This window comes from Bradyrhizobium sp. 604_D8_N2_3, from assembly GCF_051810765.1.
Classification (GTDB): Bacteria; Pseudomonadota; Alphaproteobacteria; order Rhizobiales; family Xanthobacteraceae; genus Bradyrhizobium; species Bradyrhizobium barranii.
The window spans coordinates 907414-964460 of the sequence record NZ_JBPWPM010000001.1 but is presented as its reverse complement, the minus strand read 5'-3'; the positions used below and the strand labels follow the sequence as shown (position 1 = coordinate 964460).

The 57047-nt window shown below is 64.5% G+C and carries 49 protein-coding genes and 1 pseudogene (2 of these 50 only partly in view); 24 read left to right on the top strand and 26 right to left on the bottom strand.

The window, feature by feature from the left end; all coding sequences use genetic code 11:
• Together AB7245_RS04530 and AB7245_RS04525 are read right to left on the bottom strand one after the other, a co-directional pair.
• Positions 1–567, bottom strand: the 5' portion of a protein-coding gene (locus AB7245_RS04530) for a CHASE2 domain-containing protein (RefSeq protein ID WP_135216242.1). Its footprint begins 1665 nt before the window's first position; only the first 567 of its 2232 coding nucleotides appear in the window; its start codon is at positions 565–567; the stop codon falls past the left edge of the window.
• Between the two features lie 145 nt (positions 568–712).
• Positions 713–7525, bottom strand: coding sequence for a VCBS domain-containing protein (locus AB7245_RS04525; protein ID WP_354077887.1), 6813 nt, complete (start codon positions 7523–7525; stop codon positions 713–715).
• Between the two features lie 620 nt (positions 7526–8145).
• Here AB7245_RS04525 and AB7245_RS04520 point away from each other — a divergent pair.
• Positions 8146–8877, top strand: a complete 732-nt coding sequence (locus AB7245_RS04520) for a transglutaminase-like cysteine peptidase (protein WP_085398858.1) — start codon at positions 8146–8148, stop codon at positions 8875–8877.
• Positions 8878–8889: 12 nt separating this feature from the next.
• Here the strand turns inward: AB7245_RS04520 and AB7245_RS04515 are convergent, their stop codons facing one another.
• Complete coding sequence (locus AB7245_RS04515; protein WP_085398857.1) at positions 8890–9813, bottom strand: helix-turn-helix domain-containing protein; 924 nt, start codon at positions 9811–9813, stop codon at positions 8890–8892.
• A 504-nt stretch (positions 9814–10317) separates the two neighbouring features.
• Between AB7245_RS04515 and AB7245_RS04510 the strand changes: the two genes are divergently transcribed.
• Positions 10318–11442: a lysozyme inhibitor LprI family protein gene (locus AB7245_RS04510; protein WP_085398856.1), complete on the top strand. Its 1125-nt coding sequence runs from the start codon at positions 10318–10320 to the stop codon at positions 11440–11442.
• Between the two features lie 200 nt (positions 11443–11642).
• Here AB7245_RS04510 and AB7245_RS04505 read toward each other — a convergent pair whose 3' ends face one another.
• From AB7245_RS04505 to AB7245_RS04480, 6 genes are all read right to left on the bottom strand, one after another.
• Positions 11643–12842: an ABC transporter substrate-binding protein gene (locus tag AB7245_RS04505; RefSeq protein ID WP_085398855.1), complete on the bottom strand. Its 1200-nt coding sequence runs from the start codon at positions 12840–12842 to the stop codon at positions 11643–11645.
• 81 nt (positions 12843–12923) lie between these two features.
• Positions 12924–14762 (bottom strand): AMP-dependent synthetase/ligase, encoded by a 1839-nt coding sequence (locus AB7245_RS04500; protein ID WP_085398865.1) that lies wholly within the window; start codon positions 14760–14762, stop codon positions 12924–12926.
• A gap of 118 nt (positions 14763–14880) precedes the next feature.
• Positions 14881–15669, bottom strand: a complete 789-nt coding sequence (locus tag AB7245_RS04495; RefSeq protein WP_085398854.1) for an ABC transporter ATP-binding protein — start codon at positions 15667–15669, stop codon at positions 14881–14883.
• Positions 15670–15672: 3 nt separating this feature from the next.
• Positions 15673–16431: an ABC transporter ATP-binding protein gene (locus AB7245_RS04490; protein WP_085398853.1), complete on the bottom strand. Its 759-nt coding sequence runs from the start codon at positions 16429–16431 to the stop codon at positions 15673–15675.
• Entirely contained in the window at positions 16428–17579 is a 1152-nt protein-coding gene (locus tag AB7245_RS04485; protein ID WP_085398852.1) for a branched-chain amino acid ABC transporter permease, read from the bottom strand. The genes AB7245_RS04490 and AB7245_RS04485 overlap by 4 nt, the downstream gene beginning before the upstream one ends.
• Before the next feature lie 5 nt (positions 17580–17584).
• Positions 17585–18460, bottom strand: coding sequence for a branched-chain amino acid ABC transporter permease (locus AB7245_RS04480; RefSeq protein ID WP_085398851.1), 876 nt, complete (start codon positions 18458–18460; stop codon positions 17585–17587).
• A 263-nt stretch (positions 18461–18723) separates the two neighbouring features.
• Between AB7245_RS04480 and AB7245_RS04475 the strand changes: the two genes are divergently transcribed.
• From AB7245_RS04475 to AB7245_RS04455, 5 genes are all read left to right on the top strand, one after another.
• Positions 18724–19473 carry an ABC transporter ATP-binding protein gene (locus tag AB7245_RS04475; RefSeq protein WP_439035697.1) on the top strand — a complete coding sequence of 250 codons (750 nt, stop codon included), beginning with the start codon at positions 18724–18726 and terminating at the stop codon, positions 19471–19473.
• Entirely contained in the window at positions 19470–20996 is a 1527-nt protein-coding gene (locus tag AB7245_RS04470; protein WP_085398850.1) for a permease, read from the top strand. Before AB7245_RS04475 ends, AB7245_RS04470 begins: the two co-directional genes overlap by 4 nt.
• Positions 20997–21101: 105 nt before the next feature.
• The gene (locus AB7245_RS04465; RefSeq protein ID WP_071916860.1) at positions 21102–21917 is read left to right on the top strand and encodes an MBL fold metallo-hydrolase; all 816 of its coding nucleotides are present in this window, start codon (positions 21102–21104) and stop codon (positions 21915–21917) included.
• 65 nt (positions 21918–21982) lie between these two features.
• Positions 21983–22504 (top strand): hypothetical protein, encoded by a 522-nt coding sequence (locus AB7245_RS04460; protein ID WP_085398863.1) that lies wholly within the window; start codon positions 21983–21985, stop codon positions 22502–22504.
• Between the two features lie 112 nt (positions 22505–22616).
• Positions 22617–23669 (top strand): amidohydrolase family protein, encoded by a 1053-nt coding sequence (locus tag AB7245_RS04455; protein ID WP_439033904.1) that lies wholly within the window; start codon positions 22617–22619, stop codon positions 23667–23669.
• Positions 23670–23749: 80 nt separating this feature from the next.
• Here the strand turns inward: AB7245_RS04455 and AB7245_RS04450 are convergent, their stop codons facing one another.
• Positions 23750–24205, bottom strand: a complete 456-nt coding sequence (locus AB7245_RS04450) for a cupin domain-containing protein (protein WP_028157215.1) — start codon at positions 24203–24205, stop codon at positions 23750–23752.
• A gap of 238 nt (positions 24206–24443) precedes the next feature.
• Here AB7245_RS04450 and AB7245_RS04445 point away from each other — a divergent pair, with 238 nt between their 5' ends.
• Complete coding sequence (locus tag AB7245_RS04445; protein ID WP_135215603.1) at positions 24444–24998, top strand: hypothetical protein; 555 nt, start codon at positions 24444–24446, stop codon at positions 24996–24998.
• 13 nt (positions 24999–25011) lie between these two features.
• On the opposite strand, the gene AB7245_RS04440 is transcribed toward AB7245_RS04445, so the two are convergent.
• Positions 25012–26268 (bottom strand): aminopeptidase, encoded by a 1257-nt coding sequence (locus AB7245_RS04440; RefSeq protein WP_085398846.1) that lies wholly within the window; start codon positions 26266–26268, stop codon positions 25012–25014.
• A gap of 112 nt (positions 26269–26380) precedes the next feature.
• A complete protein-coding gene (pcaB, locus tag AB7245_RS04435; protein ID WP_085398845.1) occupies positions 26381–27742 on the bottom strand; it encodes a 3-carboxy-cis,cis-muconate cycloisomerase in 1362 nt (453 codons plus the stop codon).
• Between the two features lie 492 nt (positions 27743–28234).
• Here pcaB and AB7245_RS04430 point away from each other — a divergent pair, with 492 nt between their 5' ends.
• Positions 28235–29794 (top strand): winged helix-turn-helix domain-containing protein, encoded by a 1560-nt coding sequence (locus tag AB7245_RS04430; RefSeq protein WP_085398843.1) that lies wholly within the window; start codon positions 28235–28237, stop codon positions 29792–29794.
• A 202-nt stretch (positions 29795–29996) separates the two neighbouring features.
• Here AB7245_RS04430 and AB7245_RS04425 read toward each other — a convergent pair whose 3' ends face one another.
• Positions 29997–30419, bottom strand: coding sequence for a GFA family protein (locus tag AB7245_RS04425; RefSeq protein WP_085398345.1), 423 nt, complete (start codon positions 30417–30419; stop codon positions 29997–29999).
• A 207-nt stretch (positions 30420–30626) separates the two neighbouring features.
• Positions 30627–31415 (bottom strand): methanethiol S-methyltransferase, encoded by a 789-nt coding sequence (gene mddA, locus AB7245_RS04420; RefSeq protein WP_085398346.1) that lies wholly within the window; start codon positions 31413–31415, stop codon positions 30627–30629.
• Positions 31416–31548: 133 nt separating this feature from the next.
• On the opposite strand from mddA, the gene AB7245_RS04415 reads away from it, so the two are divergent.
• Complete coding sequence (locus AB7245_RS04415; RefSeq protein ID WP_439033903.1) at positions 31549–33099, top strand: winged helix-turn-helix domain-containing protein; 1551 nt, start codon at positions 31549–31551, stop codon at positions 33097–33099.
• Positions 33100–33154: 55 nt separating this feature from the next.
• Here AB7245_RS04415 and AB7245_RS04410 read toward each other — a convergent pair whose 3' ends face one another.
• The 5 genes and pseudogenes from AB7245_RS04410 to AB7245_RS04390 all read right to left on the bottom strand — a co-directional run bounded on the left by AB7245_RS04410 (position 33155) and on the right by AB7245_RS04390 (position 37746).
• A complete protein-coding gene (locus AB7245_RS04410; RefSeq protein ID WP_085398347.1) occupies positions 33155–34399 on the bottom strand; it encodes an acyl-CoA dehydrogenase family protein in 1245 nt (414 codons plus the stop codon).
• Between the two features lie 95 nt (positions 34400–34494).
• Positions 34495–35427, bottom strand: a complete 933-nt coding sequence (locus tag AB7245_RS04405) for a helix-turn-helix domain-containing protein (RefSeq protein ID WP_085398348.1) — start codon at positions 35425–35427, stop codon at positions 34495–34497.
• 193 nt (positions 35428–35620) lie between these two features.
• Positions 35621–36159, bottom strand: a pseudogene (locus tag AB7245_RS04400) (DUF2147 domain-containing protein).
• Between the two features lie 32 nt (positions 36160–36191).
• Positions 36192–36854: a DUF3313 domain-containing protein gene (locus AB7245_RS04395; protein WP_354077903.1), complete on the bottom strand. Its 663-nt coding sequence runs from the start codon at positions 36852–36854 to the stop codon at positions 36192–36194.
• A gap of 253 nt (positions 36855–37107) precedes the next feature.
• On the bottom strand, positions 37108–37746 hold the full coding sequence (locus tag AB7245_RS04390; RefSeq protein WP_085398350.1) for a TetR/AcrR family transcriptional regulator: 639 nt from the start codon (positions 37744–37746) through the stop codon (positions 37108–37110).
• Between the two features lie 215 nt (positions 37747–37961).
• On the opposite strand from AB7245_RS04390, the gene AB7245_RS04385 reads away from it, so the two are divergent.
• The 4 genes from AB7245_RS04385 to AB7245_RS04370 all read left to right on the top strand — a co-directional run bounded on the left by AB7245_RS04385 (position 37962) and on the right by AB7245_RS04370 (position 43179).
• The gene (locus tag AB7245_RS04385) at positions 37962–39512 is read left to right on the top strand and encodes an ABC transporter substrate-binding protein (RefSeq protein ID WP_085398351.1); all 1551 of its coding nucleotides are present in this window, start codon (positions 37962–37964) and stop codon (positions 39510–39512) included.
• A 237-nt stretch (positions 39513–39749) separates the two neighbouring features.
• Positions 39750–40721, top strand: a complete 972-nt coding sequence (locus tag AB7245_RS04380; RefSeq protein WP_085402596.1) for an ABC transporter permease — start codon at positions 39750–39752, stop codon at positions 40719–40721.
• On the top strand, positions 40718–41557 hold the full coding sequence (locus AB7245_RS04375; protein WP_439033902.1) for an ABC transporter permease: 840 nt from the start codon (positions 40718–40720) through the stop codon (positions 41555–41557). Before AB7245_RS04380 ends, AB7245_RS04375 begins: the two co-directional genes overlap by 4 nt.
• A gap of 2 nt (positions 41558–41559) precedes the next feature.
• A complete protein-coding gene (locus AB7245_RS04370; protein ID WP_167768156.1) occupies positions 41560–43179 on the top strand; it encodes an ABC transporter ATP-binding protein in 1620 nt (539 codons plus the stop codon).
• A gap of 18 nt (positions 43180–43197) precedes the next feature.
• Here the strand turns inward: AB7245_RS04370 and AB7245_RS04365 are convergent, their stop codons facing one another.
• Positions 43198–43470, bottom strand: coding sequence for a hypothetical protein (locus AB7245_RS04365; protein ID WP_085402681.1), 273 nt, complete (start codon positions 43468–43470; stop codon positions 43198–43200).
• A gap of 383 nt (positions 43471–43853) precedes the next feature.
• On the opposite strand from AB7245_RS04365, the gene AB7245_RS04360 reads away from it, so the two are divergent.
• The 3 genes from AB7245_RS04360 (at position 43854) to AB7245_RS04350 (ending at position 45273) form a co-directional block, all read left to right on the top strand.
• Positions 43854–44027: a hypothetical protein gene (locus tag AB7245_RS04360; RefSeq protein ID WP_167768152.1), complete on the top strand. Its 174-nt coding sequence runs from the start codon at positions 43854–43856 to the stop codon at positions 44025–44027.
• Positions 44024–44233: a hypothetical protein gene (locus tag AB7245_RS04355; RefSeq protein WP_028148688.1), complete on the top strand. Its 210-nt coding sequence runs from the start codon at positions 44024–44026 to the stop codon at positions 44231–44233. The genes AB7245_RS04360 and AB7245_RS04355 overlap by 4 nt, the downstream gene beginning before the upstream one ends.
• Positions 44234–44337: 104 nt before the next feature.
• Positions 44338–45273, top strand: coding sequence for an AEC family transporter (locus AB7245_RS04350; protein WP_085402599.1), 936 nt, complete (start codon positions 44338–44340; stop codon positions 45271–45273).
• Positions 45274–45303: 30 nt separating this feature from the next.
• Here the strand turns inward: AB7245_RS04350 and AB7245_RS04345 are convergent, their stop codons facing one another.
• Positions 45304–45591, bottom strand: coding sequence for a hypothetical protein (locus AB7245_RS04345; protein WP_071917770.1), 288 nt, complete (start codon positions 45589–45591; stop codon positions 45304–45306).
• Positions 45592–45717: 126 nt separating this feature from the next.
• Complete coding sequence (locus AB7245_RS04340) at positions 45718–46059, bottom strand: hypothetical protein (protein WP_063980791.1); 342 nt, start codon at positions 46057–46059, stop codon at positions 45718–45720.
• Between the two features lie 120 nt (positions 46060–46179).
• Here AB7245_RS04340 and AB7245_RS04335 point away from each other — a divergent pair, with 120 nt between their 5' ends.
• From AB7245_RS04335 to AB7245_RS04320, 4 genes are all read left to right on the top strand, one after another.
• Positions 46180–46500, top strand: a complete 321-nt coding sequence (locus tag AB7245_RS04335; protein WP_085402600.1) for a hypothetical protein — start codon at positions 46180–46182, stop codon at positions 46498–46500.
• 224 nt (positions 46501–46724) lie between these two features.
• Positions 46725–47450 (top strand): outer membrane protein, encoded by a 726-nt coding sequence (locus tag AB7245_RS04330; RefSeq protein WP_085402682.1) that lies wholly within the window; start codon positions 46725–46727, stop codon positions 47448–47450.
• 167 nt (positions 47451–47617) lie between these two features.
• The gene (locus tag AB7245_RS04325; RefSeq protein ID WP_085402601.1) at positions 47618–49774 is read left to right on the top strand and encodes a methyl-accepting chemotaxis protein; all 2157 of its coding nucleotides are present in this window, start codon (positions 47618–47620) and stop codon (positions 49772–49774) included.
• A 135-nt stretch (positions 49775–49909) separates the two neighbouring features.
• Positions 49910–50971 carry an MBL fold metallo-hydrolase gene (locus AB7245_RS04320; protein ID WP_085402602.1) on the top strand — a complete coding sequence of 354 codons (1062 nt, stop codon included), beginning with the start codon at positions 49910–49912 and terminating at the stop codon, positions 50969–50971.
• A gap of 59 nt (positions 50972–51030) precedes the next feature.
• Here AB7245_RS04320 and aroQ read toward each other — a convergent pair whose 3' ends face one another.
• From aroQ to AB7245_RS04300, 4 genes are read right to left on the bottom strand one after another with little or no spacing between them, the layout of a single operon-like run.
• Positions 51031–51462: a type II 3-dehydroquinate dehydratase gene (gene aroQ / locus AB7245_RS04315; RefSeq protein WP_085402603.1), complete on the bottom strand. Its 432-nt coding sequence runs from the start codon at positions 51460–51462 to the stop codon at positions 51031–51033.
• Between the two features lie 19 nt (positions 51463–51481).
• Positions 51482–52762, bottom strand: a complete 1281-nt coding sequence (locus AB7245_RS04310; protein ID WP_085402604.1) for a TRAP transporter large permease — start codon at positions 52760–52762, stop codon at positions 51482–51484.
• Positions 52759–53307, bottom strand: a complete 549-nt coding sequence (locus tag AB7245_RS04305; protein WP_085402605.1) for a TRAP transporter small permease — start codon at positions 53305–53307, stop codon at positions 52759–52761. Before AB7245_RS04305 ends, AB7245_RS04310 begins: the two co-directional genes overlap by 4 nt.
• A 25-nt stretch (positions 53308–53332) precedes the next feature.
• A complete protein-coding gene (locus AB7245_RS04300) occupies positions 53333–54361 on the bottom strand; it encodes a TRAP transporter substrate-binding protein (RefSeq protein WP_085402606.1) in 1029 nt (342 codons plus the stop codon).
• Positions 54362–54519: 158 nt separating this feature from the next.
• Here AB7245_RS04300 and AB7245_RS04295 point away from each other — a divergent pair, with 158 nt between their 5' ends.
• The 3 genes from AB7245_RS04295 to AB7245_RS04285 all read left to right on the top strand — a co-directional run.
• Positions 54520–55254: a GntR family transcriptional regulator gene (locus tag AB7245_RS04295; protein WP_085402607.1), complete on the top strand. Its 735-nt coding sequence runs from the start codon at positions 54520–54522 to the stop codon at positions 55252–55254.
• 198 nt (positions 55255–55452) lie between these two features.
• Positions 55453–56682 carry a 5-aminolevulinate synthase gene (gene hemA, locus AB7245_RS04290; protein ID WP_071916882.1) on the top strand — a complete coding sequence of 410 codons (1230 nt, stop codon included), beginning with the start codon at positions 55453–55455 and terminating at the stop codon, positions 56680–56682.
• Positions 56683–56966: 284 nt separating this feature from the next.
• Positions 56967–57047, top strand: partial view of a PAS domain-containing hybrid sensor histidine kinase/response regulator gene (locus AB7245_RS04285; RefSeq protein WP_085402608.1) — the start only. Its footprint extends 3429 nt past the window's final position; 81 of the gene's 3510 nt are visible here — the first part of the coding sequence; the start codon lies at positions 56967–56969; the stop codon falls past the right edge of the window.

Below are 57047 nucleotides of genomic sequence, written 5' to 3'. Positions count from 1 at the left end.
GAACAGGAAACGTTCGGCATCCGCTTCGCCGACCGTCGCGACGCCGGTGAAGGGCAGCGACTTGTCGATCTCGGACGAGATCGCCGGCTGCCCGGTTTCGCCCAGCACCACGTGCGAGCGCTTGATCGCGTCGGCGAGGACCTGGTCATTGGTCGGCAGTTCGCGCAGCCTGGCGCGGGTGGCGTCGTCGAGATCGCGCATCTGGCTCGCGACCAGATCCGGGTTGAGCCGGTCGGCTTCGGAGAACACCATGTCGAAGCCGATCGTCACCGCGCCGTTACCGGTGAGGTTCTGGATCAGGTCCGCGATCCGCGTGCGCGGCCATGGCCACTGGCCGAGCTTGGCGAGGCTCTTGTCGTCGATGTCGACGATGGTGACCGGCCGCGCCGCCTTGTGGCGCGGATCGATCAGCTGGAACATGTCGAAGGTGCGCAGCCGCAATTCCTGGATCGGCGGCGGATCCCAGACACGAGCGCCGGCGAACAAGACCAGCAGCGCAAGGCACATCAGCCGCGCGAAGCCGAGCTTCCGCGCAAACCACCGCCGCAGGATCTTCAGACGTTTCATTTTAGTCGGACTTCCTGACCTGTATCGCGCCCGGCGCCGATCATGCAGCTGCGGCGCGTAATTGGCTATTCCCCGGCGGTTCAGGATTATGGATTTTTTGCCGCGGTCAAGCTGCGAGCCGGCCGCCAGGAGGCCCCGGCGGCGATCAGGTGATGTGGAAGATGAAATCGCTGGCCTTCAGATTTGCCGCGATCACGTTCTTCAGCAGGATCGTCTCGTGGTTGTCCAGCGTGATCTGGGCGCCGCCCGATTGCGGAGCGATATTGACGTCGTCCAGCGAGCTGATGCTGCCGAACTGCCGCAGGTCGATCTTGTCGAGGCCAATCTCGAAATCGTCGACGCTGTGCTGGACCGTGGACTGCGACGACGTCGGCGCGAACACGAACTGGTCCTTGGCGCCGCCGCCGATGAGCGTGTCGCTCGACTCGGTGGCGAAGATCACGTCCTTGCCGTCGGTGCCCTCCAGGCGGACGCCCTGGCTGTTGGCGCCCTCGACGAAGATGAAGTTCACGGTGTCGGAATGGCCGGTCGAGTCGGCAACGGTCACCGTGATCTTGTCCGTTGCGGGCGGCTGCGGATACTGCTCGGTGCTGGCGCCTGTCGGGTCGTAGGTGATGCCGGCACTTTCTGCGAGGCCGGTGTTGATCTGCTCGAGCGAGCCCGTCGTCGGATATGCACTGACGCTGCTGGTATCCGGATGCGAGGTCGACACCGTGACGGTGAAAATGTCCGTCGCCGCGCCAGAATCGGTATCGGTGACCACCAGATCGGTGATGATATCGTTGCTGTTCTCGCGGATGTGCTCGACGTGGAAGCTCTCGGTGTTGATGACTGGGCCGATGGCAGGCGTCACGCTCGTGCCGATGGTGGTGATGTCGTGCGAGATCGGCGTGGTGCCGCCGGTGCCCGTCGCCGTGAGATCGATCGTCGCCGTCGAGCCAGCGGTGGTGATGGCGCCTGTATAGGTGTCGTCGAGAGCGTGGACGCCCAGCGCGCCAGGCTCGCCGCTGAATCCGTCGGCAGGCACGAACCGGATCAGCGTAGCGGAGCTCAGCACGAGCGCATTCGCATCACCGACCGAGTCGACATCGACCCAGCAGCCGCCAACCTTGTACTGCCAGACGCCCTGGTCGGCGGTCGCGGCGTCCGACGTCACCGCGATGGCCTTGAAGGTCGCGCCAGTGTCGGCGTCATGGAACTTGTTCGTGAAGAGATCGCGGATCTTGCTGCCAGCCGGATCGCTGTCGTTGCCGGCGACGGCGGCCAGCGTCGCGCTGTCGAGCGTCGGCGCGTCGTTCTTGCCGGTGATCGTGATGGTGACGTCGGTCGTGGTGGTCTCGCCCCGGCCATCATCGAGCGTGATGGTGGACACGACCTTCGCCGTCTGGTCCTGGCCGAGGAAATCGAGCGCGTTGTCGGCGATCGAATAGTGCCAGGTGACGGTACCGTTGTTCTTGCCGGTCAGCTGATACGTCAGCGCGTTCTTCAACGCGGCGGTCTCGTCGGGCGTGAGCGACGCGGTGAGGTCGGTGGCGCCGTCGAGCCAGGTCACGTCCTGGTCGACCTTCGTCACCGTCGGCCGGTCGGTCAGGTCGATGTCCTTGAAGTCGATCGAGCCGGTCGCGGCCGGCGACGGGTCGATCGTCGAGGACGAACCGGTGGTATCAGGCTGCTCGGAGAAGCTTGCGGTCAGCTGCGCCACGTCCGTGGTGGTGAATGCCGGCGCATCGTCGTCCGCATGGATCGTGATCAGCGTGTGGCCACCCTCATCACTGCCCGCGAAGTGCGCGTCGCGATAGTCTCCGACCAGGGTCAGGCTGATGCTCTTGCCATCGTCGCCGGTGACCGTCAGCACGCCGCCGCTCGCGGGGTGGTCGGCATCCGGGACATAAACCGCGCTGGTGCCAGGCCCCCACTTGATCATCGTCAGGTCGATCTTGTCGTTCGCGGACAGCTCCGCGATCGAGCCGCCGAAATCCTTCGTATCGATCTCCAGCTCGGCGCCGTCACCGGCAAGCGTGATCGTTTGCGATACCGCACCCTTGACCTCGAGCGTCGCGCCGGCATCGACGACGACCGCGCCCGTGGCCGAGCCCGACAGCGAGCCAAACAGCGTCAGCGTCCCGGTGTGAACCTCGATCGAGCCAGTGCCGGTGTTGGTGATGTCGCCCGTGATCGACGCAGTGCCCCAGCTGTCGATGTCGCCATAATTTTCGATGGTCAGATCGGCCCCGGAAATGGAGGCCGCGTGCAGATCGATGTCGCCGTGGTTGACGATCGAGGACGCATCACCGAACACGCCGCTGCCGGCGACCGTCCAGGTGCCGCCTGCGTTGTTATTGAACGTGGCGGTGGCGACCGAGATGTTGCCGTTGATGTGGCCGGCGTTGTTGATCGTGATCTCGCCACCAGTCTCGACGATCGCGTAGGTCGATGAGGTCACGCTGCCGGCATCGGTTGGCCCGATGGTGCCGGAGTTGATGATAGTCGCAGTGCCGGTACCGTTCTCCTGGATGGAGATCGCAGCGACGCCATCGGCGCCGACCACGGAGCCGGTATTGGTGATGTGCGTCGAGCCGGTCGCCCCCGCATCGTCCTGGTCGACATTGATGCCGGACGAGGTCGTGCCGGTGATGTGCCCGTTGTTGGTGACGGTGACTGCGCCGTTGCCATGGGAGACGATGTCGAGACCGACCGCGCCGGAAACGCCGCCGCCGATCGTCGCCGTGATATTGCCCGCGCCGTTCGCACCGTCATGCAGCACGATGCCGTTGCCAGTCTGGCCGGTGATGTCGCCTGATGTCGTCAGCGAGATGTCGCCGATGCCGTTCTGAGTGACGACAATGCCGTTGGTCGCGCCGGTCAGCGTACCGCTCGGGGTCAGTACGATATTGCCGCGATGGCCGATCGTCCCGCCCGAAGCGGTGAAGTCGAGCGCGTCGCCCTTGCCCGAATTGATGTCGGCATCGCCGGTGACCGTGAAAGTACCGCCGGTCGTCGCCTGACCGGCGATAGTGCCGGTAAAGGCATGGCTCGTCTTGTCGAGCTCGAGCGTATTGGTGCCACCGGCGAAGGTGACGGTCTGCGCGTCCGCGCCACCAAGCTCCAGCGTCGTGTCATCGTCGATGATCAGCGTGCCCGTGCCGGTGATGCCGCCGGACAGGTTGAGCGTACCGCTCTGGACTTCGATGGTGCCGGTGTTGGTGACGCCGCCCGTGATCGTATTGAGGCCGGCGACGCTGTACAGGTTGCCGGCATTGGTCAGGCTGCCGCCGTTGATCGAGACGTCGGTCAGATAGAGCTTTGACGCGCCGTCGACCGAGATGATGCCGCCGGCGTTGGCGATGGTGGAGGCCGTGAGCTTCAGCGTGCCGCCGGTCACTGCCTCGATCAGACCGTGATTGGTGATGGCGTGAAGGATGCCGGGATCGATCGTCAGGGCGCCGCTGGTGACCGAGATCGTGCCGGTGTTGCCGACGTCGGCGTTGTCGATGGCGCTCGCGCCGGTCGATTCCAGCGTGCCGGCGATGGTGAGCGTGCCACCGGCCAGGCTCGCACCGTTCAACGTCAGCGTCTTGCTCGCATCGACATTGACAGTGCCGTGATTGACGATCGCGGTGCCCACAACGGTCGCGTTGTCCAGCGTCAGCGTGACGCCGCTCTCGACCGTCACCGCACTGACGCTGAGCGTGGCGGCGCTGTCGATCTTGCTGGCACCGGTGACGTCGATCGTGCCGGCACCCTTGATGGCGCCGCCGCTGATCGTGGCATTGTCCAGCGTCAGGACCGCATTGCCGTCGACGATGACGTCGCCGCTCGAATTGTCGACGGTCGAGCCCTGCTCGATCGCGAGCGCGCCGTTGGCGAGCACTTCGATGATGCCGGCATTGGTGACGGTCTCACCGCTGAGCGCATTGCGCGCACCGCTCACCTTGAAGACGGTATTGTTTTTCAGAATGCCGCCGCTCAGGACGGCATCGCCGGTCAGATCGATCTCACCGTTGTTGGTAATCGTGCCTGCGCCGCGAATGCCGACGTTGAGGACGGGGCCTCCCTCGTCATCACCGCCGCCGGTGTCGATCACCGCACCAGCTCCGCCGATGGTCGCATTGTTGACGATCAGCTTGCCGCTGGCATCGACCGTGATCTGACCGTCATTGATAACGCTGGAGCCCTGATGGATCGTCAGCCAGCCATTGGCCAGCACCTCGATCACACCGGCCGCGGTGTTGGACACGGTCTCGTGGGCGAACTCGACCGTGCCCTTGACGTTGACGGTGCCGGAATTGTTCAGCGTGCCGTTCTCGATCAGGCTGGTGCCGTCGAGCTCCAGCGTGCCCAAAATGCTGACGGTGCCACCATCGACCGTCGCGGTATCGACGATCAGCGTCGAGCCGGCATCGGCCCTCAGCAAGCCGCCGGCGTTGTGAATCGTGGCGAGCGTCTTCAGCGTGCCGCCGGACAGCTCGATCGTGCCGGAATTGGTGATCTTGGTGCCGCTGGCGAAATCGCCGCCGCCCGCGAGCGTCAGATAGCCGGCATTGGTGAGCACGCTCGTGCCCAGAATCTCGGCCTTGCCGCCGACCGACATCGTTCCGGTCGCGGCGGTCGTGAGGATCGAATCGGCACCCATGTTGAGCGCGCCTGATATCGTCAGCGAGCTCTGGACGATCACCTTCGGCGGCGGGCCACCGAAATCGTTCATCGTCAGCGACTTGGCGTAGGCCGCGGTGTCGATCGTCACCGGATAGGACGGCGTCAGGCCGTGCAGCTGATCGGTGATGACGATGACGTCGTCATTGATGGTCGGGACCGTACCGGTTGCCCAGTTCGCCGCGTCCTTCCAGAAGCCGCCGGAGGGAGCGCCGGCCTTGTCGGTCGCGATCCACACCACCGCGGGCGCGTCGGTGCCGGTGATCGTGACGGTGATGGTCTGCTGTGAGGTCGCGCCGTGCGAATCCGTCAGCGTCACGGTGTAGACCAGCGTCAGCACCTCACCCTTCGGGATGAAGTCGGCGAGATAGACCGGCAGATCGGCCAGCGACCAGTTGATGGTGCCGGTGCCGTCTCCGGTGCTGTCGGCGCCCGCCGCGATCGCGACCGACATCGCGCTCTGGAACGCCGCGAGCGGGCCCGGCGGAACGGTGCCATCAGGCAGGGTCGCGCTGGTCAGCGCCACCGACACCGTATGCTTGTCGGTGAGATCCACGTCGTCGAAGTTCAGCGTGCCCGTCGTCGGCACATCGCTGGTGAGCGGGCCACCCGGCACGCTGGTGCCGCCTTCAAAGATGATGACCGGAACGCTGGTGGTGATCACCGGCTTGTCGTTGGTGCCGGTGATCGTGATCGTGATGGGGATGAAGGCGGTCTCGGGGCTGACCGAGAAATTGTTGTCGACGCGGACCATGTAGGTCAGCGTCAGCGTTTCGCCGGCCGCGAGGAAGTCGAAGACGTGGTCGGGGATCGTGTAGGTCCAGACCGCCGAGCCGTTGTTGTTGTTGCCACCGTCGGCGGCGACGCTGATCTGGATCTGCGTCGCCGCGATGTCCTGCTTCTGAAGTGCAGAGAGCGTGCCGGTGACGTCCTGGCCGGCACTCTTGTAGACGTAGTTCGGCGCATCGGCGAGATTCACGCTCACCGTCGGCCTGTCGCCCAGGTTCTGGTCGACGAAGGTGATCCGGCCGGAGATCGTGTCGGAATGCGTCGTGTCGCCGGTCGTGTCCGCGCGCTCGGTCAGCGCAAACGCCGTCTTCACATTGCCGTTGAGATCAAGGCTTTGAGACAGAGGCTTGCCGGGGTAACGGTTGAAAGGCGTCGTGTGATCGCTGGGCCCCTGCGGTCCCTGCTGACCGAGGTTGGTGAAGAGCGCGGTCGCGATGTAGCCGGCCGGCGTCTTGATCACCAGGCCGTCGCTGGTCTGCGTGATCGTGTCGGTGAAGTTCGTGGTCAGCTTGGTGTTGGTGTTGTTGTCGGTGAACTTCAGCGTGAACACGTCCGTGATCAGCTTCTGCACGTCCGGCGACAGCAGCCCGTTGGTGATCGAGACATTGCCGCCGCTGATCTGGATCATCTGGCCGGCCTGGTTGACCGTCGCGATCGGCAGCAGCGTGACCTTGTCGAACAGGATGTAGGAGCCCGTCGTGCCGTTCGGCTCGACCAGCACCTGGAAGCTCGCCTGCGGCTGCGGATCGCCGCCGCCGGCAGGAACGACGAAGTTGATCTGGGTCAGAACCGCCGTGCCGCGGATGCCCATGGTGGCGACCGGCGTGTCGATCTTCATGTCGCCGTGCTTGGCGGTCTCGCCCGCGACGAAGGTGATGGTGCCCGCAACCAGGCTCAGCAGCGAGGAATTGCTCGACCCGTTGGGGTCGTAGACCATCTCGTTCAGCACCATCCGCGCATTGGAGGACAGGCCGAACACGGTGCCGTCGATGAAGGTGATGCCGAGCGTCGAATCCGCGCCGGTCGAGACCACATCGCCCTTCTCGACATTGTCGCCGTTGTTCAGCGTGACCGAGACGCCGTTGCGAACCGCGGTCGCGCTGCCGGAGAGTTTTGTGACGTGGCCGATGACCTGCGCGGCGGCGATGCCGGGCGCGGCCTGCGCAACCTGCACATGGCCCGTGAGCGCGTTGACGACGTCGCCGGTGAGATGGGCGCCATCGGGCGAGGCGATCGCTGCGCGCTTGTCGCCCTTGAAATAATCGTGAACGACGAACTCATGCCCCTCGTGGGACAGCACGAGGTCGAGACCTGCGCGCTTGAACTCGCCATTGAAGATCAGGTTAGCATCGGGAACAACGAACGTGCCGTCGGGCACGTGACCGTGCGCCTTCGCGACAAAAGGCTTGGCGATAAAAGTCTTGGCCGCAAAGGAATCGACATGAACGTCCGCGGCCGAGCGGGAACCCTCGCCATCAAGGGGAATCGTGGCGTCAAATTTGCCAGCGTAATTCAACCGGGGGGCACCGCAAAAAGAGTTAAAATCTAAGTAAGTAACGACCGCCTAAGCTTGAATAGCATTACCAAGTCCTTAGCGAAACCATCTATTGCTTGTGTGATTCCCATCACTTGGCTGGAGGAGTCTCCAATAGCGGCGCCTTCACAGAGAAGTCGAAGTAATTCTTTAAATATTCCGAGGTCGGTTTTCGGCTTATTTTCACGCATTCCCAGTCATCCAAAGTAACCAGTCGCCCATATCGAACGACGGATACTTGTGTCATCTTTTGTTCGTAGTTCCCCGCAGCATCCTGCGGCAAATACGGGGCAGAATCTGTGACCCAACTAACAGAACCCGTGAAATAGCGGGCTGTTAGCCATAAGCGGTAGAATCAGCCCTCCCGCAGCTTCAGCCCGCAATTGGTTCCATTTCGCGGCGACGGAGCCCTCCTAGCCGGCGAATCGTAAAATTTTACGCAATTTGCACAGGCCCGTTTCAGCCTGTCCCACGGTTTTGGGAGCCCTGCCGGGCGCATTAAGCAGAACAAAACGGCCCGTCTCGCACTATCTCCGCGAAAGCAACAAAGCCCGGCACGACCAGGTCGAGGGGGACCTGGCGAAGCTGGAAGGGGATGTCAGATGGAGACCGCTGCTCGCTCGCGCGCTTGGCGCGCTGTCATTGTGCTGTGCGGATTGATCCTGCTTGGATCGGCCGCCGAGCTCCGCGCCGGCACGCTGCTGTCGCCTGGGGCCGGCGTCCTCGTGCGCAAATCCGCCGAGCCGTTCGGCGTGTTCGCCTTCGCTATCTCCTCCGGCAGCCTCCAGCAGAAATGGTTCGCGCTGAAGCAGAAGCTCGACGACGACATGGTGCAGCTCGCGCTGTGCGACGGCGACCGGGACAATTGCGCGTCGCCCGCGGCGCTCAAACTGATCGCCATCGTCGACCAGGCCCGCAGCCGCGACGGCCGCGCGAAGCTGGGCGAGACCAATCGCGCCATCAATCTTGCCATCCGGGCCGCCAATGACGGCGCCGACGACGTCTGGAGCTCGCCGCTCGCGACCTTTGCGCGGGGCGCTGGCGATTGCGAAGACTATGCCATCGCCAAGCTGGCCGCGCTGCGGCTCGCCGGCGTTGCCAATGAGGACCTCCGCATCGTCGTGGTGCGTGACGTCAGGGCCGGCGAAGAGCATGCGGTCGCCGCAGCAAGGCTCGACGGCCACTGGCTGATGCTCGACAACCGCCGCATGGCGATGGTCGAGGACGACGCGGCCCAGACCTACCAGCCGCTGTTCGTGCTCTACCAGTCCGCCGTGATGAAATATGTCGACGAACCCGTGCGGTTGTCGATGGCCGCGCCCGAGGCGCACTGACGAAGAAGATGTTCACCGCGTGCGTCGCCGCCAACCGCTCGGGGTCTCGCCGGTCAGCTTCCTGAATGCCGCAGCGAAGGCGGTCTGCGAGGAATAACCAAGCGCGGCTGCGATCGACACGATCGAGTCGTCGGTGTCGCGCAGCATGTTCATGGCCTGCTCGAGCTGGTGCTGGCGTAGCCAGGCATACGGCGACAGCCCGGTGCTTCCCTTGAAGGCGCGGCAGAAATGGAAGCGCGAAAGGCCGGCATCGGATGCCAGCGCCGCGAGCGAGACGTCCGCATTGCTGTCCGAACGCAAGCGTTCGATGGCGCGACACAGCACCTTGGGCGACAACCCGCCGGTGACCGGCTGGACCGTTACAGGCGAACCTGCGTGGGCAACCAGCAGGCGCGTCGCCAGAAGATCAGTCATCTGATGCCTGAACAGGGCATCCAAGGCCGCGCTGCCTTCCAGCACATCCGCAGCACTCAGGAGCAATCGGGATGTAACGGGGTCGGGATGGACCGTTCGCTCCACGAGATCACCAGGAGCGGCCACGTCGGCTTCGTGGGCAACGCGCTGGAGCGTTGCGTGCGGCAGGTAGAGCTGAACGACATTCAGAGGCTGGTAAATGTCCCATCGTGAGCTCGAACCGGCCGGAATGACTGTCACGGTCCCGGGACGCGTCATTCCATTCACAAATGCTTTCCCGTTACGGCGCTCGAACCGCACCGACCCGGCGGGGAACGTCATGATGACGTGATCGTCCATGGGCTTGACGACGTCGTGGAGGGGATCATGCTTCCAAAGTGTGATCGCGCCGCAGGATGATGACGCCATGTGAACGGGCTTCGTCTTGAGTACGCGCGTCATTTCCGCATCGGGACACTCGCCGATCGGCAACTGGGAAGTGTCTGGATTCTGCGAAATATCTCGCAAGCGAGGTTTGCTCATGGACCTGTTCTCGCCGTTGAGAGGGTCTGGTTTGAGCGTTCGAGGCGTTCTCAGGAATACGGATCTGGGGTCTCTTCCCAAAGTGACCCTGCTGCAAGTTTAGACGAAACGCGCGTTCAGATCGACCTGCATTCTCGGATAGTGCGGGACCATGGTGCCGCAGGGCAAGGTTTCGCAGGTTCCGCGGCAGCTCGGCCAATGACCAGCTGGTTTGTGTTCTTCCGCTTTTGGCCCGAAGGCGAAGTGCCGCGATGTCCGCTCCCGCGCCGCCGTTGGGGGAGAAGCAGACATCAGGTGGCCGACTCGCAGCAACCGACTTTATGAGTACGCACCCTAACCACTAGCACCGGCCCCGGATTACGCGGAGCCTGTCATCGGGCGGCGCTTTGCGCCGACCCGTTGGCTCCATCCGGGCTACGGGTCTCGCGTAAACCGTCACGCCACAAAGCCGTTTCGCCGCGCGATCCGGGGCGCTAGCATGGCGCCTTTGCGGGGGCGTCTGGAATGCGGTTCATCTTGCTGTCTGTGCTTGCGCTGCTGGTATTGCCGGCGGCACCAGGCTCCGCGCAATCGGGCCCGTCTGACCGCTCCATCGCCGACAGGCTGCCGCTATTTGCCCGAAACAACTGCCAGCAGATCCGCGATCCCGGCAATCAATTGTTCTGCGGTGACGCCGAGCTGGCCGCCGCCGCCGAGAAGCTCGGCACGGCGATCGAGGCGCGGCTCGCCCGCCTGCCCGATCGCCTCCCCGCGATCGAGGAGAATGCGATCTGGATCCGACAGCGCAACCTCGGCTGCGGCATCGTTGGCCAGACCGCGATCCGCGCCGACGATTTCGACCGCGTGAAGGCGTGCCTTCTCAAGGTCACCGAAGAGCGCGCCGCAATAGTGCGTGATCCGGATTTCGATTGTCTCGCGGCCAACACGGCCGCGGGCGCGCTGATCTGCGCGGACCCGTCGCTGGCGCTCGCCGAAACCGAGCTCAACAGCCAGGTACTGGGCCTGATCGGCAGGCTGGACCCGACCGCGGCCCGCTTTGCCTTCGCCGAATACGGCCGATGGACGAGAGAGCGCGATCGCAAGTGCAATCTCGTCGGCAAGGAGAACGTGCCGCTTGCCGAGCTTTCGTCCGCGGAAGATTGTCTCGCCGAGCATCTGAAGCGCAAGACCGAGGAGATCGCCGCCGCCAAGGGCGATCCGAAGAAAGTGTTCGGCCGGCAGGTCGCGGCGCGCTCGCCCGACACCGACGCCGTCGATTTCTGCGCCGCACGGATTCACGCCGCCAATTCGTGCGGCAATTTCCTCCGCATCAACCGCGTCTACGCGCTCGACAGCCAGGTGACCGACCAGGAGGCGCAGGTCACGGGCGAGATCGAGATGGTCGTGCTGGCGCCCTTCACCATGTGCAGCAAGGTCGCTTCCACCTGCACCGGCACCTGCTGGGACCCCAGGACGGGCCGTCCGCAGCCCGGCCTCGGCAGCAAGGAGCGATCCGGCGAAGCCTTCAACGTCACGCGCCGCCTGAGAATCCAGCGGACCTTCGCCTTCGTCAAAGCCGCCGACGGCTGGCGCTGCCGGGAAGACGAGCTCGCGCCGGTGAATTCGGGCACGGCGGGTGGGGGATCGTAGGTTCTCCCCGTGGCGTGCTTTCTTCCTTCTCCCCTTGTGGGAGAAGGTGGCGCGCACATCGTGCGCGCCGGATGAGGGGTTCTCTCCACTCGCACGACCATTCATGAGGATAGAGACCCCTCACCCGGCTTCGCTCACGCGAAGCCACCCTCTCCCGCAAGGGGAGAGGGTGCACCGTCAGCGCCGCAAGAGCGAAGCCATCAAAACATCAGATTGTCCTTCACCAGCACCCAGCGGCCGTTCTTCACCTGCTGCACCTGGGTGACGGTGGTGGCGAGATGGTTGGTCTTCGAGAACACCGTCGGCGGCGAATTAAAGATATCCTGGAACTTGTCGCCGGACTCCAGCGCGTCGAGCATCTTCTGGCCAGTGAGATCCTTGCCGGCCTTGTTGGCATAATGCGCGAACGTCATCACCGCATTGTAGCCGATGATCGCCTGGGTGTTGGCGTCGGCGTTGAACATCTTCTTGTAATTGACGAGCCAGTCCTTCACCTTTCCCTTCGCGGTGTCTTCGTAGGGAATTTCGAAGTTCGAGGCGGAATACAAGCCTTCCACCACTTCCTTGCCGAGCGCCGGCACTTCGAGCACGTTAACGGGCGTGGCGCCGAGGAAGGTGACGTCCCATCCGAGCTTCTTCGCTTCACCCATCGTGCCGATCGGCTCACGGAGGACCGCGCCGAGCACGACGAGGTCGCAACCGTCGGACTTCATCTTGGCGACCTGCGCGCTGAAATCGGAGGCGCCGCGCTTGTAGCTCGTGATCGAGGCCGGCTGCAGCTTCATGGCGGTGAGCTGCTGGTTGAAGCCGTCGAGCACGTTTTTGCCGTACTCGTCGTCCTGATGCAGGATGCACGGCTTCTTGAAATTCTTTGCCTCTATCATGTATTTGAGCGCTGCGCGTGTGCTCTCGACATAGGGCAGGAGGTTGTTGAACTTCAGCCGCTCCTGCGGCTTGGCCGGATCGAACTTGAAGGTGAACTCGGCCGCCGTCAGCGGGAAGAGCTGAAGCACGCCGGCGTCGAGCAGGATATCCTGCGCAGCGAGCACGGTCGGCGATCCCATTGGTCCCACCATCGCGAAAATCTTGTCGCGCTCGATCAGCTTTTGCGAAGCCAGCACCGCTTTCTTCGGATCGTAGCCCGAGTCCTCGACAACCAGCTTGATCTTGCGGCCCTGGACACCGCCGGCCGCGTTGATCTCCTCGACCGCCATCTTCATGCCGTTGGAGACCGGGACGCCCCAGCCCTTGATCGGCCCCGACAGGTCCTGATGGGTGCCGATGACGATCTCGGATGCCGAGATGCCATCGTTGGTGACCTTGGTTTGCGCCGCGGCCGGCAGACAGGTGAGCACCACGGCGCTCACAGCAAGGCCGAGCGTGCTGAACGATTTCGACATTGACGTCTCCTCTCCTTTGGGCCCGTATGGTGCGAAGGGCGGGGGCCACAGCTCCTTCGCTTTCTCGAACTGGCAGGCTCGTCACGCCACCGCGCGCTGGCGATACATCGCCTCGATCTCGGCAGCGTAACGCTTGTTCACGAAGCCGCGCTTCAGCTTCATGGTCGGCGTCAGCTCCTCGTCCTCCGGGGTCAGCTGGCGCTCGATCAGGTAAAATCTCTTGATGGTCTCGACGCGGGCGAAATTGCCGTTGACGCCTTCGATCTCGCGCCAGATCAGGTCCTGGATCTCCGCCGCGCGGCACAGGCTCGCATAATTGGTGAAGGGGATGTCGTGGTCCTGGGCGAATTTCTCGACATTCTCCTGGTCGATCATCACGAGGCAGGTGAGATAAGGCCGCTTGTCGCCGATCACCACGGCATCCGAGATGTAGGGCGAGAATTTGAGCTGGTTCTCGATCTCGGACGGCGTGACGTTCTTTCCGCCGGAGGTGATGATGATGTCCTTCATCCGGTCGGTGACGCGGACAAAGCCTTCGTTATCGATGGTGCCGACGTCGCCGGTGTGCAGCCAGCCGCGATGGTCGATGGTCTCGGCGGTCTTCTCGGGCTGATTCAGATAGCCCATGAACAGGAAGTCGCCCTTGATCAGGATCTCGCCATCGGGCGACAGCGCGACCTCGCCCCAGGACACGGCAGTGCCGACCGAGCCGAACTTGATGCGTTCCGCCGGCATCATAGTCGCGACGCCGCAGTTCTCGGTCTGGCCATAGACCTCGTGCATGTCGATGCCGAGCGCGAGATACCAGCGGATCAGCTCTGGTGCGATCGGCGCAGCGCCGGTGAACGCGATGCGGCAGCGGTCGAGCCCCATCATGCGGCGGATGTTGCGGAACGCGAGCCGGTAGGCGATGCCGTTGGCGATGCGCAGCGAGAGCGGGGGCGCCCTGCCCTCGATCCGGCAATCGACCATGCGATAGCCGACCTTGATGGCGCGGCGATAGACCCATTGCTGGAGCGGCGTCGCGTCCTTCAGCGCGATCGTGACGGAGGAATAGAACTTCTCCCAGATGCGAGGCACCGCAAAGAAGACGGTCGGCTGCACCTCGCGCAGATTGTCCGGCACCGTCTCCGGGCTCTCGGCGAAATTCATCACCGAGCCGAGTGCGACCGAGATGTAGTAGCCGGCGACCCGCTCGGCGACGTGGCAGAGCGGAAGGAAGATCAGCCGGTCTTCGTCCTCCCGCGCCGAGATGAAATCGTTGGCATGCCGCATCTGGTGCGTCACGCTGCGGTTCGCGTGCATCGCGCCCTTGGGCGGACCGGTGGTGCCCGAGGTGTAGACGAGGATGACAAGGTCGTCCGCGCTGCGGCTGTCGATCATCTCCTGCCACAGCGCCTCGCGGCCGACCATGTGGTTGCGGCCGAGCGCACGGAACTCGTCGAGCGACATCACCATGTCGTCGAAGAAGCCGCTGAGGCCCTCCATGTCGAACACGATGACCTTTTGCAGGGACGGACAGCGCGCGCGGCAGGCGAGCACCTTGTCGAGTTGCTCCTCGTCCTCGGCGAAGATCACCTTGGTCCGGGAATCGTTGACCAGGTATTCGACCTGGGAGGATGCATCGGTCGGATAGATTCCAGAGGAAACACCGCCGGCGCACAAAATCCCCATGTCGGCATGAACCCATTCCGGCACGGCATTGGCGATGACGGAGGCGACGTCGCCGGGCAGAAAGCCGGAGGCGCGAAGCGCGTAGGCGATCTCCTTCGAGATCTCCAGCCACTCGCGCCAGCTGGTCGGCTGCCAGATGCCGAATTTCTTCTCGCGAATAGCCGGCCTGTCGCCCCGCGTCTCGGCGGCGCGCAAGAAGCTCTTCGCGATCGTATCAGCGACCGTCAGCACCGCCGGTCGGGCCATGCGCGTCTCCTCCTTGTCGCTCTCCCCTCCGCTGCCTGCCTTGCCGGCGGTCTGTCGTTGCGGATGGGCCAATCCATTTAACGCCTTCCCCTAGCGCCAAGTCTTCGGCGCCAAATCTTCAGCGCCAGGTCTTCTTCTTTTTCCAGCGGCGCTCGCCTCGCGCGCCCGCCTCCTTGGCGCCGAGGTAGAATTCCTGGATGTCCTGGGAATGCATCAAGCGGTCGCAGGTGTCATTCATCACGACGCGGCCGATCTCGAGCACGTAGCCGTAATGCGCCGTCTCCAGCGCCACCTTGGCGTTCTGCTCGACCAGCAGGATCGACATGCCCTGCTCCTCGTTGACGCGGCGGATGATGGTGAAAATCTCCTTCATCAGCAGCGGCGACAGGCCGAGCGAGGGCTCGTCGAGCAGCAGCAAGGTCGGCCGGTTCATCAGCGCACGCCCGATCGCGAGCATCTGCTGCTCGCCGCCGGAAAGCTGGCCGGCCGGCTGGTTGATGCGCTCCTTCAGACGCGGGAAATAGCCGTAGACGCGCTCCAGATCCTCCGCGACGCCATCACGATCCCGGCGCGGATACGCCCCCATCATCAGGTTCTCACGCACCGAGAGGAACGGGAACACCTCGCGCCCCTCCGGCACATGGCTGAGACCCAGCCGCACGATCCGGTCCGCCTCCATACGCTGGATCGACTTGCCCATGAATTCGATCGTGCCCTTCTGCGGATCCAGAATGCCCGAGATCGTCTTCAGCACCGTCGTCTTGCCGGCGCCGTTGGCGCCGAGCAGGGTGACGATGCGGCCGCGCGGCACCTCCAGCGAGATGCCGCGGATCGCCATGATCGGCCCGTAATAGCTCTCGATGTTGGAGAGCTTCAGGATGATGTCGGGCGTGACGGCGGCATCCATGCGTCAGGCTCCCAGATACGCGGCGACGACATCGGGATGCTGCTGCACCTCGGCAGGCGAGCCCATCGCCAGCACGCGGCCATAGTTCAGCGCGATGACGCGATCGGAGACGCGGTTGACCAGCGACATGTCGTGTTCGACCATCAGCACGGTGACGCCGAGCTCGTTCTTCATGTCGCGGATCCAGAAAGACATGTCGCCGGTCTCCTCGACATTCAGTCCGGAGGACGGCTCGTCGAGCAGGATCAGTTTCGGCTCCGAGCAAAGTGCGCGCGCCAGCTCGATCACCTTGCGCACGCCGTAGGGCAGGCCGGAGATCAGCTTGTCGCGATAGGGTTCGAGATCGAGGAACTCGATCACCTGCTCGACCCTGCGGCGATGCACCTTCTCGTTCGCCCGCACGCTCGGCAGGAACAGCAGCTCCTGCCAGAGCTGGGTGGTCGAGTGACGGTGGCGGCCGACCAGGAGGTTGGCGAGCACGGTCGCGTTCTCGAACAGCTCGATGTTCTGGAAGGTTCGCGCGATGCCGAGCCTGGCGATGTCGTAGGGCGGCTGCTCCGTGATGTCCTGGTCTTCGAAGAAGATGCGGCCCGTGGTCGGCCGGTAGATCCGCGAGATCAGGTTGAAGATCGAGCTCTTGCCGGCACCGTTCGGCCCGATGATCGAGAGGATCTCGCCCTTCTCGACCGCGAAGGATACCGCATCGACCGCCTTCAGCCCTCCGAAATGCAGCGACAGGTTCTCCGCGCGAAAATAGCTCATCGGTTGCGCTCCGACTTCACGTAGATCTTCTGCCGCTTGAAGGTCGCGCGCTTGTAGAGCGGGAACAGCTGGAAGAAGAGCTTGATCTTGAGCCAGCGGCCGTAGAGCCCGAGCGGCTCGAACAGCACGAACAGCACGATGATGATGCCGTAGATCGCGCCCTTCAGCCCGTTGAGCGAGGCGAAGGCCGCGACTTTCGACTGGATATTGCCCGCAGTCGCCGCGCCCGCCCCGAACGTCGCGGCAATGCCGGCGATGATGCCGGGCAAGTCGTCCTTCAGATAGGTCAGGAACGGGTCGATCATCACGATGAAGATCGCGCCCAGCACCGCGCCGTGCAGGCTGAAGGTGCCGCCGATCAGGATCACGATGATGAACTCGATCGAGAGCTGGAGCGTGAACATCTCCGGCGAGATGAAGGAGAGCTTGTGCGCGAACAGCACGCCGGCAAAGCCGGTGATCGCCGCCGAGATCGCAAAGGACTTCACCTTGTACAGCGCGACGTTGACGCCCATGCTGCGCGCCGCGGTCTCGCTGTCGCGGATCGCGACGAACGCGCGCCCTGTCGGCGAGCGCAGCAGATTGAGCGTGCCGACGATGGTCAACACCAGCACGGCCAGGCAGAGGAAATAGAAGGTCGGGCTGTCGCGCGGGACGGTGACGCCGAGCAGCGACAATGTCTTGACCCGCATGCCCTCGTTGCCGTTGGTGACGCTCTCCCAGCGCGCCAGGATCTCCTCGACGATCAGGGCAAAGGAGATGGTGGCGATGACGAGGTAGATGCCGGTCAGGCGCAGGGCGGGAAAGCCGACCATCGCGCCGATCAACCCGGTCAGGGCACCGGCGGCGAGGAAATAGACCGGGAACGGCACGTTGTATTTCTGCAAGTATGCCGCCGTGTAAGCGCCGATCGCGAGGAACGCGGCGTGGCCCAGCGAGGCTTGCCCGGTAAAACCGGTCAGGATCAGAAGGCCGACACCGACCGTCGCGTAGATGCAGACGAAGACGAGCTGGCTCATCAGATAGCTGGAGAGCACATAGGGCGCGATCAGCAGCAGCGCGAGCAGGATGCCGTAGGAGACGACGTAGCCCGAATGCGGGAACAGCTTGATGTCGTCCTCATAGTCGGTCTTGAACAGGAAGCGCATGGCGTTCAGACCTTCTTGCGGACGTGAAGGCCGAACAGGCCTTCAGGCTTGAGCAAGAGCACGGCGAGCAGCACGAGATAGGGCGCGACGTCCTTCCAGCCCTCCGCCAGATAGAAGCCGGCCATGCTCTCGATCACGCCGATCAGCACGCCGCCGACGACCGCGCCGGGGATCGAGCCGAAGCCGCCGAGGACTGCGGCGGGAAACGCCTTGAGGCCGAGCACGAGGCCGACATTGGAATGGATGAACGTGATCGGCGCCAGCAGCACGCCGGCGCAGGTCGCGACCGCCGCGCTGATCGCCCAGACCACCGACACTACGCGCTTGACCGGGATGCCCATGTAATAGGCCGCCAGCATATTCTCGGAACTGGCGCGCATCGCGGTGCCGAGCGTGGTCCTGTTGAAGAACAGCCAGAGCAGCGCGCACAGGATCATCGTCGCGGCGATCACCGAGAGCTTGTCATAGGCCAGCACCAGCGAGCCGACGCGCAGCACGCCATGGCTGAACGGCGTCTCGATCTTCAGATCGTCGGTGCCCCAGATCATCCCGGCGACCGAGCGCAAGAAATAGCCGAGGCCGATGGTGGCCATGATGATGGAGAATTGCGGATAGCCGAGGATCGGCCGCACCACCACGCGCTCTGCCAGCATGCCGAACAACGCCATGGCAGCCACCGCACCGGCAAAGCCGATCCAGTAGTTCAGTCCCATCATGCCGATGAAGGTGAAGGCGAAGAAGCCGCCCAGCATCATCAAATCGCCCTGGGCGAAATTGACGACCTCGGTGGCCTTGTAGACGAGCACGAAGCCGAGCGCGATCAGGCCGTAGACGCAGCCGAGCGCAACACCGCTGACCAGCTGCTGAACGAAATCCAGCATCGCCGCGCTTCCTCCCGATACAACCGGCGGCTCTTCGCGACCGCCTTGCTGCATCTTGTGTCCAGTCGCTACGCGGTCGTTTCGCCGCGTTAGCGCCATTTGTCCCGACGCCAATTCAGCCTGAACCGTCCAGCGCTGTCAACAAACGGTGACTTGCCATTAGTAGCAACCGGATGGCGGAATTTGTGGGCCGTAGATTCACGGTGCCGAAACATCTTGGGATCATGGTCGCGAGCGATGCAAAACCGGATGGTATGGCCGTCATGAAGCCGGACAGATCGGCGCTGGAAGTCCTGGGGTTAACGAAGCGTTTTGACCGTCTGGCGGTCGACAGCCTCGATCTCACTATTCACGCCGGCGAATTCTATGCGCTGGTCGGCCCCAACGGCGCCGGCAAGACCACCACTTTGCGCATGGTTGCGGGCCTGTTGCGGCCCGATGCCGGCGCGGTCACGATCTTCGGCATCGATGCGCTCGCAAATCCCGTCGCCGCCAAGCAGGTGATGGCGTGGGTGTCCGATGAGCCCATGATCTACGACAAGCTGACGCCGCTTGAGTACCTCGAATTCGTCGCCGGGCTCTGGGGCATCGCGCCGTCGGTCTCGGAACCGGTCGCGCAGGACCTCCTGACCTCGCTCGGGCTCGAGCCGCACCGGCACGAACGCTGCGAAGGCTTTTCCAAGGGCATGCGCCAGAAGGTCGCTCTCGCCGGCGCGCTGGTGCACGATCCCCGCCTCATCATCCTCGACGAACCGCTGACCGGCCTCGATGCCGTTTCCGCCCGCCACGTGAAGGGGCTGCTGAGCGAGCGCGTCCGCGCCGGCTGCACGGTCATCATGACCACGCATATTCTCGAGGTGGCCGAACGCATGGCCGACCGCATCGGCGTGATCGCCTCGGGCCGTCTGGTCGCCGAGGGCACGCTGACCCAGCTGCGCCAGCAGAACGGCCATGCCGACACCAGCCTGGAAGATCTCTTCATCGCGCTGGTCACGCTTCCGGAAGCCGCATGAGCTCGGCAACCGCACTGTCCTGGTTTGCCCGCCACGAGCTCCGGCTCGCCTGGCGCGAATGGTTCGCCATGATGACCGGCGGGCGGCGCAAGCGGGCGCGCGCCGCAATGATCGGCCTGCTGTTCTTCGCGGCCCTCCTACACGTACCGGCCTGGGCTGTGATCGGCCGCTTCGCCGACCTGCAGCTGCCGCTCGACAAATCCTCGCTGATCGTGATCTCGGCGACGATCTTTCTCGCCTGGACGCTGATGCTGTCGCAGGCGATCGAATCGGTGACGCGGGTGTTTTACGCCCGCGCCGATCTCGACCTGATCATGTCCTCGCCCGCGATGCTGGCCAATCTGTTCTCGGTGCGCATCGCCGCGATCGCACTGGCCGTCACCGTGATGGCGCTGCTGTTCTCGACGCCGTTCATCGACGTGCTGGTGATCGGCGGCGGCGCGCGCTGGCTCGCGGCGTTCGGCGTCGTCGTCGCCATGGGCCTCTCGGCCGCGGCGATCGCGATCGCCATCACCATCCTGCTGTTCCGCCTGATCGGCCCGGCGCGCACGCGCTTCGTCGCCCAGGTCCTCGCCGCGATGATCGGCGCCGGTTTCGTGATCGCGCTCCAGGTCGCCGCGATCATGTCCTATGGCACGCTGTCGCGCTTCACCATCCTGACCTCGGGCAGCTTCGCCGCCTACGCGCCCGACGTCGACAGCATCTGGTGGTGGCCGGCGCGGGCGGCCATGGGCGACAGCGAGGCGCTGCTGCTGCTCCTGGCGCTCGGGCTCGTGCTGCTCGGCAGCGTGATGGCGGTCTTCTCGCACCGCTTTGCCGATACCGCAATCGATGCCGCCGCTTACGGCGCCTCCGGCAGCAAGGCCGCGAAACAGCGCCCGTTCCGCGGCGGATCGCGGCAACAGGCGCTGCGGCGCAAGGAATTTTCGCTGCTCTGGCGCGATCCCTGGCTGATCTCGCAGACGCTGATGCAGCTGCTCTATTTGGTGCCGCCGGCGCTGCTGCTCTGGCGCAATTTTGCCGACAGCTCCGCGGCGCTGACGCTGATCACACCTGTCATCGTGATGGCGGCGGGACAGCTCGCGGGCGGGCTCGCCTGGCTGACGATCTCGGGCGAGGACGCGCCCGACCTGGTCGCGACCGCGCCGCTGACGCCGTCCAGCGTCATCCGCGCCAAGATCGAGGTGGTGCTGATCGCCATCGCCGCCATCTTCTGCCCGCTGATCGCGGCACTCGCTTTCGCCTCGCCGTTCCAGGCCGCGGTCAGTGCCGGTGCTGTCATCATCAGCGCGGCCTCCGCCACCGCAATCCAGCTCTGGTTCCGCGTGCAGGCCCGGCGCAGCCAATTCCGCCGCCGCCAGACCTCGTCGCGGCTCGCGACCTTCGCCGAAGCCTTCTCCTCGATCGGCTGGGCCGCCAGCGCAGCGCTGCTGCTCGCCCTCCCCATCGCCGGCCTCATCAGCGGCCTGATCACCGCGGGCCTCATCGCCATCACCTGGAAGTTCAGCCCAAGGCGCAACTAAAAGCCGGGAGTAAGGCTGCGACACTGACGCGCTGTTGATCGCTGCCTATTGGCCACGCGCTGCATTGCACGCTAGACTTCTTCCGAAGTCATCGGGGACGGATTCATGCGGCGACTGGTTTCAGCGGCTCTGGCGCTGTTCGGCGCATTCCTCTCTCCTGCTCTCGCCCAGCAGCCACCTCAGCGGAGCGAATGCCTGGCGATGGCAAACGCCATGCCCCGCGCAATGCCGGCCGCCTTCCGGCAGGCCGCAGGCTCGGCTGAAGTCCAGATCACCTATGCCGGCCATTCCACCTATTTCATCGACACGCCCGGCGGCTTGCGCATCGCGACCGACTACAGCGGCGCCTACCAGGTCGGACGTCTGCCCGATGTCGTCACCATGAACCGGGCGCACAGCACCCACTACTCTTTATTTCCCGACAAGCGCATTCCCCATGTGCTGCATGGCTGGGGCGAGGACGGCAAGCCGGCCGTCGTGTCGGAGCGCATCGGCGACACCTTCATCCGCAACGTCACGACCGACATCCGCCGCTATTTCGGTGACGATTCCGGCACCGATATGATCCGCGACGGCAATTCGATCTTCATCTTCGAGGTCGCCGGCCTCTGCATCGGCCATCTCGGCCATCTCCACCACAAGCTCGACGAAACCCATTTCGCCCAGATCGGGCGGCTCGACATCGTGATGGTGCCGATCGACGGCACCTACACCATGTCGCTCGACGGCGTCTCCGAGATCACCAAGCGGCTGCGCGCCTCTGTGGTGCTGCCGATGCACCGCTTCGCCACCCCGCTCGACGAGTTCATGCACCTCATCGGCCGCCAGTTCGAGATCGACCGGCGCAGCGAGCGCTCCTTCCGGATGTCGCGGGACGCGCTGCCGACGACGCCGACAGTGATCATCCTCGACGGCGTCTGACGCGCAATTTTCTCCAAGTCGATTGGCGTTCGTTCGTGCTGATCTCCTCACGACAGGAGATCGACATGACCGACTTTGCCAGACTTTTGCACGCGGACGGACCGAACCCCGAGCACGCGGCAGCGCTCCAGCTTTACGGCCGCTTCGTCGGCGACTGGGATGCCGGGATCACCGCTCATGGCCCCGACGGAACCAAGCACACCGCGCCCGGCGAAATCCATTTCGGCTGGGTGCTGGAAGGCCGCGCCGTTCAGGATGTCTGGATCATCCCTCGCCCAGCGGCTGCGCCGGCGTTTGCGATCGCCGGCAATTGGTACGGCACGACGCTGCGGGTCTACGACCCCTCCATTTCCGCGTGGCGGATTTCCTGGTTCGATCCCGGTCGTAGCGTGTTCCGCCAGCAGGTCGGCCACCCGCGCGGCGCGGACATCGTGCAGGAAGGCACGACCGATGCGGGCGACCTGACACGCTGGAGTTTCACGGAGATTACCGATGATTCCTTCCATTGGCTCGGCGAAGTGAAGCCGGCAGCCGCCGTCGATTGGCGGCTTGTGGTCGATGTGAGGGCGAAGCGGCGCAAGGGCTAACGACGGCGTCGCTGTGCTCGCGATGACGGGTGCGGTTGCGCAGCACGCGCAGCTGGATGCGGAGACGAGGTGCTAGGCTCCCCCCACAAAAAACATAAGGGAGCGAATGCCGATGGCTGCAAGCGGTGTGCCCGCCAACACGAGCGGGCTATTCGTCGAGCCGCGCGAGGACTGGCTCGCGCAATATCAGGAGGAGATCATCGATCCCTTGCGGCCGATCGTCGATCCTCATCACCATCTCTGGAATCGCGGGCATCGCTATCTGATCGAGGAGATGGCGGCCGATATCGCCTCCGGGCACAACATCATCGCCACCGTCTATGTCGACTGCCGTTCGATGTATCGCGCGCACGGGCCCGAGGCATTCCGGCCGGTCGGCGAAGTCGAGTTCGCCAACGGCGTCGCCGCCATGAGCGCAAGCGGCGGCTACGGCACGGCCGCGATCTGCGCCGGCATCGTCAGCCACGTGAACCTGCTGCTGGGCGATGCCGCCAAGCCGGTGCTGGAAGCCGAGATCGCGGCGGGCAACGGCCGCTTCCGCGGCATCAGGCATTCCTCGGCCTGGGACGAAGACCCTGTCGTCGCCGGCATGTATGCCAACCGGCCGAAGGGGTTGTTGCGGGATCCGACTTTCCGCAAAGGCTTTGCCTGCCTCGCACCGCTGAACCTGAGCTTCGATGCCTGGCTGTTTCACCTGCAGATCGGCGAGCTGACCGAGCTCGCGCGCGCCTTTCCCGACACCAAAATCGTGCTCGACCATTGCGGCGGCCCGGCCGGCGTCGGTCGCTTTGCCGGGCGGCGCGAAGAGGTGTTTCCGCAATGGCGCGCCTCGATCCAGGAGATCGCGAAGTGCGGGAACGTCTCGGTGAAACTCGGTGGGCTCGCGATGTGCCTGCTCGGCTATGACTTCCATCTGCGCGCGAAGCCGCCGTCATCCGAGGAGCTTGCCGCGGCCTGGCGGCCCTATGTCGAGACCTGCATCGAGGCGTTCGGCCCCAGGCGCGCGATGTTCGAGAGCAATTTCCCGCCGGACAAGGGCCAGTGCAGCTACCAGGTGATCTTCAACGCGTTCAAGCGTATCGCGGCGCCCTTGAGCGAGGCCGAGAAGACGGCGCTGTTCTCGCAGACGGCGACCGATGTCTACCGGCTCGAACTGCCGTCATGACGAGAAGAGGGGCCGGGATGTCGGTCCCGGCCCCTCTTCCGTCGTGGCCGCTGGGAAGCGTCCTTGGATATGCTTGAACTCTAGCCAGCCCCCAACAGCGAGGCGGGGCGGCGCTCGCCGGCGGAGACGAACATCCGCTTGAGCTTGTTGACGACGCGGATCAGGAATCCGATCATCACGGGATTGGTCTTGCGGCAGAAGGCGATCTTCTTGACGTGGCCTTCGACATGCCATTTGGCATGCGCGCCGTCGCGGAAGAAGATGACGTCGCCGGGCCCATAGCGCTTCGGCGGCATGCCGTCGCTTTCGAGCACGATCGATCCTTCCATGATCATGATCGTCTCGTCGATGTCGTAGTACCAGTTGAAGCGGCCTTCGGTGCACTGCCAGATGATGGTCGAGGCGGTGCCGTCTGCGCTGGTGGACAGGATGTGCGAGCGCGACACCGGATTGCCTTCGATAATCCAGGACGGCTCGATCGGCCGCAGCTCGAGATCCACGTTGCAACTGCTGATTTCAATCAATGACGGCGACATCTGCTTCCCCAGGGAATAAAATATGTATGGCCGGGTCTGGGCCCGGATTGTTTCCAAAGATGTTGGAACGCTAGTAGCCGGTTTTTAATTCTTTCTTACGCAGGCGCCGACAATCAGCCGCAAGTTGCAGTGCGAAGAGGTTAACGTCGGGATTTGCCTGCAAATTCGCGCACATGAACCCATTTTTTCCGGGGTGCGACAAAGTGCGCGAAAGTGACCAGCGAAGGAGCCCACACCGATGCCCCTCACCCCGGAGGTTCTGACAGCCCAAGGCGAGGTCGTCGCGTGGCTCGGCAGCCTCGATGTTTCCTTCGCAACCGAAGATGAGCCCTGGTTCACCATCGACGGCGTCGAAAACCCCCGGCAGATCGGCAGCGACGGCTGCGGCGGCACCTTCGTGCTGCTGCCGTCGCGGAATGTGCTCTACGTCTCATCGGAGGGCCGCGCAGGAATTATCGCCGGCACGTTCGAGGCCTTCATCCAGCTCGTTGTCGCCCGCCCCTACTGGCTGGACATCCTCAAATTCTCCGCCGGCGGCGATCTCGCGGAGATGCGGCGCGCGGCGGATGCGCTGGAGGCGACACTGGACGAGGAGGATGACGTCAACGCGGCCCGCGAGGAAATTCGCGGCGGCCTCGACCTGCCCGAGGCGGACGATCCCATCGGTGCGCTTTACGAGGCGGTCGCCACGTCCGACGCCATCGTGCGGGCCACCGACGGCAGCCCGTTCACGACGCTGTTCAACCGCTTCAGCATCGACAACAACCGGATGCTGCGCAACGCGGCGGCGTAAGAGAACGAACGGACTACTTCGCCCACTCGCCCTTGCGGAACACCGGCACCTTGCTTCCGTCGGCGAGAATGCCGTCGATGTCGGTCTCGGCAGAACCGATCATCCAGTCGATATGGATCAGGCTCTGGTTGCCGCCTTGCGCGGCGATCTGCTGCGGCGTCAGCTGCGCGCCGTTGACGAAGCATTTCGAATAGCACTGGCCGAGCGCGATGTGCGAGGCCGCGTTCTCGTCGAACAGCGTGTTGTAGAACAACAGCCCGCTCTGCGAGATCGGCGAGGAATGCGGCACCAGCGCCACCTCGCCGAGACGCCGCGCGCCTTCGTCGGTGTCGAGCACCTTGTTCAGCACCTCCGCGCCGCGCGATGCCTTTGCGTCGACGATCTTGCCGTCCTCGAAGCGCACCGCGATGTTGTCGATCAGCGTGCCCTGGTAGGACAGCGGCTTCGAGCTCACGACATGGCCAAAGACGCGCCGGCAATGCGGCGTGGTGAAAACCTCTTCGGTCGGGATATTGGCGTTGCAACTGATGCCGTTCTTGGACAGCGAGGCGCCGCCCTCCCACTCGTGTCCGTCGGCAAGCCCGATGGAGAGGTCGATGCCGGGACCTGAATATTGCAGCGCGCGAAAACGCTGGCCGTTGAGCCAGTTGGTACGCTCGCGCAACACCGCGTTGTGGCTCGCCCAATTGCCCATCGCATCCTCGCGGTCGACGCGGGAGGCCGCGAAGATCGCGTCTGCCAGCTTGCCGATCGCAACGTCCTCGGGATCATCTGGGAAGACCTGTTTGGCCCATGACGGGCTCGGATAGGCGATGATGTTCCAGTTGGTGTCGAAATTGACGATTTTTTCCAGCGCCGGCTGATAGGCTATCGAATTGGCCTTGCTGGCGCGCGCCACCTTGGAAGGATCTTCGCCGGACAGCAGCATCGGATTGTCGCCGACGATGGCGAGCCGCGCGGTGTTGTCGGAGAACGCCTTGGCCATGCCCTCATAGAGCCAGTTGGCGGCACGATCGAAGCTGTTGTCCTGGCCGTGGCGGTAGCGCGCCAGCGTCATCTCCTCATCCGACAGGATCGGCGTCACGATACCGGCGCCGGCCTTGTAGGCGTGCACGGCGATCCGCCGCACCAGCGGCAGCGCGATCGCGGGCGCCGTCAAGAGCAGATCCTGTCCCGGCCGCAAGCCCAGGCCCACCTTCACCGCCACCTCGGCCAGCCGGTCGAGTTTCACGGGATCGATGGGAACGGCGGAATTGCGGTGATCAATCATGCGGGGTCCTCTGCCGAAGCTCTCTCGTTCAATCTAAGTCTAGCATCGCAAGGCGCAAGTGCGCGAGCGCCTTGCGACACGGAGAGATACGGAGTTTCGCGCATTTTGGTTTTCAACGCGTTGCCGATTTCAGCACCCGGTCGACCATGGCAGGCGCAAGGCCGAGGTAATTTTTCGGTGAAGTCAGCGCTTCGATCGTGGCACGGTCGATCCTGACGGAGACGCGGGCGTCGGACGAGAGCGCGTCCGCCAATGTCAGACCCTTCTCATTGGCGAGCCGGCAGGCATCATAGACCACGTCATGCGCCTCCTGCCGCCCGATCTGCGGCGCCAGCCCCATCATGACCGCTTCGGCCACGATCAGGCCGCGGCTGATGGAGAGATTGTCGTTCATCTTCCTTTCATCGACGATGAGGCCTGCTAGCGCAAACTTCGCCTGGTGCAGCGCGCCGGCGGTCAGCACGAAGCTTTCCGGGATCGCCATCCATTCGGCATGCCAGGGCCCGGTGGCGCGCTCGAAATCCTGCACCATCGCATCCAGCATCAGACCGGCATGCTGGCGCACCGCCTTGGACGCCGCGAGCATCAGCTCCGAGGAGATCGGGTTGCGCTTCTGCGGCATGGTCGAGGAGGCGCCGCGGCCCTTGACGAAGGGCTCGTAGACCTCGGCGAACTCGGTCGAGGCCATGATCATGATGTCGAGTGCGATCTTGCCGAGCGAGCCTGTGACCAGCGCGAGGAAATTCACGGCCTCGGCAAAGCCGTCGCGCGCGACGTGCCAGGTCGAGGCGGGAACGCCGAGCCCGAGCTCGGCGCAGAGCGCCTCCTGCACCTCGAACCCCTTGCCGCCGAGCGAGGCCAGCGTTCCGGCGGCGCCGGCGAACTGTCCGACCAGCACGCGCGGCTTCAATTGCACGAGCCGCTCGGCGTGGCGGTCGAACATCGCGAGCCAGATCGCGGTCTTGTAGCCGAACGTCACCGGCAGCGCCTGCTGGAGATGGGTACGCCCGGCCATCGGCGTGTCGCGGTAGCGCTTCGAGAGGTCCGCGAGGATGTTTCGCAGCTCGGCGATGTCGCGCTCGACGATCCCGAGCGCGGCGCGCAATTGCAGCACCACCGCGGTATCCATGATGTCCTGCGTGGTCGCGCCCCAATGCACATAGCGGCCGGCCTCGCCGCACTGCTTCACCATCTGATGAACCAGCGGCAGAATCGGATAGCCGACGATGTCGGTCTCCTGTCGCAGCAGATCGAAATCGAATGCGGCGACGTCGGTCAGCGCCGCGATCTGGTCGGCGGCTTCCTGCGGGATCACGCCGCACTTCGCCTCCGCCTTCGCCAGCGCCACCTCGACCTCGGCATAGCGCGCCACCAGCGCGACATCGGAAAACACCTCGCGCATCTCGGGCGTGCCGAAGGCGTCGCGGAACAGCATGGAATCGAGCACGGTCGTCGAGGCGGGAAAAGCGGGCATGGGCGTTTCTTTATGGTTTGCGTTTGTGTGAGAGCAGCTTACGCGGGCCGCGCTGTTCGGCAATGGACATTCATGGCTCGCCACCCATTCGATGCCGTACGACGACATTACGACGGCGCATCGCTCCATCACCCCCGCCATCCTGAGATGCGAAGCGTGCGACGCGCGGCGGCGCACGAAGCGCCTCGAAATGATGAGCGGCCGCGATGCAGCCGGGCCGTCGCCCTTCGACGGCCGTGACAAGGCGGCCACTTCAGGGGAACGGGGATAAATTGTGCGCGCGGCAAGATCGGGCTATGTGCGCAGCCCGCGACAGTCCACCAGACCCGCCACATTCTCATTCAAGTTGCATTCCTATCCGAAAACGGCATAGCAGCCATCACGCGATCGTGGTGAACCCGGCAGGCCGCTCAGCGGACTCACAGTCTTAGAGTCGAAATCCATTCTGATTTCATCATTGCCTGATGTCATTGCGAGGGTTGAGTTTTCGACGTGCAGTTTATGTTCCGGGACCACCTTCTCGACACCGACCGGCGCGAGCTGAGCCGCGAGCAGGTTCCCGTGGCCGTGGAGCCGCAGGTCTTCGACCTCGTCGTCCACCTCATGGAGAACCGCGACCGGGTGGTCAGCAAGGATGAGCTGATCGACAAGATCTGGCACGGGCGCAGCGTCTCCGAATCCACCCTGACCAGCCGGATCAACGCGGCGCGCAAGGCGATCGGCGACAGCGGAGCCAACCAGGCGCTGATCCGCACCATCGCGCGCAAGGGCTTTCGTTTCGTCGGCGCTGTCCAGACGCAGCGCGGCGCGGCCTTGCCGGAGCTGGGCCGTGTCGCCCAGGCGCCGCAGGCGGCGCTCGCGCTGCCCGACCGTCCCGCGATCGCCGTTCTGCCCTTCACCAATATGAGCGGCGACCGCGAGCAGGACTATTTCTCCGACGGCATCAGCGAGGACATCATCACGGCGCTGTCGAAGCTGCGCTGGTTCTTCGTCGTCGCCCGTAACTCTTCCTTCGTCTACAAGGGCCGCGCCGTGCACATGCACGAAGTCGCGCGCGAGCTCGGCGTACGCTATGTGCTCGAAGGCAGCGTGCGGCGCAGCGGCGATCGCCTGCGCATCTCGGCGCAGCTCAACGACGTCTCGACCGGCAGCCATCTCTGGGCCGAGCGTTACGACCGCGAGCTTGCCGACATCTTCGCCGTGCAGGACGAGATCACCGAGGCGATCGTCGCCGCGATCGAGCCGCAGCTCTATACCGCCGAAAGCTTTCGTGCCCAGCAGAAGCCACCGGGCAGCCTCGACGCCTGGGACCTCGTGATGCGTGCGCTGTCGCATTACTGGCGCATCACGCGCGAGGACAACGCCGCCGCGCAAGGACTGCTGGAACAGGCGACCGCGATCGATCCCGCCTATGGCAAGGCGCTGGGCCTGCTCGCGACCAGCCATATCTTCGGCGCGCATATGGGTTGGGCCGACATGGCCATGACCGTGCCGGTCGCCGAACGCGCGGCGCTCGCGGCGGTGGAAGCCGATCGCGAGGACGCCTGGGCCCATCACGGTCTGGCTTACACTTATTTGTTCCGCCGCCGCTTCGACGACGCGCTGGCTGAGTTCGAGCTGACGCTGCAACTCAATCCGAATTTTGCGATGGCGCACGCTTTCTACGGCGTGACGCTGTGCTACGCCGGGAGATGGCGAGACGGCGATGCCGCCGCACGCCGCGCGCTGCGGCTGAGCCCGCGCGATCCGCTCGCGGCGATCTATTGCGGCGTAGCCGCCTATGCCCAGTTCATCGGCCGCAACTATGAGGGAGCCGTGCAGATGGCGCGGGAATCGATGCGACAGCGCGCCGATTTCGTCGGCGCCCATCGCGTGCTGACGGCAGCCGCCGGCATGTTGGGCGATCCTCAGCTCGCGGCGTACGCGTTGCGGGGCCTGCAACGCACCCAGCCCGGCATCTCGCTGGCCTGGCTCACGCGCGAGCTTCCGATGCGGCGGGCAGAGGATCGCGAGCACTATCTGCAGGGGTTTCGGCGCGCGGGAATGAGGTGATGCTGTTTACCCTCCCCTGGAGGGGTCCGGGACGAGCGTAGCTCGCCCGTGGGTCGGCTCGCATCTGAGCGCAGCGAAGATGAGAGACGGGGTGGGGTGACGGTCTCTCCACAACGAACACTGCCTGCGTGGAGAGATCACCCCACCCCGCTCGCGCTTCGCGCGATCGACCCTCCCCCTCCAAGGGAGGGTAAGAGCACCTCTACTCCTGCATCATCTCGCCGCTGCCGCCGAACTCGGCCGGAAAGTCCTTCAGCTTCGGCAGGCCGTCGCGCATCGGCAGCACCGTCTCCGAATAGTTGACGTGGACGCCGGGCGTGAAGGCGAGCGTGGGGATGGTGGCGGTGAAGACGTCGATCAAGTCGAGCGGCGGGTGGTTGGTCATGAGATGACCGCCGCACTTCTTGCAATATTTGCGCTGGCTGAGCGGCGTCTTGGCAAAGGTCTCGACGTTCTGGGCGCCTTCGGTGATGCGCACGGCTTCCGGCTTCCACAGGCTGAAGGCATTCACCGGTCCGCCCGACCACGAGCGGCAGGAGCGGCAATGGCAATAGCCCATCGCCGCCGGCTCGCCTGTGACCTCGATTGTGACCGCGCCACAGAAGCAGTTTCCGACATGTTTCATTGGGTCGTCTCCGTTGGATGAAGGTTGAAATTCCTCTCCCCGCTCCGGCTCGCCGATAAACCGGCAAAGGCGGATGCGGGGAGAGGCGTCGGAGCGGAGGGAATCACCCCGAGGGACGTTGAAGGCTGGAGGCCGGCAACGTCCGTTACGCGCTTCGGTTCCGCCGCGCGTCCTCCTTTCGGTGGACGCGGCGGAAAGATGCTACGGCTATACCGATCTGCGCCAGGGAATAAGCATCGACACCCGTTGTTTGTACTGCCGGTATTCGTCGCCGAAGAGATCGACGAGGTCGTGCTCCTCCAGCGCGATGCCGACGAAGATGTAGAGCGTGGTCACGGCCGCGAACAGCAGATGGCCCGCCGTCATGACCGGCGCCGCCCAGAACGCGATGATGAAGCCGAGATAGATCGGATGACGAACGAACTTGTAGAACAACGGCGTCTTGAAGCGCGGCGGCGCCGCCTCATTGCCCACGAGATGGTTGGTCACCTGGTGCAACCCGAACAATTCGAAGTGATTGATGATGAAGGTCGAGGCGAACACCAGCACCCAGCCCGCGAGGGACAGCGTGACCAGCGTCACGGCGAGATCCGGGTTTCCGACATCCCATACGACCGTAGGCATCGGACGCCACTGCCAGAACAGGAGCAGCAATGACAGGCTCGCGAACAGCACGTAGGTCGAGCGCTCGACCGGCTTGGGGACGAACTGCGTCCACCACGCCTTGAACTGCTTGCGCGCCATCACGCTGTGCTGAAGGGCGAACAGCGTCATCAGCAGTAGATTGATGATGACGGCTTCGGCCGTCGGCGTGTCGGTTCCGGTGTCGATGGTCTTCGGCACCACCAGCCCCATGACGAAGCCGATGGCATAGAGAATGGTGACGAAAAACACGAGATATGCCGCAATTCCGTACAGAAAGCCGATGAATTTGAAAATGCGTGAGCCCGCAACCTCCGGGCCGATGGAATGAAGCTGGTGATCAAGTTGGGTCATAGAACGCTCCGTTGTGCCGAGGCATCGGCACTGTTTAGTGTTCGCACCATGCCGGATCGGACACCCCCTGACTTTCGCGGACGGTTGATTTTCGCCTGAGACCACTTTGATTTTTGCTTGAGACGACAGAAACGTGCGATTTCTCTTTGAAAACAACGTGCTCGACGGCGACCTGCGGGAACTGACCTGCAGCGGCGCGGCCGTGCCGCTGCAGCCGCAGGTGTTCGATCTGCTGCTCTATCTGGTCGCGCAACGCGCCCGTGTGGTCAGCAAGGATGACCTGATCAGCCAGATCTGGAGCGACCGCATCGTCTCGGATTCCGCCCTGAACAGCCGAATCAATGCCGCACGCAAGGCGCTTGGCGACGACGGCGCGACGCAGCGGCTGATCAAGACGATCCCGCGCAAAGGCTTTCGCTTCGTCGGCGACGTCCGGGAAGATGTGGCAGCGACGCTTGCGCCGGTGGAACCCGGCCCTGCCCCGGTGCGCGCCGTGACGGACCGCCCGGCGATCGCGGTGCTCGCCTTCGAGAACATGAGCGGCGATCCCGCGCAGGAATATTTCGGCGACGGGATCAGCGAGGACATTCTCACCGCGCTGTCGAAGCAGCGCTGGTTCATGGTGATCGCCCGCAATTCGTCCTTCACCTACAAGGGGCGCTCGGTTCATATCAGGCAGATCGCCGAAGAGCTCGGCGTCCGCTACATCGTCGAAGGCAGCGTGCGCAAGGTCGACAACCGTGTGCGCATCACCGCGCAGCTCAACGACGCCACCACCGGCAGCCATCTCTGGGCCGAGCGCTACGACCGCGAGCTTGTCGACGTCTTCGCCGTGCAGGACGACATCACCAACGCGATCGTCGCGGCGATCGAGCCGCAGATCCATGCGGCAGAGAATTTTCGCGCCGACCGCAAGCCGCCCGCGAGCCTCGATGCCTGGGACCTGTTGATGCGCGCGCTGTCGCATTACTGGCGGGTGACGCAGCAGGACCACAAGGCTGCGCAGGCGTTGCTCAAACGCGCCATTTCGATCGACTCGAACTACGGTCAGGCGCTGTCGGTGCTCGCGGCAAGCCACATGTTCGGCGTCCATCTCGGCTGGGCGGAGCTTGCCACGACGGTGCCGATCGCGGAGGCCGCCGCGCTCGCCGCGGTGCGCCATGACCACGAGGATGCCTGGGCGCATGCCGCGCTCGGCAGCGTCTTCTTCTCGACGCGCAGGCTTTCCGACGCGCTGTCCGAGTTCGAGCAGGCGCTCGCGCTCAACCCGAACTTCTCGCTGGCGCAGGGTTATTACGCGCTGGCGCTGTCCTACGCCGGCCGCTCCGGGGAATCGTTCGATGCGGCGCAGAGGGCGATCCGGCTCTCGCCGCGCGATCCGTCACTGGCGATCTATTACGGCATTGCCGGCTATGCGCGCTTCACCGAACGGCATTACGACGAGGCGATCGCGCTGGCGCGCGAGGCGATCCGCCATCGCGGCGACCTCACCGGCGCCTACCGCGTGCTCGCGGTGTCCGCCGGCATGACCGGCGACGGCGCGCTCGCCGAGATGGCGCTGGGTGAACTCCGACGTACCCAGCCCAACATCTCGCTGCACTGGATCGCGACGCAGCTGCCTTGGGCCAGTGACGCCGATCGCGAGCACTATCTGGAGGGATTCCGGCGCGCGGGGTTGGGGTAGAGACTCCCTCTCCCCGCAAATGCGCAAAGGGCGGATGCAGATACGACGCGTCGTCTCAGGCTCCTCCGCACGCGGTCAGTGGATCGTAATCGGGCCGCATCAGCATCGCGTGGAGCTGGCGCCGCCGAACGCCCATGTTGCCACCGTCGAAGATCGGCAGCGCCAACGCGTCCTGCAACAAGCGGCCGAACGGCGCCGCGTGATCATAGCTGTCGATGCCGACCACGCGCATCAGGTCGGTGATGACCCGCACCGCGGCTTCGGAGCCGAAAATCTTGGCCTGGACCGCGAGCTCGTCGGCGCCCGGTGATTGCGTATCGAGCGCATGGCAGGCCCGCCAGCTCAGGTAACGCGCGGCTTCGATAGTGGTCTTGGCATCGGCGAGTGCATAGCCGACCGCCTGATGCTCGATGATCGCCTGTACCCCGCCGCGTTTCTCGGTGCGGGCAAAATGCAGTGCGAAGTCGAAGGCGGCCCGCATCAGGGCGACACCGAAGATGCCGACCAGCGCCGCCGTGCCGGTGAAGGCGGCGGACGCCAGCATCAAGCCGCCCCCCTCCTGCCCGAGCAGATTGCCGTGCGGCGCGGTGACGGCACGCAGGCTGAATTCCGGCACGAGGTGAGCGCGGTGGCCGATCGAATCAATGGCGCGTTCGAACACGATGCCATGCACCGGGCCTTCGACCGCAATGATGGAGACACCCTGCTCCGGTGGCGCGGCGGGATTGGTCCGGCACACCACGCACAACACGTCGGCGCCATTGCGGTCCCACCCGGTGGCGGACGACACCCATTTCTTGCGGCCGTTGATGATCCAATTGCCGAGCTCGCGTTTTGCGGTGGTGCGCACGCCCTCGCCCGGCGGCGGTGCGGCAGCATTGGCGCTGCCGCCGGGTTCCGAGGAGCAGAAGCCCGCAAGCGGAGCGCCGCTCGTCTTCAGGAACGGTGCAAGCAGGCGGGCGCATTGCTCCGCGGTGCCACCAAGCAGAATTGGCAGCAGACCGAGCACCGTGCCGAGCATGGTCAGCGTCACGCTCGGATTCACAGCGTAGAATTCTTCCGCCAGGATCGCCATGTCGATGAGTCCGGCATTGTCGCCGCCCGCCGGCGCCGGAATGCATTTGCGCAGATAACCAGCAGCGACCATCGCCTCATAGGTCGGCTTCGTCGCGAGGAAGCGCTCTTCCGGCGTCGCCAGCAACTCGGCCTTGCCGGCGCCGGCCAAGACCTCCGCCGCGAATTTTCGCGATTGAAGCTGCAACGCGCGCTGCGCAGGTGAAAGCGTGAAATCAATCGCCATCGAACATCTCCCTCGCTCCGGCAGGTCACCAGGGTGAGCCGAGCGAGGGCGGAAAATCTTGGTCGGCAGCGACCTAATTCTTGGCTGGAGGTGAACTACTCGCCCTTCCCCTTCGTCCTCCGAAATTCGCGCGGGGCGAGGCCGTGGCTGCGCTTGAAGAGGCGGTTGAAGTGCGAGATGTCGGAAAAGCCGGCCTCATACGCGATCGTGGAGATGGCCTTGTGACGATGCTGCGCGTCGAGCAGGTCGCGGGCGCAGATCAGGATCCGCCGATCGCTGACATGCTCGCCGACGGAGCGGCCGGTCGCGACGAACAACCGGTGCACATAGCGCTCCGAGCAGCGGAACTTCCGGGCAAGCAATTCGGCATCGAGACCGGGATCGTCGCTGTGGCGGTCGATATGGTCGAGCATCATCGACAGCAGCACGGGCGCATTCACGCGCGCAACCGGCATTTCACCCAGCATCTCCGGTGCATGCGCGATCAGCTCGACCACATGCGTGCCGCTGCTTGCCGCAACGGCGGGTGCTGCCAGGCAAAGCTCGGCATAGCCTGCGAGCGTGCGCGACAACGCGCGGCCATTTTCCGTCCTCGACAACGCAAGCCGCGGAGAATCCGCAAAGCTCTTTGGCAGGTGCCGCCGCGGCACGGCAAAGCAAAAGAGGCGGAAGTCGCGGCCGTTGGCAATCTCGAACGGCTCGGTCGTATCGGCGACCGCGAGGTCGCCGGGCGCACAGACCTGCTCGTGTCCCCGCTGCGTCGTGCGGCCCAGACCCTCGAGCTGGAGATTGACGAAGCAGAGATCGTCCGTGCTTCGCGCAATATGGGGCCGCAGCCGGAGAACGCAGTGCCCTGTGGCTTTCACCAGCGAAATCTGGACCGACGCAGCGTCGGTACGCGCGATCGAACCTTCGAAGGGACGGTCGGCGATTTTACGCGGCTCGAGCCGGACAAAGGCCGCAGCGAGATCGTCGGCCCAACTGCCGAAGGGCTGATCGGCGCGAGATGGCTTGGCTGACCATTCCATAGGTGCGCCCCCGGAACGAGGAATTCGCGCGTGCAAATTCAGATTGGACGACCCAGCGGGACGGAAGGATAGCTTTTGGCGAACAACCGGTCAAATCTCGAAGGCGCGCAATATGCGACCGTCATCACGTCGTCATTGCGAGCGCAGCCGTCGGCGCACCGGAAACCAAGTGAGTGGTTAGATGAGCAATCCGCTACCTGGCTTTCGCCTGCATCGGCTTCGGTGCCGGCACGGCGGCCCATTCCTTGTCGGCGCGGGGGCCGTTGAGATCGCCGGTGAGGCCGACGAGCTGGCCGGGCAGCACGTCGAGGGTCTGTTGCCAGGTCTGGGTCTGGCACAGGAACTTGATCAGGCAACCCCTGAGCTTGAGGCGATCGGCGGAGTCGCGCCACAGCGAGACCGAATAGGATTTGCCGTCCTCGGCATCGTCGCCTGCAAACCCATGATGAGCTGATGGCCGAGCAGCGCGCGGGCGCGCTTGTCGGGATCGGGATTCTCCTTGTCGCGATAGGGCTGGCCGCGCTTGTCGGCCGGCTCCTTCATCCAGATGATGAAGCCGCAGATGCGGTCGCGCGACGGCCCGCAACGCTCGAGCCTGATGCGCGCGCGGCCGTCCTGGACGAGCCAGGTGCCGCTGGGATCGGGCGGCGCCGCGGCGCCGGCGCGGCCGCCAAACACCATCATCAGGATCGTGATCGCAACGCGCAACACGAAGCGAAGGACAATGTTCATCAGCGGCACCTTTCGTTGGATGGGTCGCGGCGTCAGTTCAATTGCGCCATCAAGGCGTCGGCGCCCTTGTCGAGGCCGGCGGTGGCGGCGGCGAGCGCGCCGGCGGTGGCCTTGATGTCGTAGGCAGCCGGGTATTGCTTGGTGACGTAAGCGGAGAGCAGGCGCGCGGTCGCGGCGTCGAAGATCTCGACGCCGTAGATCACCGAGCCGGTCATGGTGCCCTCGCCGTCGCGCGCGGCCTGCACGCCGTTGTAGACGGCGCCGGCGACGTCGAAGCGGGAGAGCGTGCCGAGCACCGGCGTGTTGGCGACGGCGCCGGTGAGTGTCAGCCTGATCCGCAGTGTCTCCGGCCCACGCTCGCGCACCAGCGCGAAGCGGCCGCGCAGACCCTCGGCGAAACGGGTCTGCATGTAGGCGGCAAGCGTCGCCTTGTCCTTGTCGGACATGTCGCCGAACTGGTGATCCCTGCCGCGATAGACCACGACCGGTTCGAGGATGACTCTATTATAAGCGCGCCAGTCGACCGGCGTGGAATAGCGGTAGGGCACGCGGCCGGAGGCGTCCGACTTGTCCGGAGCCATGTAGGCTGAGGACGCCATCCCGGAATACGGCACGGGCGCGACGGTGGCGCAGCCCGCGACGGCTGCGCCGAGCAGGAGCGTTCCCAGACCGCGCAGGGCGATCGAGCGATTCATTCCAGACTCCTCTAGCGGCTTGCTGCCCAGGCAGTGGCGACCGCAGCCGCGTACGGGACCAGACGCGGCTGCGGCGCTCACCAGTGCCAACCCGAGGCTTCGTCCGGGGCCATCTCGGAAGCCTTGGGCCGTCTCAGTGTGTCCATTTGTAAAACCGACTAGGCGGTTTGTAAAGTTCAAAAACACGGGCCTGGCGCATTTGGCCGCAGGCGCGGCTTTGGGCAGCTATCGGCGGGAAATCGTTAACGATGAATCAGGCGCGCTTGCGCGGCGTTGCGGCCTTCGTAGCCGATGGCGCGCGGGATTTGGCGGTGCCTTTGGCGGCCGGCCGTTCGAGGCCGGTCCACTGCGCGTCGTCGAGCAGACGCGCGAACAGCCGCTGATGCTCGTCCTTGCTGAGCGGCGACATGCCGAACAACGAGCTCAACAACAGCCCCATCGCGCCGGCCCAGCGCAGCATCGCGAGATCGGGATCAGTGGCCTCTTCCCTGATCGCCGCCATCCTCTCCATCTCGCGCTCGCGCGGCAGCGCCATCAGGCTGGGATTCTCGACCATGGCCGCAACCAGCGCCAGCGCGGCAGAATTCGGCGAGGTGGCCGCTTCGCGCACGGTCGCGAGCTGGGTCGCCAGGTTGGGATTCGCGGAGGTCGCGCTCACCTTTGCCATGGTGCTGGTGGCGAACTCCTCGAAATGCGCCATCTGCCGGTCGAGCAACGCCTTCAGCACCGCTTCCTTGGTGCGGAACTGATGCATCACGCCGCCCTTGCTGAGTCCGCTCTCGCGCGCGATCGCATCCAGCGTCAGCCGGCCCGGCCCGTCGCGCGCGATGATCGCGATGGCCGCTTCGAGTGCGGCGTTACGGGATCGTTCGGAGCGGCTGGCATTGTCCATGGCCGACTTGTCTCCGTGACAAGACAATGAATCAAGTGAAAACAGGACGCGCTGTACATTTTTTGTGCGAACACTGTCGAGACTTTCATCTTGCGGCCCCGAATGAGACTGTGTGAGCCTCGATATCGGATGGGGACTGGGATGGGCCGGCCGGAGCTTCGCGCGCCATGACGTGCGAAGCGTTTTCGGCCGGTCTCGCTTGAGAAAGATACGACATGCCAAAACGAGTGTTGCTTGGTGCCCTCCTGGCTTGCGGCCTCACGGCCTCGGCGCTGGCGCAAGAGCCGAGGACGGGGGGCGTGATCAACGCCGTGATCCAGCCCGAGCCGCCCGGCCTGATGCTTGCGCAGGTCCAGAACGGCCCGACTCAAATGGTCTCGGGCAACATCTTCGAGGGCCTGCTGCGCTACAGCCCCAAGCTCGAGCCGCTGCCGGAGCTTGCCGAAAGCTGGAGCGTCAGCGAGGACGCCAAGACCTACACCTTCAAGCTCAAGAAGGGCGTGACCTGGCATGACGGCAAGCCCTTCACCGCCGCCGACGTCCTGTTCTCGATGGAGATGCTGAAGCAGACGCATGCGCGTGCCCGCACCAATCTGGCGCAGGTCGACAAGATCGAGACGCCGGACGACTATACGGTGGTGTTCACGCTGAAGCAGCCGTTCGGACCGTTCCTCGGCATCTTCGAGGTCGGCTCGATGCCGATGGTGCCGAAGCATCTCTATGAAGGCACCGACTGGAAGACCAACCCCTACAACAACGCGCCGGTCGGCACCGGCCCCTTCATGTTCAAGGAGTGGCAGAAGGGCTCGTTCATCCGCCTGGTCAAGAACCCGAACTACCACGAAAAGGGCAAGCCCTATCTCGACGAGATCTACTGGCAGATCATTCCCGACGCCGCCGCGCGCTCGGTGGCGTACGAGACCGGCAAGGTCGACGTGCTGCCCGGCGGCTCGGTCGAGAATTTCGACGTGCCGCGGCTGTCCAAGCTGAAGGACACCTGCGTCACCGGCGCCGGCTGGGAGTTCTTCTCGCCGCTGGCCTGGCTGTGGCTCAACAACCGCCAGGGTCCGCTCGCCGACAAGCGGGTGCGGCAGGCGATCATGTTCGCGATCGACCGCGACTTCGCCAAGGACGTGATCTGGAACGGGCTCGGCAAGGTCGCGACCGGCCCGTCCGCCTCGACCATCAAGTACTACACCGACGACGTGCCGAAATACCCTTACGATCCTGCCAAGGCCAAGGCGCTGCTGAAGGAAGCCGGCTACAAGGGCGAGAAGATCCGCCTGCTGCCGCTCGCCTATGGCGAGACCTGGCAGCGCTGGGGTGAAGCCGTGAAGCAGAACCTCCAGGACGTCGGCATGAACATCGAGACGATCGCCACCGACGTTGCCGGCGGCAACCAGAAGATCGGCGACTGGGACTACGACATCGCCTTCACCTATCTCTACCAGTATGGCGATCCCGCGCTCGGCGTCGGCCGCAATTATATCTCCAGCAACATCGCCAAGGGGCAGGTCTTCAACAACGTCGAGGGCTACTCCAACCCGGAGATCGACAAGCTCTTCGCCGACGGCGCGACCGCGACGCCGGACTCGAAGCGCAAGGAGATCTACGAGAAGGCGCAAAAAATCCTGGTCGAGGACGTGCCGGTGGCCTGGATGCTGGAATTGCAATTCCCGACCATCACCCGCTGCAAGGTCAAGAACCTGATCACCACGGGCATCGGGGTCAATGACGGCTTCAAGGACGCATGGCTGGACAAGTGATGGCTGCCCTCTTCACCTCTCCCCGCTCGCGGGGAGAGGTCGAATGTGCGCATAGCGCACATTCGGGTGAGGGGGAGTCTCCGCGAGCCCAACTATCACCGTCCCCGCGGAGAGTCCCCCTCACCCCAACCCTCTCCCCGCATCCGCCTTCGCCGAGGCTTCGGCGGACAAGAGCGGGGCGAGGGAGCCCACTGTCTCCGTGGCTCCAGGTCACGCTACAAGAGATGACTCTCTAATATGCTCTCCTTCGTCGCTCAGCGTGTCCTGAAGGGCGTGATCGTCCTGCTCGCGATCGTCGTCCTCAATTTCTTCCTGATCCGGCTTGCGCCCGGCGACCCCGCGGTCGTGATGGCGGGCGAGGCCGGCGCCAGTGACCAGGTCTTCGTCAAGCAGCTCCGGGAAAAGTTCGGCCTCGACAAGCCGCTGCCCGAGCAGCTCTTCATCTACGTCAAGGGCGTCGTCACGCTCGACCTCGGCTTCTCCTTCCGCCAGCAGGCGCCGGTCGTGAAGCTGATCGGCGAGCGGCTGCCGGCGACGCTGCTGCTGACACTGACCGCATTCGCGATCTCGCTCATGCTCGGCGTTCTCTTCGGCACCTTCGCCGCGCGCTTTGCCGGAACCTTCCTCGACACGGCCATCACCGTGTTCGCGCTGATCTTCTACGCCATGCCGATCTTCTGGGTGGCGCTGATGGGAATCCTCCTGTTCTCGGTCACCATGGATTGGCTGCCGAGCTTCGGTTACGAGACGGTCGGCGCCAACCTCACCGGCCTTGCCCACGCAGTCGACGTCGCAAAGCACCTGATCATGCCGGCGATGACGCTCGGCCTGTTCTTCATGGCGACCTACACCCGCATGACGCGCGCTTCGATGCTGGAAGTGAAACGCCTCGACTTCGTCAAGACCGCGCGCGCAAAGGGCCTCTCCGACGCCGTGATCCAGCGCCGCCACGTGTTGCGCAACGCGCTGCTGCCGGTCGTGACGCTGGCCGGTGTGCATTCCGGCACGCTGATCGGCGGCGCCGTCATCACCGAGACCGTGTTCGCATGGCCCGGCATCGGGCGTCTGATGTACGACGCGCTGCTCCAGCGCGATTACAACCTCCTGCTCGGCGTCTTCGTGATCTGCTCCGCCATGGTGCTGATCTTCAACCTCATCACCGACCTCGTCTACCGACTGGTCGACCCGCGCATCGAATTCGCCTCATGAAACAGTTCTGGAAATCGATGCTGAAGAGCCCGAGCGGCGTCGTCGGGCTCGTCATCCTTGTCCTTGCGATCTCGATCGCGGTGTTCGGGCCGATGCTGTTCCCGAATTCACCCTGGCGCATGGTGCAGCGGCCGTTCCTGCCACCCTTCACGCTCTCGACCGTGCCGCTCGGCACCGACGCGCTCGGCCGCGACGTGTTCGCCGGCATGATCTTTGGCGCGCGCGTCTCGCTGCTGGTGGGTCTCATCTCCACGCTGGTCGCGCTGGTCGTCGGCGTTCCCATTGGCGCCATGGCCGGCTATTTCGGCGGCAAGGTCGACGACGCCCTGATGCGCTTCACCGAGTTCTTCCAGACCATTCCGAGCTTCGCGCTCGCGATCGTGCTGGTCGCGATCCTGCAGCCCTCGATCTACTCGATCGTGGCCTCGATCGCGGTGGTGAGCTGGCCGCCGGTCGCCCGCCTCGTGCGTGGCGAGGTGCTGTCGCTGCGCACGCGCGAATATGTCCAGGCCGCCGTCGTCACCGGCCAGAGCAACACCTGGATCATCCTGCGCGAGATCCTGCCGAACGCGCTGTCGCCGGTGATCGTGCTGGCTTCGCTGATGGTGGCGACCGCCATCCTGTTGGAATCCTCGCTAGCATTCCTCGGGCTCGGCGATCCCAATCTGATCTCCTGGGGCTACATGGTCGGCGCCGGCCGTACCGTGATCCGCCAGGCCTGGTGGATCACCGTGTTTCCCGGCGTCGCCATCCTGATCTCGGTGCTCGGGCTGAACCTGATCGGCGAAGGCCTCAACGACGCGCTCAATCCGCGCCTGTCGCGGGAGGGCCGGTGATGATGACCGCCCCGCCCGCCGTCTCGATCAAGAATCTGCGGATCGCGCTGCCCAAGGGCGCCGAGCGTCCGTTCGCCGTCGACGGCGTCTCGCTGGATTTGCGGCCCGGCAAGATCGTCTGCGTCGTCGGCGAATCCGGTTCCGGCAAGTCGATGTGCGCGCATGCGCTGATGGGGCTTCTGCCTGATACGGTCACCGTCACCTCCGGCGAGATCCAGTTCGAAGGCCGCGACCTGCTCGAGCTCGATGACGACGGCTGGCGCGATTTGCGCGGCCGCCGGCTCGCGATGATTTTTCAGGAGCCGATGACCGCGCTCAATCCGTTGATGCGGATCGGCGACCAGATGGCGGAGATGTTCGAGGCCCACGGCCTGCTGACGCCGAAGGAGCGGCGCGCCAAGGCCCTGTCGCTGGCGCGCGAGGTCGGCCTGCCCGACCCCGAGCGCATAGTCCGCGCCTATCCGCACCAGCTCTCCGGCGGCCAGCGCCAGCGCGCCATGATCGCGATGGCGCTCGCGCTCGAGCCTGCGGTGCTGGTCGCGGACGAGCCCACCACCGCGCTCGACGTCACCACGCAGGCGCAGATCCTGAAACTGATCCGCAACCTCCAGCGCAACCGCAACATGGCGGTGATGTTCATCACCCATGATTTCGGCGTGGTCGCCGACATCGCCGACCAGGTCGTGGTGCTCAGGCATGGCAAGGTCGTCGAGGAAGGCCCCGCTAGCTCCGTCTTCAAAAATCCGCAGCACGACTACACCAAGGCGCTGCTCGCCGCCGTGCCGTCGATGGATCCGCCGGCGCGCGAGCCGCTCGATGACCAGGCCAGGGCCGTCGAGGTGATTGGGCTGGACAAGACCTATGTCACATCAGGCGGCTGGTTTCGCGAGGACCGCCGCGTCGATGCCGCGCGCGAAGTCAACTTCAACATTCTCAAGGGCGAGACGCTCGGCCTCGTCGGCGAATCCGGCTCCGGCAAATCGTCGGTGGCGCGTCTGGTGATGCGACTGATCGAAGCCGACCGCGGCACGGTGCGGATCGGCGAGACCGATCTCACGCAGCTCTCGGGCAAGGCGCTCCGCGCCGAGCGCCATCGCATCCAGATGATCTTTCAGGATCCGTTCGCCTCGCTCAATCCGCGCCGCAAGGTCGGGCACATCATCGCCGACGGTCCGATCGCAGCCGGCATCGATCCGAAAGTGGCGTTCGACCGCGCCCGCGATCTCCTCAGGATGGTCGGGCTGGACGCCGGCGCGCTCGACCGCTACCCGCATGAATTCTCCGGCGGCCAGCGTCAGCGCATCGGCATCGCGCGCGCGCTCGCGCTCGAACCGGAGATCATCGTCGCCGACGAAGCCGTCTCCGCGCTCGACGTCTCCGTGCAGGCGCAGGTGTTGCGACTGCTCGAAGACCTCAAGGCGCGCCTTGGCCTCTCGATGCTGTTCATCACCCACGATTTGCGCGTCGCGGCGCAAATCTGCGACCGCATCGCGGTGATGCAGCGCGGCGCCATCGTCGAGTTGAAGCCGACCGCGCAACTGTTCGCCGCGCCAGAGCACGCCTATACGCGCGAACTGTTGGCGGCGGTGCCGGGCCGGAAGGAGCGCGCGCCGGCGGCGTGAGGCGGCCGATCGCGGTTGCTACTTGGCCGGAGGGTTGGTGTTCCTCCAGGTGGGGACTGAGTTGGTCACGCCGACCGATGGTTGATTAGACGTTCCGATCGACGGCGCAGTGACGGTCCCGACGGTCTGTCCGGAGCTTCCATAAGTTGTGCCTTGCGTTGCTGGCGCTCCGGAAAGACCGCCCGTGTTGCCTTGGGTGCCCGCCGCAGACGTCTGCGCGCCTGCAGCGAATGGCGATGCCGCAAATCCGACCGCGATAAGTACCGCAATCGAGCGTCTCGTTCTTGTCATGGCTAATCCTTTCGGGCGCGGTGTCTCAGTCGCGTCGGCCATTCGCTCGTCGAACCACTCGTGCACTGAGCAATCTTACAACTCCACGCGCGCGAAAATGTGCCGCAACACGACCACACTGCAGGGCCTTACGCTCCATCACGATGGCGCGACGAGCAGCTCCAGCCGAACGCGGGCGATCCCGGGACACGAGGAGCGGGCGCCGGCAACGTCAGGCCAGCTCATGGCTAAGGTATTCCGCTCCTCTTCACGCAACGGAACACTCACGGGCTTTTTATCCCTCGTGACCGTCCGCACAGATGCGAAACAGAGGCCGACACCCCAGATTCGCATGGAATGATTTCCATCATCTGATGATGGATGTCCGATCCATTGGAGCCGATATGGGCCAGGTTATTCAGTTTGTCTCGAAATCCGAACGCGAGCGCGTTCGCCTCATTCAGGAGGCACGCGCGATCTACGACAGCATTTTTCCGCCGGCTGATCCGAGCGGCGAGCCGCAGGGCAAGGCGACGATCGGCCGCGCGGCCAACGGCGACGCAGGAAATCTGGCGTGATCAAGATCATCGCGGTGCTGTGCAGCCTCTCCTCTCCGGCAAATTGTCACGAGCAGATCGTCACCACCTCGGACTTCGCCAACGTCTCGATGCAGTCCTGCCTGATGGGCGCGCCGCAGCTCGCCGAATGGATGAACCAGCATCCGGCCGAACGCCTGGCTGGATGGCGCTGCGTGTTCGGTCAACAGACCGGCAGGGGCGCCTGAGGCCACCGGCCGTCTGGTCGAGGGCGGCGCCATCCAGTTGAACCGTGACGAGCATGCATCGCCAGGCTAGAATGGCGGCGCTGCTTGGCAGAGGGGGACGCCGGATGGAGGTCGCCAGCCTCGTTCTTCCCGTGTTCGCAATCATCGTCACCGGCTGGTTTGCCGGTGTATCAGGTTATCTCTCCCGCTCGCTTGCGGACGCGCTGGTGCATTTTGCCTACAACGTGGCGATGCCGGCGCTGCTGATCGTCACGATCGCCCAGGAGCCGGCGCGCAACCTGCTGGAATGGCGCTTCCTGCTCGCGTTCGGCGGCGGCTCCCTCCTCTGCTTCGCGCTGGTCTTCCTGGCGGTCCGCGCGGGCGGCAAGCACGACCTCGCCAGCAGCACGATCCATGGCATGGCGGCGGCCATGACCAATACCGGCTTCGTGGCGCTCCCGATCCTGCACGCGATCTACGGCCAGCCCGCCGTCTTGCCTGCCGCGGTGGCGACGGTGTTCGTCGCCGGCGTGATGTTTCCGCTCACGGTCATCCTGCTGGAAAGGGACGTGCGCGGCCCTTCGCATTCCGCCGGGCTGGTGAAGCAGATCCTGCTCAATCCGATGGTGCTGTCGACGCTGATCGGTCTCGTCTGGGCGATCACGGGCTTGCCGATTCCGGCGCCGGTCGCGGCCTATCTGAACATCATTGCCGCTGCGCTTACGCCCTGCGCACTGTTTGCCATCGGGCTTGGCCTGTCGGTCGACGGTCTGCGATCCAACCTGAAGGCCTCGTTCGCGCTCGCGACCGTCAAGCTGGTGGTGATGCCGCTGATCGTCTACGGGCTTTGCGTGGTCACCGGCCTCAATCCGCTCTACACGGTTGCCGCCGTCATATGCGCGGCCGTGCCGACGGCGAAGACCGTCTATGTGCTGGCACACGAGCACAAGGTCGAGGAGAAGCTGGTCGCGGCCACCGTCTCGGTCACGACGATGCTGTCGGTCGCGACATTGCTGGTCGCGCTCTACCTGCTCTCCGGCCTCGCGCCCGGCACGCGTTGACGATCACCGGCGCGCCTGGCGAGGTGTTCTCTATCTCGTGGTGTTGCTCCAGGTCGGCACCGAATTGGTCACGCCGACCGACGGCCAATTGTACGAGCCGATCGAGGGCGCCGTGACCGTCCCGACCGTCTGCCCGGACGACCCGTAGGAGGTCCTGGGCTGCGCGACCGGCAATGCGGCGGCGCCATAGGTCGGGGCCACCACGCCCGTGCTGTAGTGATGCCGGCTCGGCCGGGCCTTCTTCGCTTCGGCTGCAAAGGGCGCGGCCAGCAGTCCGACAGTGATGAGTGCGGCAATGGCGGGTTTGATGCTTGTCATGGCGGTTCCCTTCATTGGCTGCGAGCCCACTGTGCCATGTGTTCATTCAACACGGAATTTCCATGGGCACCCGTTCATAACTTCGTGCACGCCCGAATGTGCCTGACCCAGACACCGCTGCCGTGGTCATCGTCGCTTCGGACGACATGCCTTGCGGCCATGTCGCTCCTTGACTGTCGCGACAGAGTGCATCAGCGCCTTGAAGGCGACGATCGCCGGATCGTCAGCGAGCGCGTGGTCGGGCCGCGACTCCAGATGCTCGACCACGGCCAGCAGCGCGTCCGCGATCTGTCCGATCTGCTTGCCGTAACCGGCGACATCCGACAGCACGTCCTTCTCGACATCTGGCGCCGAGGATTGCCCCACCGTGATGTTGACGAGACCGAACTGGCCGCCGGTGGGACTGAAGAACGACGGATAAATGGACTGGACGACATCCCCCGACAGGGGCAGCTTGAACACAGGCATGCGATTTCGCCTCGCTGATGCTCGACCGGCATGGACACACTATCACGACCACCGGCCTTCGGATGGACCCGAATCAGCGCTAGTGCATCGCCTTCAGTGACTTCCCTGGACGCAAGCAGCATGACCGGCCCCGAACTGAAGCAGCTCCGCAACGACCTTTCCGATGCGCTCGAGCGCAAGCTCACCGCGGCCGACATGGCCAAGCTTTGCGGACTGCCGGAGAAGGGCGGCGCCGATACCATCCGGCGCTGGGAGGTCAGTGGCCCGACGCCGTCCGCGACCAAGGTGCTGCGCGTGCTCGCGATGGCGAGCGAGCGCTATCCGATCATGGAGAAGTTCGACGTCTTCGATCGCCACGACGTACGCGAGGAAGACCGGCCTGCAAGGCGCGCGGCCTTCCGCCAGCAGATGCGCGATGAGGCGCGGCGGCGTCTTGGTTAACGAGAGACGCGCGCAAGTTACCCGAGACTTGCGACGTTAAGCCTTCCTTCACCACTTCTTAAGCCGCCATTAAGCACGAAAATCATTTACAGCCCAATAAGTTAGGTTGGCTGTCGCTGTGCCACGGATGTGACAGCATTTTCGTCAAAAGCGAGCTATCTGCAAAACCAACGACGGCGCGGACAGCGCGCCTGCCGGGGACCAAAGTGCTGGAGTTCAAGACGATGAAGAAGATTTTGTTTGCAACCGTTGCGCTGCTCGTGGTGAGCGCTGCCGCGCCGGCCGTCGGCGCCGATCTCGGCAACCGCAACTATTACAAGGCGCCCGCGCCGGCCTATGCCGCGCCGATCTACAACTGGACGGGCTTCTATGTCGGCGGCCATGTCGGCGGCGCGTTCTCCAGCGACAACAATTTCAACGGCCTCTCCACCGGCAACAACGGCAACGGCCGTTTCCTCGGCGGCGTGCAGGTCGGTGCGGACTGGCAGTTCAACCCGAACTTCCTGGTCGGCGTCGAAGGCCAGTATTCCTGGCTCTCCGGCAGCGTCGGCGCGGCGTTCCCGGGCGGCGTCGCCTACAGCAACGACCAGCGTGGCCTCGGCTCCATCACCGGCCGCGTCGGCTACACCTGGGGTCCCGGCCTGCTCTACGTGAAGGGCGGCTACGCCTATTCGGACAACAACGAGAAGGTGACGATTGGCGGCGTGCCGACCGGCTTCATCATCGATGGCGATCACCGCAACGGCTACACCGTCGGCGCCGGCCTCGAATACATGTTCGCCCCGAACTGGTCGGCCAAGGCCGAGTACCAGTACTACAATTTCGGCGACGCCCACTTCACCGCGGGCCCGCTGGTGGGCACCGGCAACTTCACGACCGACGACCACACCTTCAAGGCGGGCGTCAACTACCGCTTCAACTGGGCCAACTCGGCGGTCGCGCGCTACTGATCGCGCCTCCAAAAAATCTCTTCGCAATCAAGGGCCGGCAACTCTGCCGGCCCTTTCTTTTTCGCTGTGCGGAACAGGCGCAACCGATTGTGCAACTTGCGATTTTTTAACCCGACCCAGGGATACTCCGCGGCGAAAATATAAAGATCACGCGTGGGGGAATTTCGATGGCGATCCGTCTGGGTGCTGGCCGTGTCCTTGGCCGTCTCAAGCCTCGTTTCAAGATGCCAAGGTGGGGCGTGCGCGGCAGCCTGTTCGCCGCCTTCGCATTGATCGCGGGCATGGGCCTCGTCATCGCAGCCGGCGCCGGCTTCGTCTTCAATCACCTCGGCGCGACCATGATGGATCTGAGCGGCCGCGACATCCCGCGCCTCTCCGCCAGCCTGCAGCTCGCCTCGCAGAGCGCGACGCTCGCCGCGCAAGGCCCGGGCCTGCTGGCATCGCCCTCCGACGAGGCGCTGAAGGAACGCACCAAGAGCGTGAAGGACATCCAGCAGCTCGCCATGGCCAAGCTCGGCGAGATCATCGAGCTCGGCGCCGACAAGCAGATCGCAACCGCGCTGCGCGACACCGCCAAGAGCATCGACGAGGCGACCCAGAGCCTGGTGTCGGCCGCGCGTGAGCGGCTCGAGACCGGCGCGCTGCATGACAAGCAGTATGAGGCGCTGCGCAAGGCGCAGCTCACCTTCGTCGGCGCGGCCGGTCCTGCGATGCTGGACGCACAGACACGCTTGAACGCGATCCTCGGTGCGGCGGAAGTTTCCGCCGATGATGCGACTGAGGCCGCCCGCACCGTCTCCCAGGTCGCGACAATCTCCGCCAACGGCAATCTCATGGCCGCCGACATGATGGCGGCGCTGTCGGCCAACAACAGCGACACGCTGGAGGCGATCGAGAAGGAGTTCAAGGCGACGCGCGACCGCGTCAAGTCGAACCTCGAGGACCTCCCGAACATGCCCTCGATGCAGACGGTGCGCGACGCCGTGCAGAAGCTGTTCGCCTTCGGCGAGGGCAAGACCGGCGTGTTCAAGATCCGCCAGAAGGAGCTCGACGCCATCGACTACGGCCAGACTATCCTGGACGAGACCCGCAAGCTCAATGTCGGTCTCGGCATCAGCGTGCAGCAGCTCGTCGACGGCGTGCAGAAGGAGACCAACGCGTCGACGTTCCAGGCGCGCCAGGAGATCTCGCTCGCCACCACCGCGATGCTGGCGCTGGGCGCGCTGATGCTGGTCGGCTCGGCGCTGTTCGTCTGGCTCTATGTCGGCCGCAACATCCTGCGGCGGATCGGCGCGCTGCATCAGTCGATGCAGCTGCTCGCGAACGGCGACCTCGAGACGGAGATCTACCGCTCGAAGCACCACAACGACGAAATCTCGGTGATGGCGAGCACGCTGCAGGTGTTCCGCGAGAGCATGATCGAGGCCCGCGCGATGTCGAGCGAGCAGGACAAGGACCGTGTCGCCAAGGCCGAGCGTGCCGCGCGCATGGAAGCGAAGATCGCCGAGTTCGAGGGCGCGGTACGCAACGCGCTCGACAATCTCGCGCAATCGGCCAATTCGATGCAGTCCACCGCGCAGAGCATGTCGAACACCGCCGACCAGTCCAACGCGCTGGTGAACGCGGTTGCATCCGCCGCGGAGGAGACCTCGGTCAACGTGCAGACCGTGTCATCAGGCACCGAGCAGCTGTCGTCCTCGATCGAGGAGATCAGCAAGCAGGTCGTCACCTCGGCCGCGATCGCAAGGAAGGCGGTCGACGAGGCCGGCGCCACCGACACCACGGTGCAGAGCCTTGCCGACAGTGCGAGCCGCATCAGCGTCGTGGTTGACCTGATCCAGACCATCGCCTCGCAAACCAACCTGCTCGCGCTCAACGCCACCATCGAGGCGGCGCGCGCGGGCGAAGCCGGCCGCGGCTTCGCAGTGGTCGCCTCCGAGGTGAAGAGCCTCGCGAGCCAGACCGCCAAGGCGACGGAAGAGATCCGCACCCAGATCGCCAGCATGCAGTCGGTCACGACCTCCGCGGTCGGCGCCATCCAGGGCATCGGCCGGATCATCGGCGAGATCAACGACGTGACGACGACGATCGCCGCCGCGGTCGAGGAACAGGGCGCGGCCACCCGCGAAATCGCCCGCAACATCCAGCATGCCGCCGGCGGCACCAGCGAGGTCTCCAGCAACATCATCGGCGTCTCCACGGCGTCCGCGGAAGCCGGCGCGGCGGCGAGCGAAGTGCTGGGCGCCTCCGACGCGCTCCGCCGCGAAGCCGACATGCTGCGCGGAGAGATCGACGCATTCCTCAACAACATGCGGGCGGCGTAAGCCGCCGGCCCGTAGCCCGGATGGAGCGCCGCGTAATCCGGGCTACGGAAAACTGCAGGTATGACCGCCATGCGGAGACCACGGCCCGGCCTTTTCCGGCTGGCGCCCCGCGCCCGGCGGGTTTAAGCCGGTAGCATGAACCCGAAAACCGACACCGTGCAGTCCTCGGCCGAGGCCCTGCGCTATCCCTGGGAACAGCATCCCGGCCCCGAAGAGATCGTCGAGGTGCGTCCCGGCGTGTTGTGGGCGCGGCTGAAACTGCCGTTCCGCCTCAACCACGTGAACATCTACCTGCTCGCCGACGGCGACGGCTATGCCATGATCGATGCCGGCTTCGGCAACGAGGAAACGATCGAGGCCTGGACCAGACTGTTCGAGGGGCCGCTGAAGGGCGTCAACATCACGCGCCTGATCGTCACGCATTCGCACCCCGATCACGTCGGCCTCGCGGGCTGGATCGTCGAGCGGTTCAACTGCCCGCTGGTGATGACGCAGGTCGAATATCTGCAATCTGTCTACCACCAGAACCGCGGCACCGAGGAGCGGCGCGAAGCCCAGCGGCTGTTCTTCCGCCGCCACGGCATGGACGAGTCGCTCACCGAAAAGCTGCTCGGCCGCGGCCAGGATTATCTCAAGCGCGTCTCGGTGCTGCCGCCGTCCTACCGCCGCATCTCGCATGGCGACGAGGTCGTGATCGGCACGCGCCGCTTCAAGGTGATCACCGGCGGCGGGCACGCGCTCGACCAGGTGATGCTGTATTGCGCCGACGACAAGCTGTTCCTCTCCGCCGACCAGGTGCTGAGCAAGATCTCGCCCAATGTCAGCGTGTGGGCGGTCGAACCCGACCAGAACTCGCTCGGCGAATATCTGGCCTCGCTCGCGAGCCTGACCACCACCCTGCCCTACGATCTGCTGGTGCTGCCCGGCCACGGCGTGCCGTTCTATGGTCTGAAGACCCGCATCAAGCAGCTCGCCGATCACCACGAGGAGCGCTGCCGCCTGATCGCGGAAGCCTGCAGCGAGGTGCCGCAGACCTCGCGCGCCCTGGTGCCTGTCGTGTTCAACAAGCACGTGCTTGACGAGCACCAGATGGGCTTTGCCGCCGGCGAACTCGTTGCCCACGTCAATTACATGATCGTCGAGGGCCGGCTGACGGCGGAGACGAAAGACGGCGTGCTCCAGTTCAGGACAACGTGAGCTTTTCGCCTCTCCCCGCCTGCGGGGAGAGGGAGCAGACCTCCGCCGCGGCTACCAGCTCACTTCATATTCGCGATCGCGTGCAGCGCCGCGACGTAGCCGAACGGGCCCAGCCCGCAGATCACACCGGTGGCCACGAACGAGATCTTGGAGTGGCGGTGATATTCGTCGCGGGCGTGGATGTTGGAGATGTGGACCTCCAGCACCGGGCCTTCGAAGGTCTTGATCGCGTCCATGATCGAGACCGAGGTGAAGGAGAGGCCGGCCGGATTGATGACGATCGCATCGGCGTCCTGCCGCGCCGACTGGATCAGATCGACCAGCACGCCTTCATGGTTGGACTGGTGGAAGGCCAACTTGAGCCCGAGCTTGCCGGCCGCTTCCTCGCAGCTTGCATTGACCTCCGCGAGCGTGGTCGTGCCGTAGATGTGCGGCTCGCGGATACCGAGCATGTTGAGGTTGGGACCGTTGAGGATCATCACGCGTTTCATGGACAGGTCCTTCTGGAAGTTAGCCACCGAACCACTTGGCCGGACCGGTGACGAGAACGGGAAACAGCGTCAGCAAGGCTAGCACGACGAGCTGCGCGATCAGGAAGGGCCAGACGCCGCGGATCAGATCATCCATCGAGACGCGGGCAACGCCACAGACGACGTTGAGCACGACGCCGACCGGCGGCGTGATCAGCCCGATCGCATTGTTGATGATGAAGAGCACGCCGAAATAGACGGGGTCGATGCCGGCCTGCTTGACGATCGGCATCAGGATCGGCGTCAGGATCAGGATCGTCGGCGTCATGTCCAGCGCGGTGCCGACGATGACGACGATGATCATCAGAACGAAGGTGAGGAGGGTCTTGTTGCCCGCGAACGGTTGCACGAGCGCCACGATCTGGTCGGAGATCTCGGCAACCGTGATCAGCCAGGACGATACCAGCGCCGCGGCGACGAGGAACATCACGACAGCCGTGGTCTGCGCGGTCGAGACCAGCAGCGCCGGCAATTGTGCCGGCCTGAGCTCGCGATAGACGCCCATCGCCACCACCAGCGAGTAGACGGCGACGACGACGGCCGCTTCCGTCGGCGTGAAGATGCCGAAGCGCAGGCCGAAAATGATGATCATCGGCAGCATCAGGGCCCAGAAGCCGTCGATCAGCGCGCACCAGATCTCGGCGATGCTCTTGCGCGGCAGGCGCGCCGGGTTCTCCTTGCGCACCACCCACCACCAGGCAAAGCACAGGCCGACGCCGAGCAGCAGGCCCGGCACGATGCCGGCCAGAAACAGCTTCGAGATCGAGACATTGGCGGCGACGCCGAAAATGACGAAACCGATCGACGGAGGAATGACGGGCGCGATGATCCCGCCGGCAGCGACGAGGCCAGCCGCGCTGGCGCGATTGTGGCCAGCGGCGGCCATCATCGGCACCAGGAGCGCACCGAGCGCCGCGGCGTCCGCGACCGCCGAGCCCGACAGCGAGGCCAGGATGCATGACGTCAGGATCGCGACATAGCCGAGCCCGCCGCGGAAATGGCCGACCAGCGCGATCGCGAAGTTGAGGATGCGACGCGCCAGGCCGCCGGTGTTCATGACCTCGCCGGCGAGGATGAAGAACGGCACTGCCATCAACGGAAAGGAATCGACGCCGTTGATGACGTTCTGCGCGATGATCTGGGAATCGAACATCGCGAGATAGGTCATCAACGCGATGCCGCAGATGATCAGCGCAAACGCGATCGGCATGCCGATCGCCATGGCGCCGAGCAGCGAGAAGGTGAAGACGGCGACAGTCATGCCTGCTGCTTTCCGCTCGCGGCGCCAGGAGAATGCGGGAGCTCCTCGGACTCGCTGATGGCGATCAGATCGGCATCGGCGACCTGCCCGGTCACGAGCCGATAAAGCTCGTGCACGATGATCACGCAGGAGGAGGCGCCGAACACGATCCCGGCAGCGTAGAACAGGCCGACCGAGAGCCCCGAGGCGGGCGCCACCGTATCCCAGTTCAACACCGTCTGCTTCCAGGAGCCTTCCGTCAGCAGCACGGAGGCATAGAGCATCAGCGCGTGGCTGAGGCCGTAGCAGACCTTGCGGCCGAACGGCGACAGCACCTTGACGAGGCTGTCGACGCCGAGATGGGCATGCTCCTTCAGGCCGATGATCGCGCCCAGAAACACCATCCACACGAACAGCCAGCGCGACAGCTCTTCCGAGATCGCAATCCCGGAATTGAAGCCGTAGCGCAGCACGACGTTGCCGAACACCAGCACCACCATGGCGGCAAGCAGCACCGCGATCACCGCGCGGAGCAGCCAGAAATAGGCGTTGACCACTGTCTTCATCAGGTCCGTCCTGCTGCGCGTCGGCTTACGGCTTCAGCGCGTGCACGCGGTCGAGCTCACTGTTGAACAGCTTGACGATGGCTGGGTCGTAGTCGGCCGAGAATTTTTCCGCGATCGGCTTTGTCTTCTCGCGCATGCGATCGAGCTCGGCGGGTGCGATCTCGTTGACGGCCATGCCCTTGGCCTTGAGCTCGTCGATCGCGGCAGCGGCCTGCTCGCGGCTGACCTTGCGCTGGTAGTCGCGTGCCTCGATCGCCGCGTCCTGCAAAATCTTCTGCTCGTCGGGCGAAAGCCCGTCCCAGAATTTCTTGCTGATCAGGATGATGTTGGTCGAGTAGGTATGATTGGTGACGCTGAGATACTTTTGCACCTCGAAGAACTTGTTCGACAGGATCACGGAGAACGGGTTCTCCTGGCCGTCGACGGTGCCCGTCTCCAACGCGCTATAGAGCTCCGAGAAACTCATCGGCACCGGGTTGGCGTTGAAGGCCTTGAAGGTCTCCAGATAGACCGGGTTCGGGATCACACGGATCTTGATGCCGCCGAGGTCCTCGCCCTTGGTGATGGCACGCTTGCTGTTGGTGACGTTGCGGAAGCCGAGATCCCAATAAGCGAGACCAACCAGCCCCTTCTCAGGCAGCTTTGCCAGCAGCGCTGCGCCGAGCGGACCATCGAGCAAGGCGTCGGCCTGCTGCGGCGTCGAGACGATGAAGGGGAAATCGATCAGGCCGTAATCCTTGACGATGCCGACCAGCGACGTCGTCGCCGGCGACTGCATCTCCTGGGTGCCGGCGCGCAGCGCCGATTGCTGCTGCATCTCGCTGCCCAGCTGATTGGCCGGATATTCGCGCACCCTAATCTTGCCGCCGCTCTTCGCCGCGACGATCTCGGCGAATTTCTGCACGCCTTTGCTGACGGGATGGTCGGTGTTGTTGAGGTGCCCCCAGCGGATGGTGCGCTCCTGAATGGCCTGCGCCGAGGCCGGCCCCATCGCGCCCAAGGCGACCGCGCCGATCGCCGCCACCAAAGCCAGACCTTTGAACCGAACGGGCATCGCTCCCTCCCCTGTTGATCTCGTTCTTAGGGACAGGAACGTCTTATATGACGAATTATAAATCAACCTATATTTTTGATTTTGTCTGATATTACATGAAACACTTGATAAAGTTTCGAAATTTGGCAAAACGCACGTCCAACGCGCTAGAATGAGGCATGGACACCCTTCCCGACACGACAGCCGAGACGGTGGGCGACAGCGCCTACCGCCGCATCCGCACCGACCTGATCTTCGGCAAGCTGACGCCGGGGCAGAAGCTGAAGCTCGAGCGGATGAGCGGCGCCTATGGCACCAGCATCTCGACGCTGCGCGAGACGCTGAACCGGCTGTGCTCGGAAGGTTTTGTCGTCGCCGAAGGCCAGCGCGGCTTCGAGGTCGCGCCGATCTCGGCAACCGAATTCCAGGAGATCGCGGAGCTGCGCGAGCTGCTCGAGAGCCACATGATCGAGAAGTCGTTTGCGGCCGGCGATCTCGACTGGGAGGCGCACATCGTCTCGGCGCATCACAAGCTCGCGGCGATGGAGCGGATGCTGCTGTCAGGCGAGCGGTCCGATGCGGAAAGCTGGAAACAGTGCGATTTCCAGTTTCATCGCGCGCTCGTCGCGGCCTGCGGCTCGAAGGTGCTGCTCGATGCGCATGCCGCGGTCTATGACCGCTATCTGCGCTACCAGATGATCGCCGTGGTGTTCCGCGGCGAGATGGCTGCTTCCGAGCATCGCGAGCTGAAAGAGCTGGCGCTGAAGCGCGACGCCAAGGGCGCGAACAAGGTGCTGCACACCCACATCCATGATTGCGTGGCGCATGCCTTGCGCAATTCGGATTGGTTAAAGCCGGTGGCCGCCGTCAAGGACGCGCGGAGCGAGCCGCGCAAGAAGGCCAAGGCCGGGTAGACCCGCAGCGCCGCCGATGGTGCAAAGCAACATTGCCTCTCGCGCGAACTTGATCGGGATCAAGTTTCAAATCGCACGATAGGGCATTTTGCCCAAATGCTCCCCATGCCCAAATGTGGGATAGCGCATAGACTCTAGAGCTGGAAAAGCTCTAAGAAGATGCGCCCTTTTTGGTCAGTTCCGTCTTAGGTTTTGCCGATGGATTACGCCCAGTTCTTCAATACCGCCCTCGATCGTCTCCACACGGAGCGGCGCTACCGCGTGTTCGCCGATCTCGAACGCATCGCCGGCCGGTTCCCGCATGCGCTGTGGCACTCGCCGAAGGGCAAACGCGACGTCGTGATCTGGTGCTCCAACGATTATCTCGGCATGGGCCAGCACCCGAAGGTGGTCGGCGCCATGGTCGAAACCGCGACCCGCGTCGGCACCGGCGCAGGCGGCACCCGCAACATCGCCGGCACCCATCATCCGCTGGTGCAGCTCGAGGCCGAGCTCGCCGATCTCCACGGCAAGGAAGCGTCGCTGCTGTTCACCTCGGGCTATGTCTCGAACCAGACCGGCATCGCGACCATCGCGAAGCTCATTCCGAACTGCCTGATCCTGTCGGACGAGCTCAACCACAATTCGATGATCGAGGGCATCCGCCAGTCCGCCTGCGAGCGCGTCGTGTTCCGCCACAACGACCTCGCCGACCTCGAAGAGAAGTTGAAGGCCGCAGGTCCGAACCGGCCGAAGCTGATCGCCTGCGAAAGCCTCTATTCGATGGACGGCGACGTCGCCCCGCTCGCCAAGATCTGCGATCTCGCCGAGAAATATGGCGCGATGACCTATGTCGACGAGGTCCATGCCGTCGGCATGTACGGCCCGCGCGGCGGCGGCATCGCCGAGCGTGACGGCGTCATGCATCGCATCGACATTCTCGAAGGCACGCTGGCCAAGGCGTTCGGCTGCCTCGGCGGCTACATCGCCGCCAACGGCCAGATCATCGACGCCGTGCGCTCCTACGCGCCGGGCTTCATCTTCACCACCGCGCTGCCGCCGGCGATCTGCTCGGCCGCGACCGCCGCGATCAAGCATCTGAAGACCTCGAACTGGGAGCGCGAGCGCCACCAGGACCGCGCCGCCCGCGTCAAGGCGATCCTCAATGCTGCCGGCCTGCCTGTGATGTCGAGCGACACCCATATTGTGCCACTGTTCATCGGCGATGCCGAGAAGTGCAAGCAGGCGTCCGACCTGCTGCTAGAACAGCACGGCATCTACATTCAGCCGATCAACTATCCGACGGTGGCCAAGGGCACCGAACGCCTGCGCATCACACCCTCGCCCTATCACGACGACGGCTTGATCGATCAGCTCGCCGAAGCGCTCTTGCAGGTGTGGGACCGCCTGGGTCTGCCGCTCAAGCAAAAGTCGCTGGCGGCGGAGTAGGCCTGCTTCCACCCTCCCTTGGAGGGAGACGGGGTGGGGTGACAGTCTCTCCACCTCTGACGCTGCTCGTGTGGAAAGATCACCCCACCCCGATCGCGCTTCGCGCGATCGACCCTCCCCCTCCAGGGAGGGTAAGCGGGATCCGCGTCCGCTCGCACCTTAACGACAACCCCAGTTCCCGCCCCGGTACGGCATTTCGCTGTCGCTTGCGACCGCCCAACGCGCTAGATTTGCAGGGAAAATGAGTTCGGGCGCCCCCGCGCCCAGGGAGAAGCGCGCTCGCCATGCTGCACGACTGGGGCGTGATCGCTGCCGCCTTCGGCTATATCGGCTTCCTGTTCCTGGTGGCGAGCCACGGCGACCGC

What these genes read in the sequence shown, in the direction of transcription:
- AB7245_RS04480 (WP_085398851.1), bottom strand. Translation starts at nt 18,460, where the DNA reads ATGCTGGATTTCGTTCAGCAGCTGGTCAGCGGTGTTGCGCTCGGCTGC.
- AB7245_RS04450 (WP_028157215.1), bottom strand. Translation starts at nt 24,205, where the DNA reads ATGTCGCCGTCATTGATTGAAATCAGCAGTTGCAACGTGGATCTCGAG.
- AB7245_RS04485 (WP_085398852.1), bottom strand. Translation starts at nt 17,579, where the DNA reads ATGCGCTTCCTGTTCAAGACCGACTATGAGGACGACATCAAGCTGTTC.
- AB7245_RS04405 (WP_085398348.1), bottom strand. Translation starts at nt 35,427, where the DNA reads ATGGAATGGTCAGCCAAGCCATCTCGCGCCGATCAGCCCTTCGGCAGT.
- AB7245_RS04305 (WP_085402605.1), bottom strand. Translation starts at nt 53,307, where the DNA reads ATGAAGACAGTGGTCAACGCCTATTTCTGGCTGCTCCGCGCGGTGATC.
- AB7245_RS04475 (WP_439035697.1), top strand. Translation starts at nt 18,724, where the DNA reads ATGAAGCCGGACAGATCGGCGCTGGAAGTCCTGGGGTTAACGAAGCGT.
- AB7245_RS04395 (WP_354077903.1), bottom strand. Translation starts at nt 36,854, where the DNA reads ATGAATCGCTCGATCGCCCTGCGCGGTCTGGGAACGCTCCTGCTCGGC.
- AB7245_RS04385 (WP_085398351.1), top strand. Translation starts at nt 37,962, where the DNA reads ATGCCAAAACGAGTGTTGCTTGGTGCCCTCCTGGCTTGCGGCCTCACG.
- AB7245_RS04520 (WP_085398858.1), top strand. Translation starts at nt 8,146, where the DNA reads ATGGAGACCGCTGCTCGCTCGCGCGCTTGGCGCGCTGTCATTGTGCTG.
- AB7245_RS04500 (WP_085398865.1), bottom strand. Translation starts at nt 14,762, where the DNA reads ATGGCCCGACCGGCGGTGCTGACGGTCGCTGATACGATCGCGAAGAGC.
- AB7245_RS04495 (WP_085398854.1), bottom strand. Translation starts at nt 15,669, where the DNA reads ATGGATGCCGCCGTCACGCCCGACATCATCCTGAAGCTCTCCAACATC.
- AB7245_RS04490 (WP_085398853.1), bottom strand. Translation starts at nt 16,431, where the DNA reads ATGAGCTATTTTCGCGCGGAGAACCTGTCGCTGCATTTCGGAGGGCTG.
- AB7245_RS04320 (WP_085402602.1), top strand. Translation starts at nt 49,910, where the DNA reads ATGAACCCGAAAACCGACACCGTGCAGTCCTCGGCCGAGGCCCTGCGC.
- AB7245_RS04455 (WP_439033904.1), top strand. Translation starts at nt 22,617, where the DNA reads ATGGCTGCAAGCGGTGTGCCCGCCAACACGAGCGGGCTATTCGTCGAG.
- AB7245_RS04410 (WP_085398347.1), bottom strand. Translation starts at nt 34,399, where the DNA reads ATGGCGATTGATTTCACGCTTTCACCTGCGCAGCGCGCGTTGCAGCTT.
- AB7245_RS04295 (WP_085402607.1), top strand. Translation starts at nt 54,520, where the DNA reads ATGGACACCCTTCCCGACACGACAGCCGAGACGGTGGGCGACAGCGCC.
- AB7245_RS04350 (WP_085402599.1), top strand. Translation starts at nt 44,338, where the DNA reads ATGGAGGTCGCCAGCCTCGTTCTTCCCGTGTTCGCAATCATCGTCACC.
- AB7245_RS04505 (WP_085398855.1), bottom strand. Translation starts at nt 12,842, where the DNA reads ATGTCGAAATCGTTCAGCACGCTCGGCCTTGCTGTGAGCGCCGTGGTG.
- AB7245_RS04365 (WP_085402681.1), bottom strand. Translation starts at nt 43,470, where the DNA reads ATGACAAGAACGAGACGCTCGATTGCGGTACTTATCGCGGTCGGATTT.
- AB7245_RS04465 (WP_071916860.1), top strand. Translation starts at nt 21,102, where the DNA reads ATGCGGCGACTGGTTTCAGCGGCTCTGGCGCTGTTCGGCGCATTCCTC.
- mddA (WP_085398346.1), bottom strand. Translation starts at nt 31,415, where the DNA reads ATGACCCAACTTGATCACCAGCTTCATTCCATCGGCCCGGAGGTTGCG.
- AB7245_RS04330 (WP_085402682.1), top strand. Translation starts at nt 46,725, where the DNA reads ATGAAGAAGATTTTGTTTGCAACCGTTGCGCTGCTCGTGGTGAGCGCT.
- AB7245_RS04325 (WP_085402601.1), top strand. Translation starts at nt 47,618, where the DNA reads ATGGCGATCCGTCTGGGTGCTGGCCGTGTCCTTGGCCGTCTCAAGCCT.
- hemA (WP_071916882.1), top strand. Translation starts at nt 55,453, where the DNA reads ATGGATTACGCCCAGTTCTTCAATACCGCCCTCGATCGTCTCCACACG.
- AB7245_RS04440 (WP_085398846.1), bottom strand. Translation starts at nt 26,268, where the DNA reads ATGATTGATCACCGCAATTCCGCCGTTCCCATCGATCCCGTGAAACTC.
- AB7245_RS04380 (WP_085402596.1), top strand. Translation starts at nt 39,750, where the DNA reads ATGCTCTCCTTCGTCGCTCAGCGTGTCCTGAAGGGCGTGATCGTCCTG.
- AB7245_RS04460 (WP_085398863.1), top strand. Translation starts at nt 21,983, where the DNA reads ATGACCGACTTTGCCAGACTTTTGCACGCGGACGGACCGAACCCCGAG.
- AB7245_RS04300 (WP_085402606.1), bottom strand. Translation starts at nt 54,361, where the DNA reads ATGCCCGTTCGGTTCAAAGGTCTGGCTTTGGTGGCGGCGATCGGCGCG.
- AB7245_RS04375 (WP_439033902.1), top strand. Translation starts at nt 40,718, where the DNA reads ATGAAACAGTTCTGGAAATCGATGCTGAAGAGCCCGAGCGGCGTCGTC.
- AB7245_RS04470 (WP_085398850.1), top strand. Translation starts at nt 19,470, where the DNA reads ATGAGCTCGGCAACCGCACTGTCCTGGTTTGCCCGCCACGAGCTCCGG.
- AB7245_RS04335 (WP_085402600.1), top strand. Translation starts at nt 46,180, where the DNA reads ATGACCGGCCCCGAACTGAAGCAGCTCCGCAACGACCTTTCCGATGCG.
- AB7245_RS04310 (WP_085402604.1), bottom strand. Translation starts at nt 52,762, where the DNA reads ATGACTGTCGCCGTCTTCACCTTCTCGCTGCTCGGCGCCATGGCGATC.
- pcaB (WP_085398845.1), bottom strand. Translation starts at nt 27,742, where the DNA reads ATGCCCGCTTTTCCCGCCTCGACGACCGTGCTCGATTCCATGCTGTTC.
- aroQ (WP_085402603.1), bottom strand. Translation starts at nt 51,462, where the DNA reads ATGAAACGCGTGATGATCCTCAACGGTCCCAACCTCAACATGCTCGGT.
- AB7245_RS04445 (WP_135215603.1), top strand. Translation starts at nt 24,444, where the DNA reads ATGCCCCTCACCCCGGAGGTTCTGACAGCCCAAGGCGAGGTCGTCGCG.
- AB7245_RS04360 (WP_167768152.1), top strand. Translation starts at nt 43,854, where the DNA reads ATGGGCCAGGTTATTCAGTTTGTCTCGAAATCCGAACGCGAGCGCGTT.
- AB7245_RS04425 (WP_085398345.1), bottom strand. Translation starts at nt 30,419, where the DNA reads ATGAAACATGTCGGAAACTGCTTCTGTGGCGCGGTCACAATCGAGGTC.
- AB7245_RS04510 (WP_085398856.1), top strand. Translation starts at nt 10,318, where the DNA reads ATGCGGTTCATCTTGCTGTCTGTGCTTGCGCTGCTGGTATTGCCGGCG.
- AB7245_RS04515 (WP_085398857.1), bottom strand. Translation starts at nt 9,813, where the DNA reads ATGAGCAAACCTCGCTTGCGAGATATTTCGCAGAATCCAGACACTTCC.
- AB7245_RS04390 (WP_085398350.1), bottom strand. Translation starts at nt 37,746, where the DNA reads ATGGACAATGCCAGCCGCTCCGAACGATCCCGTAACGCCGCACTCGAA.
- AB7245_RS04340 (WP_063980791.1), bottom strand. Translation starts at nt 46,059, where the DNA reads ATGCCTGTGTTCAAGCTGCCCCTGTCGGGGGATGTCGTCCAGTCCATT.
- AB7245_RS04345 (WP_071917770.1), bottom strand. Translation starts at nt 45,591, where the DNA reads ATGACAAGCATCAAACCCGCCATTGCCGCACTCATCACTGTCGGACTG.
- AB7245_RS04370 (WP_167768156.1), top strand. Translation starts at nt 41,560, where the DNA reads ATGACCGCCCCGCCCGCCGTCTCGATCAAGAATCTGCGGATCGCGCTG.